Source organism: Micromonospora citrea, from assembly GCF_900090315.1.
Lineage (GTDB): Bacteria > Actinomycetota > Actinomycetes > Mycobacteriales > Micromonosporaceae > Micromonospora > Micromonospora citrea.
Genome location: NZ_FMHZ01000002.1, coordinates 1,718,558 through 1,774,612 on the forward strand (window position 1 = coordinate 1,718,558; position 56,055 = coordinate 1,774,612).

54 protein-coding genes (2 of these 54 only partly in view) are annotated in these 56,055 nt (G+C 75.0%); 23 read left to right on the forward strand and 31 right to left on the reverse strand.

Features of this window, described 5'->3' with window-relative positions; all coding sequences use genetic code 11:
* Positions 1–940, reverse strand: the beginning of a protein-coding gene (locus GA0070606_RS07890; protein WP_091096382.1) for an ABC transporter permease. Its footprint begins 2,255 nt before the window's first position; only the first 940 of its 3,195 coding nucleotides appear in the window; the start codon lies at positions 938–940; its stop codon lies beyond the left edge, outside the window.
* Between the two features lie 193 nt (positions 941–1,133).
* On the opposite strand from GA0070606_RS07890, the gene GA0070606_RS07895 reads away from it, so the two are divergent.
* Positions 1,134–1,427, forward strand: a complete 294-nt coding sequence (locus GA0070606_RS07895) for a hypothetical protein (RefSeq protein ID WP_218105993.1) — start codon at positions 1,134–1,136, stop codon at positions 1,425–1,427.
* Between the two features lie 230 nt (positions 1,428–1,657).
* Here the strand turns inward: GA0070606_RS07895 and ligD are convergent, their stop codons facing one another.
* Complete coding sequence (gene ligD / locus GA0070606_RS07900; protein WP_091096384.1) at positions 1,658–2,683, reverse strand: non-homologous end-joining DNA ligase; 1,026 nt, start codon at positions 2,681–2,683, stop codon at positions 1,658–1,660.
* A 47-nt stretch (positions 2,684–2,730) separates the two neighbouring features.
* Between ligD and msrB the strand changes: the two genes are divergently transcribed.
* Entirely contained in the window at positions 2,731–3,144 is a 414-nt protein-coding gene (msrB, locus tag GA0070606_RS07905; protein WP_091096387.1) for a peptide-methionine (R)-S-oxide reductase MsrB, read from the forward strand.
* Between the two features lie 107 nt (positions 3,145–3,251).
* On the opposite strand, the gene GA0070606_RS07910 is transcribed toward msrB, so the two are convergent.
* The 3 genes from GA0070606_RS07910 to GA0070606_RS07920 all read right to left on the reverse strand — a co-directional run bounded on the left by GA0070606_RS07910 (position 3,252) and on the right by GA0070606_RS07920 (position 5,048).
* Positions 3,252–3,824, reverse strand: a complete 573-nt coding sequence (locus GA0070606_RS07910; RefSeq protein ID WP_091096389.1) for a DUF305 domain-containing protein — start codon at positions 3,822–3,824, stop codon at positions 3,252–3,254.
* A gap of 68 nt (positions 3,825–3,892) precedes the next feature.
* Positions 3,893–4,639, reverse strand: coding sequence for a lytic polysaccharide monooxygenase (locus GA0070606_RS07915; protein WP_091096391.1), 747 nt, complete (start codon positions 4,637–4,639; stop codon positions 3,893–3,895).
* Positions 4,640–4,772: 133 nt separating this feature from the next.
* A complete protein-coding gene (locus GA0070606_RS07920) occupies positions 4,773–5,048 on the reverse strand; it encodes an isoamylase early set domain-containing protein (RefSeq protein ID WP_091096393.1) in 276 nt (91 codons plus the stop codon).
* Between the two features lie 160 nt (positions 5,049–5,208).
* Between GA0070606_RS07920 and GA0070606_RS07925 the strand changes: the two genes are divergently transcribed.
* A complete protein-coding gene (locus GA0070606_RS07925) occupies positions 5,209–5,469 on the forward strand; it encodes a Prokaryotic metallothionein (RefSeq protein ID WP_091096395.1) in 261 nt (86 codons plus the stop codon).
* 169 nt (positions 5,470–5,638) lie between these two features.
* Here the strand turns inward: GA0070606_RS07925 and GA0070606_RS07930 are convergent, their stop codons facing one another.
* Together GA0070606_RS07930 and GA0070606_RS07935 are read right to left on the reverse strand one after the other, a co-directional pair.
* Complete coding sequence (locus GA0070606_RS07930) at positions 5,639–6,274, reverse strand: NAD(P)-dependent oxidoreductase (protein ID WP_091096397.1); 636 nt, start codon at positions 6,272–6,274, stop codon at positions 5,639–5,641.
* Between the two features lie 101 nt (positions 6,275–6,375).
* A complete protein-coding gene (locus GA0070606_RS07935; RefSeq protein ID WP_245724609.1) occupies positions 6,376–7,317 on the reverse strand; it encodes an EamA family transporter in 942 nt (313 codons plus the stop codon).
* Positions 7,318–7,437: 120 nt separating this feature from the next.
* Between GA0070606_RS07935 and GA0070606_RS07940 the strand changes: the two genes are divergently transcribed.
* The 3 genes from GA0070606_RS07940 (at position 7,438) to GA0070606_RS07950 (ending at position 9,616) form a co-directional block, all read left to right on the forward strand.
* Complete coding sequence (locus GA0070606_RS07940) at positions 7,438–7,938, forward strand: MarR family winged helix-turn-helix transcriptional regulator (RefSeq protein WP_091096401.1); 501 nt, start codon at positions 7,438–7,440, stop codon at positions 7,936–7,938.
* A gap of 19 nt (positions 7,939–7,957) precedes the next feature.
* Positions 7,958–8,419, forward strand: a complete 462-nt coding sequence (locus GA0070606_RS07945; RefSeq protein WP_091096403.1) for a GNAT family N-acetyltransferase — start codon at positions 7,958–7,960, stop codon at positions 8,417–8,419.
* 108 nt (positions 8,420–8,527) lie between these two features.
* Positions 8,528–9,616, forward strand: a complete 1,089-nt coding sequence (locus GA0070606_RS07950) for a lytic polysaccharide monooxygenase auxiliary activity family 9 protein (RefSeq protein WP_091096405.1) — start codon at positions 8,528–8,530, stop codon at positions 9,614–9,616.
* Positions 9,617–9,752: 136 nt separating this feature from the next.
* On the opposite strand, the gene hemQ is transcribed toward GA0070606_RS07950, so the two are convergent.
* Genes hemQ through hemE form a run of 3 tightly spaced genes read right to left on the reverse strand, consistent with a single transcriptional unit; the run spans position 9,753 to position 12,963 of the window.
* Positions 9,753–10,454, reverse strand: a complete 702-nt coding sequence (gene hemQ, locus GA0070606_RS07955; RefSeq protein ID WP_091096407.1) for a hydrogen peroxide-dependent heme synthase — start codon at positions 10,452–10,454, stop codon at positions 9,753–9,755.
* Positions 10,451–11,860, reverse strand: coding sequence for a protoporphyrinogen oxidase (hemG, locus tag GA0070606_RS07960; RefSeq protein WP_091096409.1), 1,410 nt, complete (start codon positions 11,858–11,860; stop codon positions 10,451–10,453). Before hemG ends, hemQ begins: the two co-directional genes overlap by 4 nt.
* A 5-nt stretch (positions 11,861–11,865) precedes the next feature.
* A complete protein-coding gene (hemE, locus tag GA0070606_RS07965) occupies positions 11,866–12,963 on the reverse strand; it encodes a uroporphyrinogen decarboxylase (protein ID WP_091096410.1) in 1,098 nt (365 codons plus the stop codon).
* Positions 12,964–13,147: 184 nt separating this feature from the next.
* Between hemE and GA0070606_RS07970 the strand changes: the two genes are divergently transcribed.
* Positions 13,148–13,720: a DUF3000 domain-containing protein gene (locus GA0070606_RS07970; protein WP_091096412.1), complete on the forward strand. Its 573-nt coding sequence runs from the start codon at positions 13,148–13,150 to the stop codon at positions 13,718–13,720.
* A 13-nt stretch (positions 13,721–13,733) separates the two neighbouring features.
* Here the strand turns inward: GA0070606_RS07970 and GA0070606_RS07975 are convergent, their stop codons facing one another.
* Together GA0070606_RS07975 and GA0070606_RS07980 are read right to left on the reverse strand one after the other, a co-directional pair.
* Entirely contained in the window at positions 13,734–14,543 is an 810-nt protein-coding gene (locus tag GA0070606_RS07975; RefSeq protein ID WP_091096414.1) for a hypothetical protein, read from the reverse strand.
* A 79-nt stretch (positions 14,544–14,622) separates the two neighbouring features.
* Positions 14,623–15,843: a S1C family serine protease gene (locus GA0070606_RS07980; RefSeq protein WP_091107443.1), complete on the reverse strand. Its 1,221-nt coding sequence runs from the start codon at positions 15,841–15,843 to the stop codon at positions 14,623–14,625.
* 206 nt (positions 15,844–16,049) lie between these two features.
* Between GA0070606_RS07980 and GA0070606_RS07985 the strand changes: the two genes are divergently transcribed.
* The 5 genes from GA0070606_RS07985 (at position 16,050) to GA0070606_RS08005 (ending at position 23,050) form a co-directional block, all read left to right on the forward strand.
* Entirely contained in the window at positions 16,050–17,378 is a 1,329-nt protein-coding gene (locus GA0070606_RS07985; protein ID WP_091096416.1) for a ribonuclease D, read from the forward strand.
* A 249-nt stretch (positions 17,379–17,627) separates the two neighbouring features.
* Positions 17,628–18,824: a thiolase family protein gene (locus GA0070606_RS07990; RefSeq protein WP_091096418.1), complete on the forward strand. Its 1,197-nt coding sequence runs from the start codon at positions 17,628–17,630 to the stop codon at positions 18,822–18,824.
* On the forward strand, positions 18,821–20,890 hold the full coding sequence (locus tag GA0070606_RS07995) for a 3-hydroxyacyl-CoA dehydrogenase NAD-binding domain-containing protein (protein WP_091096420.1): 2,070 nt from the start codon (positions 18,821–18,823) through the stop codon (positions 20,888–20,890). Before GA0070606_RS07990 ends, GA0070606_RS07995 begins: the two co-directional genes overlap by 4 nt.
* A 164-nt stretch (positions 20,891–21,054) precedes the next feature.
* A complete protein-coding gene (locus GA0070606_RS08000) occupies positions 21,055–22,050 on the forward strand; it encodes a hypothetical protein (RefSeq protein WP_091096423.1) in 996 nt (331 codons plus the stop codon).
* Positions 22,051–22,150: 100 nt separating this feature from the next.
* The gene (locus tag GA0070606_RS08005; RefSeq protein WP_091096426.1) at positions 22,151–23,050 is read left to right on the forward strand and encodes a hypothetical protein; all 900 of its coding nucleotides are present in this window, start codon (positions 22,151–22,153) and stop codon (positions 23,048–23,050) included.
* A gap of 53 nt (positions 23,051–23,103) precedes the next feature.
* On the opposite strand, the gene GA0070606_RS08010 is transcribed toward GA0070606_RS08005, so the two are convergent.
* From GA0070606_RS08010 to GA0070606_RS08025, 4 genes are all read right to left on the reverse strand, one after another.
* Entirely contained in the window at positions 23,104–23,520 is a 417-nt protein-coding gene (locus GA0070606_RS08010; protein WP_091096428.1) for a VOC family protein, read from the reverse strand.
* Entirely contained in the window at positions 23,517–23,924 is a 408-nt protein-coding gene (locus GA0070606_RS08015; RefSeq protein ID WP_091096430.1) for a VOC family protein, read from the reverse strand. Before GA0070606_RS08015 ends, GA0070606_RS08010 begins: the two co-directional genes overlap by 4 nt.
* A gap of 162 nt (positions 23,925–24,086) precedes the next feature.
* Positions 24,087–25,274, reverse strand: a complete 1,188-nt coding sequence (locus GA0070606_RS08020; protein WP_091096431.1) for a sensor histidine kinase — start codon at positions 25,272–25,274, stop codon at positions 24,087–24,089.
* A gap of 168 nt (positions 25,275–25,442) precedes the next feature.
* Positions 25,443–26,111: a response regulator transcription factor gene (locus tag GA0070606_RS08025; protein ID WP_091096433.1), complete on the reverse strand. Its 669-nt coding sequence runs from the start codon at positions 26,109–26,111 to the stop codon at positions 25,443–25,445.
* 149 nt (positions 26,112–26,260) lie between these two features.
* On the opposite strand from GA0070606_RS08025, the gene GA0070606_RS08030 reads away from it, so the two are divergent.
* Positions 26,261–27,553: a peptidase C39 family protein gene (locus GA0070606_RS08030; protein ID WP_091096435.1), complete on the forward strand. Its 1,293-nt coding sequence runs from the start codon at positions 26,261–26,263 to the stop codon at positions 27,551–27,553.
* Between the two features lie 92 nt (positions 27,554–27,645).
* Here the strand turns inward: GA0070606_RS08030 and GA0070606_RS08035 are convergent, their stop codons facing one another.
* The gene (locus GA0070606_RS08035; RefSeq protein WP_091096436.1) at positions 27,646–28,929 is read right to left on the reverse strand and encodes an outer membrane protein assembly factor BamB family protein; all 1,284 of its coding nucleotides are present in this window, start codon (positions 28,927–28,929) and stop codon (positions 27,646–27,648) included.
* An 18-nt stretch (positions 28,930–28,947) separates the two neighbouring features.
* A complete protein-coding gene (locus GA0070606_RS08040; protein WP_176737268.1) occupies positions 28,948–30,237 on the reverse strand; it encodes an outer membrane protein assembly factor BamB family protein in 1,290 nt (429 codons plus the stop codon).
* A gap of 108 nt (positions 30,238–30,345) precedes the next feature.
* On the opposite strand from GA0070606_RS08040, the gene GA0070606_RS08045 reads away from it, so the two are divergent.
* Positions 30,346–32,196, forward strand: a complete 1,851-nt coding sequence (locus tag GA0070606_RS08045) for a DUF6311 domain-containing protein (protein ID WP_425413086.1) — start codon at positions 30,346–30,348, stop codon at positions 32,194–32,196.
* 4 nt (positions 32,197–32,200) lie between these two features.
* On the opposite strand, the gene GA0070606_RS08050 is transcribed toward GA0070606_RS08045, so the two are convergent.
* Positions 32,201–34,072 (reverse strand): DUF6311 domain-containing protein, encoded by a 1,872-nt coding sequence (locus GA0070606_RS08050; RefSeq protein ID WP_245724610.1) that lies wholly within the window; start codon positions 34,070–34,072, stop codon positions 32,201–32,203.
* Entirely contained in the window at positions 34,072–35,946 is a 1,875-nt protein-coding gene (locus GA0070606_RS08055; RefSeq protein ID WP_425413087.1) for a DUF6311 domain-containing protein, read from the reverse strand. The genes GA0070606_RS08050 and GA0070606_RS08055 overlap by 1 nt, the downstream gene beginning before the upstream one ends.
* Before the next feature lie 428 nt (positions 35,947–36,374).
* On the opposite strand from GA0070606_RS08055, the gene GA0070606_RS08060 reads away from it, so the two are divergent.
* The 3 genes from GA0070606_RS08060 (at position 36,375) to GA0070606_RS08070 (ending at position 38,729) form a co-directional block, all read left to right on the forward strand.
* Positions 36,375–37,568: a hypothetical protein gene (locus GA0070606_RS08060; protein WP_091096438.1), complete on the forward strand. Its 1,194-nt coding sequence runs from the start codon at positions 36,375–36,377 to the stop codon at positions 37,566–37,568.
* Between the two features lie 200 nt (positions 37,569–37,768).
* Entirely contained in the window at positions 37,769–38,179 is a 411-nt protein-coding gene (locus tag GA0070606_RS08065) for a VOC family protein (protein WP_091107449.1), read from the forward strand.
* A 142-nt stretch (positions 38,180–38,321) separates the two neighbouring features.
* Positions 38,322–38,729, forward strand: a complete 408-nt coding sequence (locus GA0070606_RS08070) for a helix-turn-helix transcriptional regulator (RefSeq protein WP_091096440.1) — start codon at positions 38,322–38,324, stop codon at positions 38,727–38,729.
* 304 nt (positions 38,730–39,033) lie between these two features.
* Here GA0070606_RS08070 and dxs read toward each other — a convergent pair whose 3' ends face one another.
* The 4 genes from dxs to GA0070606_RS08090 form a co-directional block, all read right to left on the reverse strand.
* A complete protein-coding gene (gene dxs / locus GA0070606_RS08075; RefSeq protein WP_091096442.1) occupies positions 39,034–40,986 on the reverse strand; it encodes a 1-deoxy-D-xylulose-5-phosphate synthase in 1,953 nt (650 codons plus the stop codon).
* A 106-nt stretch (positions 40,987–41,092) separates the two neighbouring features.
* A complete protein-coding gene (locus GA0070606_RS08080) occupies positions 41,093–42,262 on the reverse strand; it encodes an anhydro-N-acetylmuramic acid kinase (protein WP_091096444.1) in 1,170 nt (389 codons plus the stop codon).
* A 21-nt stretch (positions 42,263–42,283) separates the two neighbouring features.
* Positions 42,284–43,525: a class I SAM-dependent RNA methyltransferase gene (locus GA0070606_RS08085; protein WP_091107451.1), complete on the reverse strand. Its 1,242-nt coding sequence runs from the start codon at positions 43,523–43,525 to the stop codon at positions 42,284–42,286.
* Positions 43,526–43,569: 44 nt separating this feature from the next.
* Entirely contained in the window at positions 43,570–45,645 is a 2,076-nt protein-coding gene (locus GA0070606_RS08090; protein ID WP_091096446.1) for an APC family permease, read from the reverse strand.
* 163 nt (positions 45,646–45,808) lie between these two features.
* On the opposite strand from GA0070606_RS08090, the gene GA0070606_RS08095 reads away from it, so the two are divergent.
* Positions 45,809–46,474 carry a potassium channel family protein gene (locus GA0070606_RS08095; protein ID WP_091096447.1) on the forward strand — a complete coding sequence of 222 codons (666 nt, stop codon included), beginning with the start codon at positions 45,809–45,811 and terminating at the stop codon, positions 46,472–46,474.
* Between the two features lie 2 nt (positions 46,475–46,476).
* Positions 46,477–47,166 (forward strand): potassium channel family protein, encoded by a 690-nt coding sequence (locus GA0070606_RS08100; RefSeq protein WP_091096449.1) that lies wholly within the window; start codon positions 46,477–46,479, stop codon positions 47,164–47,166.
* Between the two features lie 97 nt (positions 47,167–47,263).
* Here the strand turns inward: GA0070606_RS08100 and GA0070606_RS08105 are convergent, their stop codons facing one another.
* From GA0070606_RS08105 to dut, 4 genes are all read right to left on the reverse strand, one after another.
* Entirely contained in the window at positions 47,264–47,947 is a 684-nt protein-coding gene (locus GA0070606_RS08105) for a DUF3159 domain-containing protein (protein ID WP_091096451.1), read from the reverse strand.
* A gap of 31 nt (positions 47,948–47,978) precedes the next feature.
* The gene (locus GA0070606_RS08110; protein WP_091096453.1) at positions 47,979–48,359 is read right to left on the reverse strand and encodes an OB-fold nucleic acid binding domain-containing protein; all 381 of its coding nucleotides are present in this window, start codon (positions 48,357–48,359) and stop codon (positions 47,979–47,981) included.
* 127 nt (positions 48,360–48,486) lie between these two features.
* Positions 48,487–49,164 carry a DUF3710 domain-containing protein gene (locus GA0070606_RS08115; protein WP_091096455.1) on the reverse strand — a complete coding sequence of 226 codons (678 nt, stop codon included), beginning with the start codon at positions 49,162–49,164 and terminating at the stop codon, positions 48,487–48,489.
* Between the two features lie 25 nt (positions 49,165–49,189).
* On the reverse strand, positions 49,190–49,744 hold the full coding sequence (gene dut / locus GA0070606_RS08120) for a dUTP diphosphatase (protein WP_245724611.1): 555 nt from the start codon (positions 49,742–49,744) through the stop codon (positions 49,190–49,192).
* Between the two features lie 90 nt (positions 49,745–49,834).
* Here dut and GA0070606_RS08125 point away from each other — a divergent pair, with 90 nt between their 5' ends.
* Positions 49,835–50,335, forward strand: a complete 501-nt coding sequence (locus tag GA0070606_RS08125) for a DUF3093 domain-containing protein (RefSeq protein ID WP_091096457.1) — start codon at positions 49,835–49,837, stop codon at positions 50,333–50,335.
* A 34-nt stretch (positions 50,336–50,369) separates the two neighbouring features.
* Here GA0070606_RS08125 and GA0070606_RS08130 read toward each other — a convergent pair whose 3' ends face one another.
* Positions 50,370–51,362: a hypothetical protein gene (locus GA0070606_RS08130; protein ID WP_245724612.1), complete on the reverse strand. Its 993-nt coding sequence runs from the start codon at positions 51,360–51,362 to the stop codon at positions 50,370–50,372.
* A gap of 136 nt (positions 51,363–51,498) precedes the next feature.
* Positions 51,499–51,795 carry a DUF4193 domain-containing protein gene (locus tag GA0070606_RS08135; RefSeq protein ID WP_007075406.1) on the reverse strand — a complete coding sequence of 99 codons (297 nt, stop codon included), beginning with the start codon at positions 51,793–51,795 and terminating at the stop codon, positions 51,499–51,501.
* Positions 51,796–52,228: 433 nt separating this feature from the next.
* Here GA0070606_RS08135 and GA0070606_RS08140 point away from each other — a divergent pair, with 433 nt between their 5' ends.
* Complete coding sequence (locus GA0070606_RS08140) at positions 52,229–52,741, forward strand: LytR C-terminal domain-containing protein (RefSeq protein WP_176737524.1); 513 nt, start codon at positions 52,229–52,231, stop codon at positions 52,739–52,741.
* A 265-nt stretch (positions 52,742–53,006) separates the two neighbouring features.
* On the opposite strand, the gene GA0070606_RS08145 is transcribed toward GA0070606_RS08140, so the two are convergent.
* Positions 53,007–53,822 carry an inositol monophosphatase family protein gene (locus tag GA0070606_RS08145; RefSeq protein WP_091096461.1) on the reverse strand — a complete coding sequence of 272 codons (816 nt, stop codon included), beginning with the start codon at positions 53,820–53,822 and terminating at the stop codon, positions 53,007–53,009.
* Positions 53,823–54,109: 287 nt separating this feature from the next.
* Here GA0070606_RS08145 and GA0070606_RS08150 point away from each other — a divergent pair, with 287 nt between their 5' ends.
* Both GA0070606_RS08150 and GA0070606_RS08155 read left to right on the forward strand, forming a co-directional pair.
* Positions 54,110–55,720 (forward strand): RNA polymerase sigma factor, encoded by a 1,611-nt coding sequence (locus GA0070606_RS08150; protein WP_091096463.1) that lies wholly within the window; start codon positions 54,110–54,112, stop codon positions 55,718–55,720.
* 245 nt (positions 55,721–55,965) lie between these two features.
* Positions 55,966–56,055 carry the 5' end (the start) of a DUF7455 domain-containing protein gene (locus tag GA0070606_RS08155; protein ID WP_036374862.1) on the forward strand. 144 nt of this gene lie beyond the right edge of the window, so 90 of the gene's 234 nt are visible here — the first part of the coding sequence; it begins with the start codon at positions 55,966–55,968; the stop codon falls past the right edge of the window.

The following is a 56,055-nucleotide window of genomic DNA, read 5'->3' on the forward strand; positions in this document are numbered from 1 at the left end:
CGTACCCGCCGAGGACCACGATCAGCAGCAGCGGCGTGGTCAGCGAGGAGCGGCCGACCAGGTCTGCCCGGGCGCCCCGGTACAGCAGCCCGTCGATCGCGGTGACGGTCTGCGCGGAGGTGCCCAGCCCGGCTGCCTCGGGCACCTCGGCGGCCGCGGTGGCCAACGCCTCCCGCACGTCGAGCAGCCGGCCGGCGCGGGCCGCCGCGGCGAGGTCCGGCTCGACCACCCAGGACGCCGACACCGCGCCCGGGTAGGTCGCCACGAAGTCGGCCCGGTCCAGCACGAACGGCCCGTACGACGTGCCGGAATCCGCCGCGCTGCCGGCGCCCACCCCCGGGGCCAGCCGCCAGTACGGGTCGGTCGGGTCGCGCGGGCGCCACGTCCCGGCGAGCACCACCTCGCTGGCCCGCTCGGACCTGCGGTCCAGCATCGGCACCCGGTCGCCGGCGGTCATCCCGAGCGCGGCCGCGACCTTCTCGGGCAGCGTCACCTGCACCGGGGTGGCCCCGGCGGCGGGCCAGGCGCCGCTGGTCAGCTCGGCGTGCCGGGGCAGGTCGTCGAGGGTCGCGAGGTTGGCGAAGATCGGGTCGTCGCCCTCGCGGACGACCGGCCCCAGGTTGCCGGTCAGCTCGCGGCCGTCGCCGTACCGGCCGGCGTCGACGGTGACCGGCGCACCGCCGAGACCGGCGGCGAAGCCGTCACGGACCGCCCGGTCCCGGGTGGCGAACTCGGCCGCGTCCCGGCCGGCCGTGCCGCTCACCAGCAGGCTGCGCTCCTCCATGGACGCACCCGTGAGCAGCGCACGCTGGCCGGCCTCCGCCGCCCGGCGGTTGTAGTCGGAGAGCCCGGTGACCAACGCCACCGCCACCAGGGCCGCGACCACCGCGGCGAGCAGCAGCCCTCGTGCCTCTCGGGCCCGCCTCCACACCAGCTTCATCCGACGCCCTCCCCTGGCCCCTCGGGCCGACGATCAGGAAAAGCGGCGACGGGCCGGGAAAGGTTCGCGCCCGTTACATGATCGTTATCCGCCTGGCGACGGACGGGACGCGCCGACGGCATGGCCGCCGGTGACGCCGGCGCGGGCGCGGGTCTGCGGGCGGCGGCTGGCGGCGGTGTGCTTCCATCGCCGGATGGAGATCGCCCTCACCGCCCTCTCGGTGGCCGTCGTCACGCTGCTCGCCGCCCAGCTGCCGGGCACCGCCCAGCAGGCCCGGACCGCCTACCGGCTCACCGAGATCGAGCGCCGGCTGCAACTCGTCATGGACCACCTGGGCGTGGTGGACCGGTCGCCGGTGCCGCCGGAGGTCCGGGACCACCTGGCCCGGGGCGACAAGATCAAGGCCATCGCGGCGTACCGGAAGGCGACCGGCGCCGACCTGCGCTCGGCCAAGGAGGCCGTGGAGGGGTTCGCCGGCCAGCGGTGACGGCCGCGCCGGGCCCGCCCCGGCGTCGCCCTCACCTCCGGCACCGCCGCCGACCGTCGACCGTCGACCGTCGACCGGGCGACCGGGCGACCGGGCGACCGGGCGACCGGGCGCGCCACGGCGGCGGGCCGGGCTGACCCCGGACGAGTTCCAGCGGCAGTCGACGGAGCGGTTCCCGCGCTCGCCAACGGGGCAGCCCACGCACGCCGGCGCCGCAACGGCCCGGCCGGTCAGCGTGGGCGGTCGCGGTCCTTCGAGGGCTGCACCCGCTTCGGCTCGCCGGGCATCTTCGGGTGGTCCGGCGGGTACGGCATGTCGCCCTGCCCGGCGGCGGCGTCGCGGTCGGCCCACTCGAGCAGCGGGGTGATGTCCCACCCCGCGTCGTCGATGCCGGCGTGCGGGTCGCCGCGCTCGGCCAGCCGGGCCGGGACGGTGCGCAGGTCGAAGTCGTCGGGGTCGACGTCGGGCAGCTCGTCCCAGGTGACCGGGGTGGACACGGTGGCCCGGGCGTTGGCCCGCAGCGAGTACGCGCAGGCGATCGTGCGGTCGCGCGCCATCTGGTTGTAGTCGACGAAGACGCGGGCGCCCCGCTGCTCCTTCCACCAGGCGGTGGTGACCAGCTCCGGCCGCCGCCGTTCCAGCTCCCGGGCCAGCGCGATGGTCGCCCGGCGCACCTCGGTGAACGTCCAGCGCGGCGCGATCCGCAGGTAGACGTGGACGCCGCGACCGCCGGAGGTCTTCGGCCAGCCGGTGACGCCCAGCTCGTCGAGGAGCCCGCGCAGCTCCCCGGCGGCGGCGACCGCGTCGGCGAAGTCGGTGCCGGGCTGGGGGTCGAGGTCGACACGCAGCTCGTCGGGGCGGTCGACGTCGGCGGCCCGCACCGGCCAGGGGTGGAACACGATCGTGCCCATCTGGGCGGCCCAGGCGACGTGGGCCAGGTCTGCCGGGCAGAGCTCCGCGGCGCTTCGGCCGCTGGGGAAGCTGATGGTGGCGGTGCGCACCCACGGCGGCACGCCCCGGGTCGGCACCCGCTTCTGGAAGAACATCTCCCCCTCGACGCCCTCGGGGAAGCGCTGCAACGTGGTCGGGCGGTCGCGCAGGGCGCGCATGATGCCCTCGCCCACCGCCACGTAGTAGTGGAAGACGTCGGCCTTGGTGAAGCCGCGCCGCGGGAAGATGACCCGCTCCGGACTGGTCAGTCGTACGGTGTGCCCGGCCACCTCGATCTCTGCGGCCGCGGCCTTCGTGCCACCCATTGCGCGACCATATGCCACACCCCCGACGCCCGACGTACCGTTGGCGGGTGAGTCTTGACGAGAGCGAACTGCCCCGCACCGAGGAAGAGTGGCGGGTCCGGCTCAGCCCCGAGGAGTTCCGGGTGCTGCGGGAGGCCGGCACCGAGCGCCCCTGGACGGGCGAGTACGTCGACACGAAGACGCCGGGGATCTACCGCTGCCGGGCCTGCGGCGCGGAGCTCTTCCCGAGCGACACGAAGTTCGACTCGCACTGCGGGTGGCCCAGCTTCGACGACGCCGTCCCCGGGGCGGTCAAGGAGATCGAGGACCGCAGCCTCGGGATGAGCCGCACCGAGATCCGCTGCGCCCGCTGCGACAGCCACCTCGGGCACGTGTTCCGGGGCGAGGGCTTCACCCCGAGGGACACCCGGCACTGCGTCAACTCCGTCTCCATCCGGCTGGAGCCGCGCGCCGACGCCTGAGTCCCGCGCCCGGGTGACGACGGCCGGCCCGCGGGGCCGGCGCGACTCCCGTGCCCGGTGACGACGGCGGGCCCGGGGCGCGGCGCGACACCGCGCCCCGGAGGCGTTCAGGTCCGCCTGCCCGCCGCCAGTTCGGCCATCAGGGTGACCTCGGCCGTGCGGGACCGCTCGACGCGCCCGGCGAGGTCGCGTACCCGCGGGTCGGCGCCGACCGTCTGGTGCGCCCGGGCCAGGTCGGCCGCCGCGTCCTGGTGCGGCCCCAGCAGGTCGAGCAGCACCCGGTCGACCTCCTCGCCGCGGGCGGCCCGCAGACGCGCCATGTCCTCGGCGGCGGTTCCGTGCCCGCCGTGGTCGTGCCGGCGGGCCGCCTCGGCGGCGGCCGGCCCGGCGTCCCGCAGCCAGCCGCGCACCGTGGCCAGCTCGTCGGACTCGGTGGCCTCGATGGCGGCGACCAGGGTGCGCAGCTTCCGGTCGGTGACCCGGTCCCGGCCGAGCCGCACCATCTCCAGCGTCTGCTCCGTGTGCGCCGCCAGCGTGGCCAGGAAGACGACGTCCAGGCCGCTCATCCCGGTCCCGGTGGTCGCGGCCGTCGCCGCCGGGGCGGGGGCGGGCGACGCCGAGGCGCAGCCGGGGACCAGCAGCAGGGCGGCGAGCAGGGCGACCGTGCGCAGCCGTCGCATGGCGTACTCCCATCCACAGTGGGGTGACGGGTGCGGCCGACGCCGGCCGGCGGGCCGCACCCGTACGGTCAGACCTGGGTCCAGAGCGCCGGCACGTGGGGCGGCTCCCAGCCGGGGATCGCGGTGTGCGCCTGCCGGCAGCGGTACGTCGCCCCGCCGTAGGTCACCTGGTCACCGACCTGGTACGCCCGGCCCGCCGTCCACGTGCCGCCCGGCGCGGGCGGGGTGGTCGGGGCGGCGGTGGGGGTCGGGGTGGGCGACGGGGCCGGCGGCGTCGGGCTCGGGGTGGGCGACGGGTTGCCACCCCCGCCGACCTGGAGGTCGACGCAGGAGTAGAACGCGTTGGCGGTGTCGGCGATGTTCCACACGGCGAGGACCTTCTGCCGTCCCGACCAGCCGCCCAGGTTGACGGTGTGCGAGACCGTGGCTCCGGGCTGCTGCCCGCCGCCGTTGAAGACGGCGACGCGGGTGCCGCCGATGAAGTACTCCCAGTTGCTGGTGGCGTGCCGGGCGGTGTTGGTCCAGGTGAAGGTCACCGAGGAGCCCACCGACGTGGCGGGCCAGCCCCGGCTGTCGTCGTTCAGGACGGCGAACTGGGCGATCCCGGCATGGCAGCTGCGCAGCCCTTTCGGGCCCTCCACGCTCTGCGGCTCGTACCTGATCTGCCCGCAGTCGGGGACCCGGCCCTGGGCGCAGAGCGCCTGGCGGCTCGGCGGCCCGGAGACGTAGCCGTGTGCCTGGGCGGGTGCCGCGACGGCCAGGGCGGAGACGACGGCGCCCGTCGCCACGAGCGGGATCGTGATTCTTCGGCGCATGGTGGCAGCTCCTTCGCAGGTGCGGCTGGTGAGGTGCCACCCAACATAAAATAAACTTTGTTAACAGTAAAGACTCCTGTCGATAAATCAGGACGCCCGGCCGGCACCCCCGTCCGACGAGGAGCAGCGGGCGTCAGAGAAGCAGCAGACCGCCCCGCTCGTCCACCCGGTCGGCGGACTCGTCGTCCAGCCACACGCCGCCGCTGGCGAGGTAGCGGAAGCGGTACTCCCCCGGCCCCAGCCGCACCGTGACCGTACGGGTGCCGTCGCGGCGCGGCATCAGCTCGTGCCGCCCCGGCTCCCACCCGTTGAAGCAGCCGACCACGCTGACGGCGCCGGGCGGGGTGTCGCGGGGCAGGCTGAAGGTGACCCGGGTCTGATTGCCGAAGAGCTTGTTCCGCTTGATCATGTCGAGTTCCTCCAGGGGTGTTCCGCGGTCACCGGGTACAACGCCCGACACGCCGGGGGCGACACGCCGCCCGACCGGGCCCGGTTGCCCTGTTCGGCCGACGGACCCGCGCCCGTGCCGCAGGCTGGGGGAAACGTGTCCTGTTTCGGGGGGTTATGTCGTGGCAACCTGCGAGGTCTGCGGTAACGACTACTGGATGGCGTTCGAGGTGCGGACCGTCAGCGGCGACGTCCACACGTTCGACTGCTTCGAGTGCGCGGTGCACAAGATGGCGCCGATCTGCGAGCACTGCCAGATCAAGATCGTCGGGCACGGGGTGGAGGTGTCCGGCCGGTTCTTCTGCTGCGCGCACTGCGCCCGCGCCGAGGAGGGCGCCCAGGGCGCCGAGATCCGCGACGCGGTGGGCGCCCGGCCGGCATGAGCACGCGGTCGGGCACCCGCCCGAGGTGAACACGCGGTCGGGCACCCACCCGAGATGAAGACGGTCGGGCACCCACCCGAGATGAACACGCGGTCGGGCACCTGTTCCGCCTCGCGCCGGCCGGGTGCCGCCACCGTGGCCCGCGCGGCGCGCCGACCGGGCACCGCCGTCAGTACCCGACGGTGAACCTCGTCCGCCGGTGCCTCGGCCGCTCGGCCTCGTCCAGCAGCGCCACCGCGAGGTCCTCGTACGAGACGGTCGAGGCGCCGTCGGAGTCGACCACCAGGGTGTCGGTGCCGAGCCGGTAGCGGCCGGTGCGCTCCCCGGGCACGAGCAGCGCGGGCGGGCTCAGGTAGGCCCAGTCGGCCCCGGTGTCGGCCCGGCACACGTCGAGCTGGTCCCGGCAGGCCAGCGCGATGGCCCGCCACTCGGCGGGAAAGGCCGGATCGTCGATGACGGTGCCGCCGCCAGCGCCCGGGACGGTCAGCGTCGCGGCACCGCCGACCAGCAGCAGCCGTACCCCCGTCCGGGCGACGCCGGCCAGGAGGGCGCGGGTGGTGGCGACCAGGTCGGCCTCCCGGCCGGGCGCCGGGCGGGTGGCGCCGATCACGAGGTCCCGGCCGGCGCTCAGCGCGACCACGTCGTCGACGTCGGCGGCGTCGCCCCGCGCGACGACGGCGCCGGGCAGGTCCGGGGCGCGCGCCGGATCGCGGACGACCGCGGTGACGAGATGACCGCGGGCCGACGCCTCGGCGACGATCCGGCGGCCGGCGTTGCCGGCCGCTCCGAAGACGGTGATGTGCATGGCTCTCCTGTCGGAATCTGTCGGTGCGGCGGAACGGCGCCCCGCCGGCTGGTGGGTCGTCGGACGGCCGCCCACGGGCGGACGACCGACCGGACGGCCGCTCACCGGCCACCCGGTGACGAGACGGCACCCGGGGGCGAGGCGGCGACCCGGGACGAGGCGGCACCCGGGGACGAGGCGGCGGCCGGGGACGAGGCGGCGGCCGGGGGCGAGGCGGCGACGTCCCGGGGCCGGCGGGACTGCGCCACGATGGCGGCGAGGACGACCGCCCCGCCCAGCAGTTGCGCGGCGGTGAGCCGCTGGTCGAGCACGAGCCAGCCCAACGCCGTCGCCACCAGCGGGCTGAGCAGGCCGAGGAAGGTGACCGTGGTCGGTGGGAGGCCGCGGATGCCACGGAACCAGAGGGCGTAGGCGAGGGCGGAGCCGACGAGCGTCAGGTAGCCGTACCCGACGAGGTTCCCGGCGGTCAACGCCGGCGGCGCCCCCTCGACCAGCAGGGCGACCGGGAGGAGCAGCAGGCCGCCGGCAGTGAGCTGCCAGCCCGTGGTGGCCAGCAGGGGCGCGGACGACGACCATCGCTTGCTGAGCACCACCCCGACGGCCATGACCACCGCGCCGCCGAGGGCGGCGAGGACGCCGGCGACGTCGAGGCGGGCGTCCGCCCGCAGCACCAGCAGCGCCACCCCGGCCACCCCGGCGGCGCCCGCGAGCACGGTGCGCGGCGTCAGCCGGTCGCCGAGCAGGCCGGCGGAGAGCGCGGCGACGAGGAGCGGCTGCACGGCGCCGACGGTCGCGGCCACCCCGCCCGGCAGCCGGTACGCGGCGACGAAGAGCAGCGCGAAGAAGAACCCGATGTTCAGGGCGCCGAGCACCGCCGCCCGCCACCACCAGGCGCCCTTCGGCAGCCGGCGGGTGACCGCGACCAGGAGCAGGCCGGCGGGAAGGGCGCGCAGCACGGCGGCCAGCAGCGGGCGCTGCGGGGGCAGCAGCTCGGTGGTGACGAGGTAGGTGGTCCCCCAGATCGCCGGGGTCAGCGCCGTCACGCCGAGGAGGAGTGTCCGATCACTTAGCACTAAGACAAGTTATCTCAGCGCTAAGGCACTCGGGGGGACATCCCCCGTGAGCTACCTCACCGCTAAGGCAACGCTTGTTAGGCTGGTCGGATGGCCGATCACGTCGACCGGGTGCTGGCGCAGTGGGCAGCCCAGCGGCCGGACCTGGACGCCTCCCCGATGGGGGTGTTCGGTCGCCTCGCCAGGCTCCACCGGCTCGCCTGGGCGGAGACGCACCGCACGTTCAGCGCGCACGGGCTCGACTCGGCGTCCTTCGACGTGCTCGCCACGCTGCGCCGCAGCGACCCGCCGCACCGGCTGACCCCGACGCAGCTGATGCGCTCGTCGATGGTCACCTCGGGCGCCGTCACCCAGCGGCTCGACCGGCTCGAGGCGCGCAACCTGGTGACCCGCACCCGCAGCGACACGGACGGCCGGGCCGTGCAGGTCGCCCTGACCGACGAGGGCCTGGCGCTCATCGACCGGGCCCTGCCCGACCACGTCGCCACCGAGGAGCGACTGCTCGCCGGGCTCACCGCGGCGCAGCGCGACGCCCTTGCCGACACCCTGCGGACGCTGCTGGAGTCGCTCGGCGACACGGCGGACCGGTGAGTCGATCTACCATCGCCGCATGTCATCGCAGCACCCCCCGGTCCGGGTGGCCGGCTTCGCCGATCTGGACGCCCGCACCTTCCACGACCTGCTCCGGCTCCGGATCGACGTGTTCGTGGTCGAGCAGGCGTGCCCGTACCCGGAACTCGACGGGCGGGACGTCGAGCCCGGCACCCGGCACCTGTGGCTCGACGACGACGGCGCGCCGGTGGCGTACCTGCGGATCCTCGCCGACACGGGCGGCGTGGCGCGGATCGGGCGGGTGGTGGTCGCGCCGCGGGCGCGCGGCGGCGGACACGCCGGCCGGCTGATGGCCGCGGCGCTGGACGCGGTCGGCGACCGCCCCTGCGTGCTGGAGGCCCAGTCCCACCTGGTCGCCTTCTACACCCGGCACGGCTTCGCCGTCAGCGGCGCGGAGTATGTCGAGGACGGCATCCCGCACACCCCGATGCGCCGGGAAGGCATTGACCAGAGCCTATAAATGTGGCAGCCTCCGGGCAGAGCCGTCGCGGAGCCACGCAGCGCGCACGGGAGGGGCAACTCCCGGCCGTCCGGGCGTCGTCGTCCGACCTCTCCCCCCGGGGGCTCCATGTCCACTCATCTTCGATCATCTCGCCTGGGGTGGCTGCTCGCCGTCGCGGCGACCGCCGCCCTCCTGCTGGCCACGGCCCTGGCCAACCCCGTCTCGGCGCACGGTTCCGTGGTCGACCCGGCCTCCCGCAACTACGGCTGCTGGCAGCGCTGGGGCAGCGACTTCCAGAATCCCCGGATGGCCACCGAGGACCCGATGTGCTGGCAGGCCTGGCAGGCCAACCCGAACGCCATGTGGAACTGGAACGGGCTGTTCCGCGAGGGCGTCGCCGGCAACCACCAGGCCGCCATCCCGAACGGCCAGCTCTGTTCCGCCGGCCGGACGGAGGGCGGCCGCTACAACGCCCTCGACACGGTCGGCGCCTGGAAGGCCGCCCCGGTCTCGAGCAGCTTCCGGGTCCGCCTGCACGACCAGGCCAGTCACGGCGCCGACTACATCCGGGTGTACGTGACGAAGCAGGGCTTCGACGCCCTCACCGAGCCGCTCGGCTGGGACGACCTGGAACTGGTCGGCCAGATCGGCAACACCCCGGCGTCCCAGTGGAAGCCGGAGACCAGCGGCGTGTCCATCGAGATCCCGGCGAACGCGCCGGGGCGGACCGGCCGGCACGTCGTCTACACGATCTGGCAGGCCAGCCACCTGGACCAGTCGTACTACCTGTGCAGCGACGTCGACTTCTCCGGCGGGCCGACCACCCCGCCGCCGACGACGCCGCCGCCCACCACTCCCCCGCCCACCACACCGCCGCCGACGACTCCGCCCCCGACGACTCCGCCGCCGGCCGGGGCCTGCACGGCCACCTACCGGGTCACCGGGCAGTGGGGTGGCGGCTTCCAGGGCGAGGTGACGGTCACCGCCGGCGGCGGGGCCGTCAAGGGCTGGTCCGTGAACTGGACCTACGCCGACGGCCAGCAGGTCACGTCGGCCTGGAACGCGACCGTGACCACCAGCGGCACACGGGTCGTCGCCCGCAACGCGGCCCACAACGGGTCGCTGTCGCCCGGGGCGAGCACCACCTTCGGCTTCCTCGGCTCGTGGTCCGGCGCCAACAGCACACCGGTGCCCACCTGCACGACCGTGGTCTGATCCACGCCGGAACCCCGGCCGGGGCCGCGTCCCACTCCCTCCGGGCGCGGCCCCGGCCGGCCCACGTCCAGCCGCCGGCCGGCCGGCCCGCGCCCGACTCCCGGCCGCCCCGCGTCCAGCGCCGCCGGAGGCCCGGTCAGACCAGGCAGTTCACGATGTCGGCGATCGGGCGGCGGCGGCCGGTGTAGAACGGCGTCTCCTCGCGGACGTGCCGGCGGGCACCGGAGCCCCGCAGGTCGCGCATCAGGTCGACGATCCGGTGCAGCTCGTCGGCCTCGAACGCGAGCATCCACTCGTAGTCGCCGAGCGCGAACGAGGCGACCGTGTTGGCCCGCACGTCCGGATAGCCGCGGGCCATCTTGCCGTGCTCGGTGAGCAGCTCGCGCCGCTCGGCGTCGGGCAGCAGATACCACTCGTACGAGCGGACGAACGGGTAGACGCAGAGGTAGGGCCGTGCCTCCTCGCCGGCGAGGAACGCCGGGATGTGGCTCTTGTTGAACTCCGCCGGCCGGTGCAAAGCCATCTGGGACCAGACCGGGGTGAGCGCCCGCCCCAGCGTGGTGCGCCGGAACCGCAGGTAGGCGTCCTGGAGGGCGTCGCTGGAGGCGGCGTGCCACCAGATCATCAGGTCCGCGTCGGCGCGCAGGCCCGCAACGTCGTACGTGCCCCGGACGACCACGTCCTTGCCGGCCAGCTCCTCGAAGAGGGCCTCGACCTCGCCGGTGACGTTCTCGCGCAGCGACGGGAGCGGGCTGCTGGCCCGGTACACCGACCACATGGTGTAGCGGATGCTGGCGTTGAGCTCGCGCAGCCGGGCCGCGTTGGTCTGCTCGGTCATGTCCCCGATCCTCCCAGTGCAGTGATGATCTCTTCGGCCGCCGTCTCGCCCGAGCGGACGCAGACCGGGATGCCGACCCCGTCGTACGCCGCGCCGGCCAGCACGAGCGTCGGGTGGCTCGCCCGCAGGACCGCCCGCGCGGCGGCCACCCGGTCGGCGTGGCCCGGGGTGTACTGCGGCAGCGACCCGCCCCAGCGCTGCACGTGCCCGGCGACCGGCGCGGGCAGCGGCACGCCGAGCACCGCCGACAGCTCCCGGTGCACCGTGGCGGCCAAGTCCTCGTCGGTGCGCTGCACCTGGCGCTCCTCGCCGTAGCGGCCGACGGAGGCGCGGACCAGCGCCAGCCCGTCGGCACGGCGCAGGTGACCCCACTTGGTGGTGAAGAACGTCGACGCCTTGATCAGCAGGCCCTCGGTGCTGGGCACCAGGAAGCCGGACAGCTCCGGCAGCTCCGGCTCGGGCAGCGCCAGGGTCACCAGCGCGACGCTGGCGTAGTCCAGCCCGCCGACGTTCCCGGCCGCCTCCGGGGCCGGGCCGGCGAGCAGCCGGGCCGCCGGCCGGGCCGGCACGGCCAGCACCACGGCGTCGGCGTCGACCAGCTCCGCGTCCCGCGTGGGGCCGACGGTCAGCCGCCAGCCGGTCCCGGTCGGGGTCAGCTCGCGTACGGCCGCGTCCCGCCGGACGGTCGCCCCGCTGGCCGCCGCCGCGGCCTCGACCAGGGTGCTGAGCCCGCCGGCGAGGGTGCCGAAGACCGGCTCGCCCGGCGCGCGGGGAGCGGCGGCCTGCGCGGCGCGGACCGCGCCGACCAGGGTGTGCTCCACCCGGGCCGCCCGGGCCAGCGCCGGCATCGTGGTGACCAGGGAGAGGTCGTCGGCGCGGCCGGCGTAGACGCCGCCGAGCATCGGGTCGACCAGCCGGTCGACCACCTCGTCGCCGAACCGGGCCCGGACCAGCGCGCCGACGGACACGTCGTCGTCCGCGTCGAGCAGCGGGCGGCCGGCGTCGACGTCGGCGTCCGCCGCCGGGCGCGCGACCGTGGTCACCTTCGCCAGGTCTCCCGGTACGCCGACCAGCGTGCCGCCGGGGACCGGGCGCAGCCCGCCGTCGACGACGAGCGCGGCCTGCCCGACGGCGGGGTGCACGATCCGGTCGCCCAGGCCGAGCCGGCGGACCAGGGCCACGGCGGCGGACTCGCCCCCGGCCGGGTCGCGCATCAGGAACGACTCGGCGCCGAACTCCACCGCCGAGCCGGCCAGCTCGCCGGTGCGCAGCTTGCCGCCGAGCGCGCCCGACTGCTCGTACACGGTGATTTCGGTGTCGGCGGGGGCGCGGTCACGCAACCGGAGCGCGGCGGCCAGCCCGGCGATCCCGCCGCCGACCACCGCCACCCGCCACGGCGTCCGCATGTCGCTCAGCCCCGGCCGGCCGGCTGGGCGGACAGCTCGTGCACCAGTGCCACCACCCGGGTCAGCACGTCCGGGTCGGTCTCCGGCAGCACCCCGTGCCCCAGGTTGAACACGTGCCCCGGCGCGGCCCGGCCCTGCTCCAGGATCCGCCGCACCTCGCCCTCGACGACCGGCCACGGCGCGAGCAGCACGCACGGGTCGAGGTTGCCCTGCACGGCCCGCTCCGCGCCGACGCGGCGGGTCGCCACGTCCAGCGGCGTACGCCAGTCCACGCCGACCACGTCGGCGCCGGCCTCGCCCATCGCGCCGAGCAGCTCGCCGGTGCCGACGCCGAAGTGGATCCGGGGCACGCCCGCGTCGGCCAGCCCGGCGAGCACCGCCGCCGAGTGCGGCAGCACGAACCGGCGGTAGTCGGCCTCGGAGAGCGCGCCGGCCCAGGAGTCGAAGAGCTGCACCGCGGAGACCCCGGCGGCGATCTGGACCCGCAGGAACGCCAGCGTCACCTCGGCCAGCCGGCCGCACAGCGCGTGCCAGAGCTCCGGCTGGCCGTACATGAGGGCCTTGGTCTTCGCGTGGGTGCGCGACGGGCCGCCCTCGACCAGGTAGCTGGCCAGCGTGAACGGGGCGCCGGCGAAGCCGATCAGTGGGGTGTCGCCGAGCTCGGCGACGAGCATCCGGACCGCCTCGTCCACGTAGGAGACGTCGTCGCGGGTGATCGGCCGGATCCGTTCCACGTCGGGCAGGGTGCGCACCGGCTCGGCGACCACCGGCCCGGTGCCGGGCACGATGTCGAGATCGACGCCGGCGGCGGCGACCGGCACCACGATGTCGCTGAACAGGATCGCCGCGTCCACCCCGTGCCGGCGTACCGGCTGGAGGGTGATCTCGGTGACCAGCTCGGGCCGGCGGCAGGATTCCAGCATCGCCACGTTGGCCCGGATCTCGCGGTACTCCGGCAGCGACCGGCCGGCCTGCCGCATGAACCAGACCGGGGTGTGCGGGACGGGCAGGCGCCGGCAGGCCCGGACGAAGGGCGAGTCGGCCGGTCCGCCGTGGCGGGGGTCGTCGTCTCGGGCGTCGTCGCCCGTCGTGGTGGTGGTCATCGCGGCCATCGTGCCACGCGGCACGGGCGCGGCAGCGGGCAGCGCCGCCTTTTGTGACCCCCGTCGGCCCCGGGAACCAGGCGGGTCTCTCGGGGGTGTGGGGTCGCCGCCGGGGCGTTCCCGGACCGCCGGCACCGGCGCGCCGTTTCCGGCGCTGGATGGTCACCGGGCATAGGCTGCCGACATGGCCCCCCCGACCGCGCTCCCCGAGACCTTCGCCCGCGCGGTGGCCGGGCTGCGGTCCGCGGCGCCCCGGCCGGAGATCGTGCTGGAGGAGGTCGGCGCGCCGCAGCGCCTCGCCCCGTACGCCTTCGCGCTCTCCGCCACGGTCGCGCGCGACGGCGACGAGGTGGCCGGCGGGCGGCTGATCCTGCTGCACGACCCGGCGGGGCACGAGGCCTGGCAGGGCACCCTGCGGCTGGTCACCTACGTGACCGCGGAGCTGGAGGTCGACCTGGCCGCCGACCCGCTGCTGCCCGGGGTGGGCTGGACGTGGCTGACCGACGCCCTGGACGCGCACGAGGCGGATCACCGCGCGATCGGCGGCACCATCACCCAGACCCTGTCGACCCGGTTCGGTGAGCTGGCCGGGCCGCCCGCGGCCGGCGACATCGAGATCCGCGCCTCCTGGACGCCTGTCGACGACGACCTCGCCCCGCACCTGCTCGCCTGGTGCGCGCTGCTGGCCTCGACCGCCGGGCTGCCCCCGCCCGGGGTGACCGCGCTGCCGGGGCGTCGCCCCGCCGGCGCGGCCTGACCCCGCGACGCCCTCAGAGATACCGCTCGGCCTCGTTGCAGACCTTGTCCATGCCCTGGACGGCCTTGTCGTAGGCCGCCTTGTTGTTGTTCGCCGCCGCGGCGAGCGCGGTGGTGAGCTTGTCGAGGCAGTTGGCGATGACCTTCTTCTGCCGGGCCTGCTCGTCCCGGTCGTTGCGGGTACCGGTCAGGTCCTGCTCGGTGTCGTCGAGCTTGTCCTTGACCGTCTGGAGGTCGGTCTTGAGCTTCTCGATCTCCTTGCCGTTCGCGGCGATGGTGCCGTCGCGCTGGCTGACCTCGCTGGCCATCTTCTTCTCGGTGCGGTCCAGCTCGCTGCTGGTGGTCAGGTACAGGCCGGTCATCACCCCGCCGAGGACGAAGAGCAGCCCGGCCACCACGGCCAGGATCAGCACCTTGTGGCTCTTGCCGGGGCCGCCCGGCGCGGGGGCGCCGAAGGGCGGGGCGGAGCCGGGCGGGGACGACATCGGCTGCCCGTACGCCGGCCCCGACGCCGGAGGGACGGACATCGGCTGCCCGAAGGCGGACCCACCGGCCGGCGGGACGGAGACCTGGCCGGCGGGCGGGTGACCGGACCCGGCGGGCGGGGCCGACTGCGGGTAACCGGCGGACCCGGCCGGCGGAACGGACTGCGGGTTCTGGGTGCCGTACTGCTGCGGCGCGGCCTGCTCGGGGGTGGGCTGGCGGGGGGCGCCGTAGGTGCTGCCGTACACGGCACCGCCCGACGGCGGCTGACCGGGCGCGGCCGGCGGCTGCGACGGGTACGGCGGCGGGTAGCCGCCCGGCCCGGTCGGTGGCTGGGACATGTCTTTCTTCCTCCACGTGAGCTGGTCGCGGCGGCTGGATCCGCCGGACCGGGTGGGTACGGTGCGCGAGCTGACCGGGTCAGCAGATCTTGAAGCCGTCGCAGGCGACCTTGATCGGCACGGCGAGGCCGATCCCCTCGGCGTTACGGGCCTTGGCGGTGGCGATGCCGACCACCTGCTTGCTGCCGTTGATCACCGGACCGCCGGAGTTGCCGGGGTTGATCGGGGCGTCGAACTGGATGACCGGGCCCGAGCCGCCGCCCGCCTCCCGGAAGGCGCTCACCACGCCGGTGGTGACGCTGTCCTCCAGGCCGAGCGGCGCGCCGACGACCACGATCTGCTGCCCGGACTTCACCGCGGCCGGCGCGGCGACCAGGCCGGTGAACTTGCCGGACGTGCGCAGGTGGGCGACGTCGTTCGCCTCGTCGACCCGGACGATCGTCGCCGGGAAGCGCTGGTCGGTGCGTTCGAGGAAGACCTCCCGCTCACCGGACTCCCAGAGCGACTCCACGACGTGGTAGTTGGTGAACAGGTTGGTGCCCCCGCCGGCGGCCGGCTTGCCGATCGCGAACGCCGTGCCGGTGGAGTTGCCGGCCCGGACCCGGAACACGCTGGGCAGCACGGCGCTGGCGACGGCCTCCGGGTTGAACGCCGCGCCCGCCTGCTTCTCCAGCGCCTGCGTCCGGCTCTCCAGCCCGTCGAGCCGGGTCCCGTCGCCGGCCTGCGCCGCGTCGAGCCGGCGGCCGGTGTCGCCGAGGCGGTCGGAGAGCCGGTGGATCTGGTAGGCCTGCACGCCGGTCACCACGGTCAGCAGGCCGGCGAGCACGAGCGCGGTGACGGTCAGCCAGCGGCCACGGGGGGCCGCTGCGGCCTGGGCGGGGCCGGAAGGGTACGCCGGGGCCTGCCCGGGGACCGGCGGCTGCCCGGGGACCGGCGGCTGCCCGGGGACCGGCGGCCGCCCAGGGGTGCCCGGGGACGCCTGCCCGGCGGCGGGCGGCCAGCCGGCGCCCGGGGTGGCCCCGGCCGGCGGCTGACCGGCCTGCTGCGCGGGTGCGGGGGACGGCGCGGGGCCGCGCCCCCAGCCGGCGGGGGCGGGAGCGGCCGGAGCGGCGCCCCACTGGCCCTGCTGGGGCGGCGGCGACCAGGTGGCCCGCGCCGGCGCGGCGGGAGCCTGCCCGGGGGCGTTCTGCGGGTGTGCCGGCGCGGCCGGCTCGATCCGGGGCGGTAGCGGCCCCGGCCGGTAGCCCCCGTCGCCCGGCCCCGCCGGACCCGCGTCCGCCGACCCGTAGCCAGCAGTCATGATCGCCTTGCCCTCCCCGTAGACGCCCCGCAGTGTCCGGGGCCCGATGATGCCGCACCGGCGCAACGGCTCGATGGACCGTACCTGCGTGAAGGGGCTTTGTCTTCCCCGATGTCCGGGTCCCGGAGGGACCCCGCCGGCCGTCCGGCCGACACACACCGGACCGGCTGCACCCACCGGATCGCGTCGCGCACTAGGGTTGTCAGGTGACCGACGAACCACCCCTGCGCCGTCGGGCCGCCGAAAGCCGTACGGGAAACGAAGCAGACCGCCCGCCGTCGGCCCGGCCGGAGCCGGCGGACGCGGGGACCGAACCGCACGCCGACGGGCCCGTTCCGCTGATCGCGCCGCGCGAGGGCACCCCCCAGCCGGCGGCCACGCCGGACGAGCTCGCCGAGGTCGTGGCCCGCTTCGCCGCCGGCACCGGCCCCGTCGCGCTCGACGCCGAACGCGCCTCGGGCTACCGCTACAGCCAGCGGGCCTACCTCGTGCAACTGCGTCGGGCCGGCTCCGGCACGGCGTTGATCGACCCGCTGCCGCTGCCCGACCTGAGCGCCCTCGACACGGTGATCGGCGAGGCCGAGTGGGTGCTCCACGCGGCCAGCCAGGACCTGCCCTGCCTGGCCGAGCTGGGGCTGCGCCCGCGCCGGCTCTTCGACACCGAACTGGCCGCCCGGCTGGCCGGATTCGAGCGGGTCGGCCTGGCCGCGCTGACCGAGCAGCTACTCGGCTACAGCCTGGAGAAGCACCACTCGGCGGCCGACTGGTCGAGCCGGCCGCTGCCGGAGTCCTGGCTGACCTACGCGGCGCTGGACGTGGAGATGCTGGTCGACCTGCGCGACGCGCTCGACGAGGAGCTGACCCGGCAGGGCAAGTCCGCCTGGGCGGCGGAGGAGTTCGCCGCGCTCGTGCGCACCGGCGCCCGGCCGCCCCGGGTCCGGGCCGAGCCCTGGCGACGCACCTCCGGCATCCACCGCGTGCGCGGGGCGCGCGCCCAGGCGCGCGTGCGCTCCCTCTGGTACGCGCGGGACCAGATCGCGGCCCGCCGGGACGCGGCCCCCGGGCGGGTGCTGCCGGACTCGGCCATCGTGGCGGCCGCCGAGCTGGACCCGAAGGACGAGAAGACCCTGCTCACCCTGCCCGGCTTCGGCGGGCGCTCGGTGCGGCGGCTGGCCCGCACCTGGCTGGCCGCGCTGGACGACGCCCGGCAGCTCCCGGATGACGCGCTGCCGGTCGCCCCGACGGTCGAGGGCCCCCCACCGCCGCACCGCTGGGCCGAGCGGGACCCGGTGGCGGCGGCCCGGCTGGCCCGGTGCCGGGAGGTGGTGGTGCGGATCGCGGGCGCGCACAACCTGCCGCCGGAGAACCTGATCGCGCCCGACTCGATCCGCCGCCTGGCCTGGGTCCCCCCGGAGGAGGTCACGGAGTCGACCGTGGCGGAGACCCTCCGCGGCCTCAACGCCCGAGAGTGGCAGATCACTCTCCTCCTCCCCGCCCTCACCGAAGCCCTCCAGGACCCACCCCCCACCCCCTGACCCCAGCCCTCTCCCCGCGTTGATCATGAGGTTGTTGTCGCCGCACCCGGCGTGTCGGCGCAACAACTTCATGATCAAGCAGTCGGTCGCTGACAGGGTGGTGTGGGGTTGGACACACCGGGGCGGGTGCCGGCAATGGTTACTGACGAGTAGCATCCGGGGGAACACGCCCGTGCCGGCGACCTTCGTTCCGTCCGCAGTGCCGCCCGTCGGCGCGGCGGCCGAATCGTGGTCGAAGAGGAGGCTCAAGTGCCCCGTGAAGTTCGGGATGTCGTCTTCGTCGACGGCGTCCGCACCCCCTTCGGCAAGGCGGGTGGCATGTACGCCAACACCCGCGCCGACGACCTGGTGATCCGCTGCATCCGCGAACTGCTGCGCCGTAACCCGCAGCTGCCGCCGGAGCGGGTCGAGGAGGTCGCCATCGCCGCCACCACCCAGATCGGCGACCAGGGCCTGACGATCGGCCGGACCGCCGCCCTGCTGGCCGGCCTGCCCAAGACCGTCCCCGGTTTCGCGATCGACCGGATGTGCGCCGGCGCGATGACCGCCGTGACCACCGTCGCCAGCGGCATCGCCATGGGCGCGTACGACGTCGCCATCGCCGGGGGCGTCGAGCACATGGGCCGCCACCCGATGGGTGAGGGCGTCGACCCCAACCCGCGGATCGTCGCGGAGAAGCTGGTCGACCCGTCCGCCCTGGTCATGGGCGCGACCGCGGAGAACCTGCACGACCGGGTACCGCACATCACCAAGGAGCGCACCGACGCCTTCGCGCTCGCCTCGCAGCAGAAGACCGCCAAGGCGTACGCCAACGGCAAGCTCCAGGACGATCTGGTGCCGATGGCGATCCGCGACGCCGACGGCGGCTGGGGCCTGGCCACGGTGGACGAGGCGCCCCGGGACACCTCGCTGGAGAAGCTCGCCACCCTGAAGACCCCGTTCCGCCCGCACGGCAAGGTCACCGCCGGCAACGCGGCCGGTCTGAACGACGGCGCCACCGCCAGCCTGCTCGCCTCCGAGGACGTCGCCCGCGAGCTGGGCCTGCCCGTCGCCATGCGGCTCGTCTCGTTCGGCTTCGTCGGCGTCGAGCCCGAGGTGATGGGCGTCGGCCCGATCCCGTCGACCGAGAAGGCGCTGCGCATCGCCGGCCTGAGCATCGACGACATCGGCCTGTTCGAGCTGAACGAGGCGTTCGCCGTGCAGGTGCTCGCCTTCCTCGACCACTTCGGCATCGCCGACGACGACCCGCGGGTCAACCCGTGGGGCGGCGCGATCGCCATCGGTCATCCGCTCGCCTCCTCGGGCGTGCGGCTGATGACCCAGCTCGCCCGGCAGTTCGCCGAGCACCCGGAGGTCCGCTACGGCCTCACCGCCATGTGCATCGGCATCGGCATGGGCGGCACCGTGATCTGGGAGAACCCCCACTGGGAGGGTGGAGACAAGTGAGCGCGCTCGCCGCACCGAACGAGGTCGTCACCAGGGCGCTGCTGCGCCAGGTGAACGTACCGGGGCTGGACCGGCCGGCCGCCCTCATCACCCTGGACAACGGCTTCGACCACACCAAGCCGAACAGCTTCGGCCCGGGCGGCCTGAACAGCCTCGACGAGGCGATCACCGCCGCGCTGGCGGCCGACCCGGCGTTCATCGCGGTCACCGGCAAGCCGTACATCTTCTGTGTCGGCGCGGACATCACCAGCCTGCCGCAGCTCGCCGACCGCGAGCAGGCCCTGGAGATCGGCCGGCTCGGCCACCGGGTCTTCGCCCGGCTCAAGGACAGCGAGATCCCGACCTTCGCCTTCGTCAACGGCGCGGCGATGGGCGGCGGCCTGGAGCTGGCCCTGCACTGCCACTACCGGACGCTCTCCGGCGGCGCGGCGGCCCTCGCCCTGCCCGAGGTCTCCCTCGGCCTGGTGCCCGGCTGGGGCGGCACGCAGCTGCTGCCGAACCTGATCGGCATCCCGGCGGCGACCCAGGTGATCATCCAGAACCCGCTGATGCAGAACAAGATGCTCAAGCCGAAGCAGGCCGCCGAGATGGGCATCGCGGACGTGCTGCTGGAGCCGGCGGACTTCCTGGAGCGGTCCCTGGAGTGGGCCGCCGGAGTGGTCCGCGGCGAGGTCACCGTGACCCGGCCCGAGGTCGACAAGGACATGTGGGCGGGCGTGCTCTACTTCGCCCGGCAGACCCTCGACCAGCGGCTGCACGGGGCGGTCCCGGCCGCGTACAAGGCGCTGGACCTGCTGGAGACGGCGAAGGACGCCGACTTCGCCGCCGGCACCGCCGCCGAGGACGAGGCCCTCGCGGACCTGGTCTTCTCCGAGGAACTGCGCAGCGGCCTGTACGCCTTCGACCTGGTGCAGCGGCGGGCCAAGCGGCCGGCCGGCGCGCCGGACAAGGGCCTGGCCCGTCCGGTCACCAAGGTCGGCATCGTCGGCGCCGGCCTGATGGCCAGCCAGCTCGCCCTGCTCTTCGCCCGCCGCCTCCAGGTGCCGGTCGTCATGACCGACCTGGACCAGGCCCGCGTGGACAAGGGCGTCGGCTACGTGCACGCCCAGATCGAGAAGGCCGTCAGCAAGGGCCGGATGGACAAGGGCACCGCCGCCAAGCTGTACGGCCTGGTCAGCGGCTCCGTCGACAAGGGCGTCTTCGCCGACGCCGACTTCGTCATCGAGGCCGTCTTCGAGGATCTGGCGGTCAAGAAGCAGGTCTGGGCCGAGCTGGAGAAGATCGTCAAGCCGGAGGCGGTGCTGGCCACCAACACCTCCAGCCTCTCGATCACGGCCATGGCCGAGGAGCTGGAGCACCCCGAGCGGGTGGTCGGCTTCCACTTCTTCAACCCGGTCGCCGTGCTGCCGCTGCTGGAGATCGTCCGGGGCGAGCGGACCGACGACGCCACCCTGGCGACCGCGTTCGCGGTCGGCAAGCAGCTGAAGAAGTCGAGCGTGCTGGTGAAGGACGCCCCGGCGTTCGTGGTCAACCGGCTGCTCACCCGCTTCCTCGGCACGGTCTTCGCGGCCGTCGACCAGGGCACCCCGCTGGAGGTGGCGGACCGCGCGCTGGACCCGCTGGGCCTGCCGATGCGCCCGCTCGCCCTGCTCCAGCTCGTCGGGCCGGCCGTCGCGTACCACGTGGGCGGCACCCTGCACGCGGCCTTCCCGGACCGCTTCGGCGTCAGCGAGAACCTCAAGCGCATCGCCGAATCCGGCCAGCCGATCGTGGTCGACGACCAGATCAACGCCGAGGTCGCCAAGCTGCTCGTGGTCGGCGACCAGCCGCTCACCGAGGAGCAGGTGCGCCAGAACGCGCTCGACGCGCTGGCGCAGGAGATCCGGCTCATGCTCGACGAGGGCGTCGTCGCCGAGGCGCAGGACATCGACCTGTGCATGATCCTCGGCGCCGGCTGGCCGTTCCACCTGGGCGGCGTCACGCCGTACCTGGACCGGACCGGCACCTCCGAGCGGGTCACCGGCAAGCGGTTCCTGCCGCACGGGGTCGCCAGCCTGCCCGCCTGATCCCACACCGCTCCCCCGCGTTCGCGGTGGTTGCCCCGTCCGGCTTGGATGGTGGCGACCACCGCGATCGTCGTTGCGGCCCGTTCCGGTCCGGAAGGGGACAGCGGGACGGGCCGGTGGCTGGCTACGATCACCCGTTCGCAACGTCGCCTGGAGCTGACCACATGTCCTCACCGCCGGTCGATCCCTGGTCCGGGCAGCCGGAGCACGACCCCCACTACGACTTCCACCCGCCGCAGCCTGGCCACCCCGTGCCACCGGCCGACGCCTGGTCAGCCCCGGGCGGGCAGCCGCCCTACCACGGCGGCTGGTCCGCCGCGCCGACCTCCGGTCCCCCGCCGGCGCAGCCGTACCCCACCCAGCCCTACCCCCACCAGCCGTACGGCGGTCATCCCGTCACGCCGCAGGACGGCTTTCCGGCCGGCGGGTACGCCGGCTACCCGCAGCCCTATCCGGGCGGCAGCCACCCGGGCGCCGGGCCGGCGCGGCCACGCCAGCTCAACCTGGTGTTGACGCTGGGCCTGGTCGGGCTGCTGGTGCTCTGCCTCGGCGGGGGCGCGGTGGGCTACGTGGCCCTCTCGGAGCAGGATTCCCCCGGCCCGACCCCCGGCCCGACGCCGACGGCGACGGGCGTCTCGAGCCCCACGCCGTCCGGCGCCCCGTCGTCGGAGGCCGCCCCGTCCCCCGAGCCGACGTCCAGCCCTCGGATCCAGGTCGTCACGCCGGAGACCCTCGCGGGCCGTCCGAAGAGCACCGAGCCGACGCTGAAGAAGCTGGCCGACGACATGGTCCGGGACCTGAAGTCCTCGGTGCCCCAGGCGACGGGCGTGGTCGGCGCCTTCTACGGCAGCGCCGACGAGCGCGACATGGTCATGGTGGTCGCCGCCTCCACCTTCGTGCTCAACCCCGAACGGGAACTCGACGACTCGGTGAAGGGGATCTCCAAGGAGCTGGCGGTCAAGCGGCTGACCACTATCGCCCCCGGCCCGAACGGCGGCCTGGCCAAGTGCGGCGACGGTGAGTCCGCCGGGGTGCCGCTGGGCGTCTGCGCCTGGGCCGACCACGGCAGCGTCGGGATCATCGTGATGTTCTTCTCGTCCTCGGCCGCCGCCGCGGCGGAGTTCGTCGCCATCCGCGGCCAGATCGAGCAGAAGTCCTGACCGCACTCCCCGGCCCGCGCCGTCGTCCGTGGTCGCACCACTGCCGTCGGGCGGGGCCGGCCGAGACCATCCGCCCCTCGCGTAGACCTGGAGCTGACCGATGTCCTACCCGCCGGCCAATCCGTTCCCCCCACCACCCGAGCGCGGCGCGCCGTACGGCTCCCAGCCGGGCGGATACGGCCCGCCGCCGCAGCCCGGCGGGTACGAGCCCCCGCAAACCGGCGGCTACCCGCCACCGCAGGCCGGCGGATACGGGCCGCCACAGCAGGCCGGCGGATACGGGCCGCCACAGCAGGCCGGCGGATACGGGCCGCCACAGCAGGCCGGCGGATACGGGCCGCCGCAGCAGGTCGGTGGTCACCTTCCGGCGCAGCCCGGCGGCGCTCCGGTGCCGCCGTACGGCCCGCCGGCGAAGCGGAAGTCCAGCGCCGGCAAGATCGTCCTGTTCGTGCTCGCCGGGGTGCTGGTGCTCTGCCTCGGCGGCGCCGCGATCACCTTCTTCGTCGTCAAGGACGAGGTCAAGGAGACCGTCGACGCCACCAGGATCCGCGTCGTCGAGCCGGACACGCTCGCCGGCCGGCCGAAGGCCACCGACCCCGCCCTCCAGGTCGGCGCCCAGCAGCTCGAGGCGGAGCTGAACAGGTCGCTGCCGGACGCGAGCAGCACGGTCGGCGCCTTCTACGGCACCCCGGCCAAGCAGGACCTGGTCATGATCGCCGCCGCCTCCGGAATGAACCCGAACCCGGCCAAGACCCTGGAGGACACCATCAGGGGCGCGCGCACCAGCGACGTACGGCTCGGCGAGATGTCCTCCGTGGACCCGGGTCCCCTGGGCGGCGAGGCCAAGTGCGGCGACGCCAAGGCGGAGAACGTGCCGCTGGGCGTCTGCGTGTGGAGCGACCGGGGCAGCGTCGGGATGATCGTCATCTACTTCAAGACCGGCACGCAGGCCCACGCCGAACTCGCCGCCATGCGCGGGCAGATCGAGCAGAAGTCCTGACCCGTACGACAGGCGGGGGCCCGGCACCGGCGAGGTGTCGGGCCCCCGTCGCGTCAGCCCGCCGCGTCAGCCATTGCGGCGGTTGCCGCCGTGGCGCCGGCCCGCTCGGCGGCGCTGCGCAGCACGCAGAACTCGTTGCCCTCCGGGTCGGCCAGCACCACCCAGCCGGAGCCGTCGGGGCGGCGGCAGTCGGCGACCTGGGTGGCGCCGATGCCCAGCAGCCGCGCCACCTCCTCGTCCCGGGTCCGGTCGGCGGGCTCCAGGTCGAGGTGCAGCCGGTTCTTCACCGCCTTGCCCTCGGGCACGGCCAGGAAGAGCACCTCCGGGCCACCCGGGGGCAGCAGCATGGCCTCCGGGTCGCCGGGGAGGTCGTCCGGCTGCCGGGGGCAGTCGAAGACCTGCGCCCAGAAGCCGGCCAGGGCGTACGTGTCGCGGCAGTCGATGCCGATGTTGTGGATGATCGCGCTCACTGATGGTCCTCCTCGGTGGAGACACCCGCCCGCTCCGCCGCGCCACGCAGGACGCAGAACTCGTTGCCCTCCGGGTCGGCCAGCACCACCCAGCCAGTGCCGTCGGCGCGTCGCTGGTCGTCGACCAGGACCGCGCCGAGCCCGAGCACCCGCTCGACCTCCTCGTCGCGGGTCCGACCGGTCGGTTCCAGGCAGACGTGCACCCGATTCTTGACCGTCTTGGCCTCGGGCACCCGCTGGAAGAACACGGACGGGGCGACGCCGTCCGGCGGCAGCAGGACCGCCTCGGGGTCACCCGGGGCGTCGTCGGGGTGCCGCGAATAGCCGAGCACCGCCGACCAGAAGCCGGAGAGGGCGTAGGTGTCGTGACAGTCGAAACTGATGTTGTGGATCCGTGGATGCACGGGTTCCTCCGTTACGGATGGAGGCGCCCCGCGTGCGTGCGGGTCAGCCGGCGAGACGGGGCGCGGAGATCATGACGATGAACATCGACGCACCCCCCTCCGCTTCTCGGGCTGACACCATGATCCTTTCACCGGGACCGGCCGGCCCGCAACCCCGTACGGTCACCGCCCGGCGGCCGGCCTGTCGGCGGTCACCGCGGGGGCGGCCTCCGCCGCCGGCAGGGTCACCGTGACCTCCAGCCCGCCACCGGGCTGGGCGACCACCTTCACGGTGCCGCCGTGCGCGTCGCAGACCGCGCGGACGATGGAGAGCCCGAGGCCCGAGCCGCGGGCGCCGGTACGCTCCCGGCCGCCCCGTCGGAACGGCTCGAACAGGCCGGGCACGTCGGCCTGGTCCACCTCGAAGCCGGTGTTGCCCACCACCAGCCACGACCGGCACCCGTCGGAGCCGGTACGTACCCAGAGCCGCCCGTGCAGGTGGTTGTAGCGGACCGCGTTCTCGATCAGGTTGCCGGCCAGCCGGTCGAGCAGCCCGGGATCGCCGACGACCGGCGCGGGCGCCAGCGACGTCTGCACGCGCAGCTTGATCCGCTCCACCTCCCGGCGTACCGCCGACAGGGCGTTGGCGGTGCCGGCGGCGAGGTCGCACTCGGCGCGGCGGCCGAGCCGGCGCCCCGCCTGGGCCTCGCTGCGGGCCAGCACCAGCAGGGCGTCGACCAGCCCGTTGGCCCGTTCGGAGGCGTCCCGGACGACGGTTGCCATCCGGCGGTACTCGGCGGCGTCCGCCTCGTCGTCGCTGAGCGTCACGTCGATCTCGGTACGCATCACCGCCAGCGGCGTACGCAGCTCGTGCGAGGCGTTGGCCACGAAACGCTTCTGCGCCTCGAACGCGGCGGCGATCCGGTCCAGCATCGCGTCGAACGTCTTCGCGAGCTCGGCCACCTCGTCGTCGGCCCCCGAGTAGCCGATCCGCTGGTCCAGCGTGGTCTCGCCGAGCCGGCGGGCGGTGGCGGTGACCTGGTGCAGCGGGCGCAGCGCCCGGCCGGCCACCGCGTAGGCGCCGGCCACCCCGACGACGCTGATCGCCAGCAGCGCCACCAGGCCCTTGACCAGCAGCTCCGTGCTGGCGGCGTCGACCAGTTGCCGCTGCCACTGCGCGGCGTCGAGCGACCGGCCGTCGGCCAGCACGACCGTGGTGCCGGGAAGCAGCTCGTCGGTGGGACGCAGCGCGTCGCGGACCAGCAGCCAGGCCAGCAGCACCAGGATCGCCCCGGCGCCGACCAGCAGCACGCCGTTGAGCAGGGTCAGCCGCAGCCGCAGGGTGGGCCGCAGCCGCAGCCGCACGGCCACGTCCCTCGGCCACGAAAACCGGGCTCGCGGCCCCGACGCACTCCTCGCACTCACGATGCCACCCCGGTTCGCGACTGCGGGGCTCGCAAACCCCGCTCACTCCTCGCACTCACGACGCCACCCCGGTTCGCGACTGCGGGGCTCGCAAACCCCGCTCACTCCTCGCACTCACGACGCCACCCCGGCCGTGCGGTAGCCCGCGCCGACCACCGTCTCGATCAACGGCGGATCGCCCAGCTTCTTGCGCAGCGTCATCACCGTCACCCGGACGATCGTGGTGAACGGATCGGTGTTGGCGTCCCAGACGCGTTCCAGCAACTCCTCGCTGGAGACCACCGCGCCGCGCGCCTTGAGCAGCTCGCAGAGCACGCCGAACTCCTTGTTGGTCAGGTCGACCGGCTGCCCGGCCCGGGTGGCGACCCGGCGCGCCGGGTCGAGCACCAGGTCGGCCAGCTCCAGCACCGGCGGCGCGGCCGGGGTGGCCCGGCGGCCGAGCGCCTGCACCCGGGCGACCAGCTCGTCGAAGGCGAACGGCTTCGGCAGGTAGTCGTCCGCGCCGAGCTGCAACCCCTCGACCCGGTCGGCGACCGTGCCGCTGGCGGTCAGCATCAGCACCCGGGTGAGCGTGCCGGAGGCGGCCAGCTCCGCGCAGATCTGGTCGCCGTGCACGCCGGGCAGGTCCCGGTCCAGCACCACCACGTCGTAGCGGGTGACGAACGCCATCTCGTGGCCGCTGTCGCCGTCGTAGGCGACGTCCACCGCCATGCCCCGCTTGCGCAACCCCCGCGCGATCGCGTCGGCGAGGTTGCGCTCGTCCTCGACCACCAGTACCCGCATCCCGACCTCCTCGCGCCCTGACCACCCGACAACCTAGTGCCGGCCGCCAACCCGGGCCGCACCCGCCGTCCGCGCCGGCCACCGTTGCAGAAAACCTTCGCCGTACGCGATGCTTCCGGCACCAACCTTCGCATCGGACGGGGAGACGCATGACCGACGCGGCGCCGACGGCCGGACGGGACGTCGCCTACCGGGGCTTCCGTCTCCCGGACGACGCGGACCGGGGAGTCCTGGCCGGGCTGCGCGCCGGGCCCCGGGGCCTCGAACTGGCCGACCCGGTCGACCGGATCGACCACACCGACGCCGACGGCCGCACCCGCCGCTACGCCGCGGGCAGCTGGACCGCCCCGCCCGTGCCGACGGGCTTCGCCGTACGCGACATCGTGCCCTCGTGGACCGGCCAGACCCCGGACGGCTGCTGGCTACGGGTGCAGCTGCGCGGCTGGCACGCCGGCGCCCCTGCCACCGGCTGGTACGTCCTCGGCGACTGGGCCGCCGCCGACGACGACTTCCGCCGCACCTCGCTGGCGGGGCAACGCGACGCCGACGCCCGGGTGGACACCGACACCCTCGTGGTGACGGGCGCGACGGTCACCGGCTGGCAGGTCCGGGTGACCCTGCTCCGGCCGGCCGACGCCGACGACGACACGACGCCGGCGCTGCGTACGGTCGGGGCGGTCGCCTCCGGCGCGCGGCCGGCGGCGGCCGCCCGGCCCGCCGCCGAGGGGCCACCGCCCGTGGCGGCCCCACCCGACGCGGAGACCCGGACCGGCGCTGGCGCGGCGGCACCGGCGACCCCGGCGGAAGCCGCCGCCACGACGCCGGCCGCCTGGGGCACGGTGCTGGACGTGCCCCGCTACTCGCAGCGGCTGCACGCCGGCGCGCACCCGCAGTGGGGCGGCGGCGGGGACTCCTGGTGCTCCCCCACCTGCACGTCGATGGTGCTGGCCTTCTGGGGCGCCGCCCCCGCCCCGGACCGGTACGCCTGGGTGAGCCCGGCCGGCCCCCGCCCGGTGGTGGTGCACGCCGCCCGGCACTGCTACGACCACGCCTACGCCGGGGCCGGCAACTGGCCGTTCAACACCGCGTACGCCGGGCTGCACGGCGTGGACGCGTTCGTCACCCGGCTGCGTTCGCTGACCGAGGCGGAGGCGTTCGTGGCCGCCGGCCTCCCGCTGATCGTCTCCGCCGCGTTCACCGCCGGCCAGGTGCCGGGGCTCGACTACGACACCGCCGGGCACCTGATGGTGCTGGTCGGCTTCACCGACACGGGCGCGCCGGTGCTCAACGACCCGTACGCCCCCGACGACGACGCGGTGCGCCGCACCGTCGACCGGGACCGGTTCGAGGCCGCCTGGCAGGGCGGCAGCGGCGGGGTGGCGTACGTGCTCCGGCCGCCCGGCGTGCCGCTGCCCCCGGCGCCGGCACAGCCCAACTGGTGACCCGGCGGCGCGGGGCGACACCGGCCACCTGGTGACCCGGCGTGCGGCACCGGCGCCGGAACGGCGGGCGGGGCCGCCGCCGAGGCGCGGCCTCAGCCCCCGAACCGCCAGACGCCGAGGTCGCCGGTGCGCAGCCGGCACAGCACGGCGTCCGTGCCGCCCCGGCACTCCCCGGAGGCGTCCCGCAGCACGTCGACCACCCGGGCGCGACCGGCCGCGACGTCCAGCTCGCCGACCACCAGCCCGCCGCCGGACGCGGCCGGCCGCACGGCGAGGAGCCGGTCGGCGTCGCGCCACGGCATGAGCTGCCACGCGCCCAGGTCGGCGACCTGCCGACCGGTCGCCGCGTCGAGCACGACGAACCGCTCCCCGGCCGGCCCGGGGCCGAGCGCGAGCAGCCGCCCGGCCCGCCCGGCGAGCACCCCCATCCATCCCTGAGCGGTCCAGCGGACCGCCCCGCTGGCCGGGTCGAGCACGCGGAACCCCTCGGACTCCGTCCCGACGCAGAGCAGCCCGCCGCACTCGGTCACGTGGTCGACGGGGGGCAGGCGTACCTGCCAGCGCGGCCGGAGCCCGTCCAGCCCGTGGGCGCTGAGCACGCCGGCCCGGGGCCGTACGAGCAGCAGCAGGCCGTCGGTGACCACCACCTGGCCGAACGCGGGCTGCCCGTCGGGACGCAGGTCGGCGGCGTGCAGCAGGTCGCCCGAGCGGGGGTCGCGGACCTGCGTCGCCCCGTCGGCGGCGACCAGCACGACCCGCTCGACCCGGCCGTCGCGGACGTCGAGGTGCAGCCCTTCCGGCGACGTCGGCGCCGACCAGAGCGCCCGCCCGGAGGCCGGATCCACCGACCGCACGAAGTCGGCGGTCTGCACCAGCAGCGTCCCGGCCGCGTCCGACCACGGGTGGCCGGGCTGCCGCCAGCGTTCCCGGCCGGTCGCGAGGTCGAGGGCGACCGTCTCGCCGAAACCCTGCTCCCCGGTGGCCGAGAACAGCACCACCCCACCCCGGGAGAGCACCTGCCAGAGCCGCCCCGACGCCGAGACCGTGGCGCGCCACAGCGGCGCCGGCTTCCGGCCGTCGGTGGGCGCCCACTCGGGCAGCGCGTACGCGCGCACCTCGGCGGCGCCCACGGGATCCCCCTCCGCCGGCTCGACCACGTAGACGTGGCCGGCGTCGAGGAACGCCTGGGACCCGACGCGGGCCGGCACGACGACCGACACCCGCTCCCGCGCCGGCGCGGCACCCGCCATGGTGGCCACGAGCGACGCGAGCACCAGCGCCACCCGCAGCGGCCGCCCGGCGGCGCGGGGCGGGCGGGACGGCGGCGCCGCGCCGTCCGGCCCGCCGCGCAGCTCGCCGAGGTCGATCAGGGTCATGCCGCCCCCCTCCGCCGGTCATCCGGACAGCTCCCAGAGCCCGAACGCGCCGCCCTCCAATCGGCAGGCGACGAGCGACCCGTACGAGCCGCACTCGCCGACCACCCCGCGCAGGACCGCCACCACCCGGACGCCATCCCCCCGGTCGTCGAGCCGGGCGATCAGCACCCGCCCGTCCCGCTGCCGGCGGTGCAGGACCACCCCGTCCTGCACCGGCGTCAGCTGACCCGCCCGCCAGCGCCCCAGGCCCCGCACCGGGCGGCCGGTCGCCGCGTCGAGCAGCACGTGCTCCGCCACACCGCCGCCGGGGTAGCCCGCCGCCAGCATCCGCCGCCGGCCCACCGGAGTCAGCAGATGCCAGTCTTCGGCACGCCACCGGACGCTTCCGCTCGCGGGGTCGAGCAGCCGGAGGCCGGCCCCGCCGTCCTCGACGCAGACCACGACTCCGCACCCGAACGCGTACGCACGGGCGGACGGGCCCCACGGCACGCTCCACCGCCGGCGCGGGGCGGCGGTGTCGTAGGCGGCGAGCACCCCCGTGCCTTCGGAGACCAGGACCAGGTCGTGGGTGACCCCGAGCAGCTCGGGCGGCTCGACCCCGGCGGGCAGGGCCGCCGCGTGCAGGAGGTCGCCCGAGTCCGGGTCGCGCAGTTCCAGCCGCCGACCGGCGAGGACCGTCAGCAGCGTCACCCGGTCGTCCCTGGTCGACCTGCGCACGTCTGTCGGGGAGAGCCGCCGCGTCCAGCGGACCGCGCCGTCGGCCGCGTCGACCGACCGCAGCACCGGCTGCCCCGGCCCGGCTCCGGCGTGCCCCCACAGCAGCAGGTTCCCGGCGGGCGTCGCGCCGTCCAGGTGCCCGGCGGCCCGCCAGCGCAGCGCGCCGTCGGCGACCGAGAGGCCGACGACCTGCGGCCCCGCCGGCTCCTCCGGCATGCCGAGCACCAGCAGGTCGCCGACGCGCACGACGGGGAAGGTGCTCACCGACCCGGGCAGCGGGATCCGCCACAGGGGACGGCCCGACGGCAGCTGGTGGGCCGCCAGGCGGCGTACCGGATCCGGGTCGGGCGCCGCGCCGGGCCCGGCGCGGTCGGCCACCAGCAGCAGGTCACCCGCGACGGCGAGGTCGGCGTCCGGGCGGGCCGGGACGACGACGCCGGGCGGCGTCGCGGCCCGGGGCGCGGCCGCGGCCGGCACGAGCAGGCAGAGCAGGGCGACCAGGGCGGGCGCCCAGCGGCGCACCCCGCGTCCCGGTCGGGGGTCGACCGGCGGGGGCACGTCCCGCCGCTCGCCGAGGTCGATGACCGTCACGCGCCGTCCTCCCCGTCCCGCCCACGCCCGGACCGGCAAACCGGCCGGGAACGCACCGGCTGCGGCAAAAGCGACGCGTCCGCGCCTGTACGATGGCGCGTCGTGGCCGTGCCGGTGGTGAATCCCTCGCTGAACTCCGTCTCCGAGCCCGTGGCGGCAGAGCCGTCGCGGCGCCCCCGGTGGAGGCCGGCCCGCGCCGACGTACTGGCCATCGGAGCCTATGTCCTGCTCGGCGTTCTCGTGTGCCTGAACTACTGGGTGGACGTGCAGAACCGGGTGTCGTCGCACCTGCCCACCGACCACAGCTGGTTCGAGTGGCTCTTCTCGCACGGCGCGTACTCCGTGCGGCACCTGGAGAACCCGCTGTTCACCGCCCGGCAGAACGCCCCGGACGGGGTGAACATGATGGCGAACACCTCGCTGCTCGGGGTGACGCTGCCGCTGGCGCCGCTGACCATGCTCCTCGGCCCGCAGGTCGTGTACGCGCTCTACCTGGGCGCCGCGCTGGCCGCCACCGCCGGCACGTCGTACTGGGTGCTGTCGCGGCACGTGGTGCGCTCCCGCGCGGCGGCCTTCGTCGGCGGCGCGTTCCTCGGCTTCGCGCCCGGCATCGTGCACCACGCCAACGGCCAGCCCAACTTCGTCTCGAACTTCCTGCTGCCGCTGATCGTGCTGCGCGTGTTCCGGCTCGGCGAGGCGGGTCGGTGGCGGCGCAACGGCGTCGCGCTCGGGCTGCTGGTGGCGTACCAGATCTTCATCAACGAGGAGATGCTGCTGCTGACCGCGCTGGCCTGCCTGGTCGCCGTGGTCGCGTACGCCGTCATGCGCCCGGCGCGGACGCGCGCGGTGGCGGGCACCTTCGCCGCCGCCCTCGGCGTGGGCGGCGGGCTGGCCCTGCTGCTGACCGCCTACCCGATCTGGTTCCAGTTCAACGGCCCGCAGGCCTACCGGGGCCTGCAGGGCGGCGTCTTCCACAGCTGGGGCGAGGACCTGGCGGCCTTCGTCACCTTCGCCCGCGACACCGTCGTCGGGGACGAGGCCGTGGAGAAGACCATCGGCCTCACCGAGCAGAACACCTGGTTCGGCTGGCCGCTGGTGCTGCTGTCGGTGGTGGCGCTGGCGCTGCTGGTCCGCCGCTCGCTCACCGCCCGGATCCTCGCCGTGCTGGTGGTGGTCTTCACGGTGGGCTCGATCGGCCCGAAGGTGCGCCTCAACGGCGTGGAGACCGAGACCGACGGCCCGTGGGCGTACATCCCCGACGACGTGCCGCTGCTCGAGATGATGATGCCCACCCGGCTGGCCCTCGTGGTGACCGCGGCCGTCGGCGTGCTGCTCGCCCTGGCCTGGGACGCGGTGGCCCGCTTCGGCCGCGCGACCGCGCCGGTCCCCCGCGCCGGCGACGACGACGCCGTGGGCGCCGCCGGGCCGCGACGCCGCTGGCTGCGTCCGGTCGGGTACGCGGCCGTCGCGCTCGCCGTCCTGCCGCTCGTCCCCCGCCCGCTGCCGGCGCAGCCGGTGGAGCCCCCGCCGCGCTTCATCACCGCCGGCGGCTGGCGCCCGTACGTGCCGCAGGGCCGGACCCTGGTGCCGGTGCCGATCCCGAGCAACGTGCACGGCCTGCCCACGCTGCGCTGGAGCGCCCTGACGCAGCACGCGTTCCCCATTCCGGGCGGCTACTTCATCGGCCCGAACGAGCTGGGCGAGGGCGTCTTCGGCGCGCCGAACCGGCCGACCAGCAGCCTGGTCTACCGCACCATGGACGCGGGCGAGGTGCCCCCGCTCACGGAGGAGAACCGTCGTCAGGCGGTGGAGGACCTGCGCTTCTGGAAGGCGTCCGTGGTGGTCCTCGGCGCGCACCCGCGCGAGGCGGTCCTCCGCGAGCTGGTGACCGGGCTGATCGGCCCGCCGCAGCGCGTCGACGACGTCTGGCTCTGGGACGTCCGTCCCCTGGTCGGCTGACCCGTCACCCGACCAGCGGGCGCACGTCCCAGACGTGGGCGCCGGCCACCTCGCGGCCGGGGCCGAGGAGCGCGTCGACCGTACGCCGCACCGGATCCCCGTGGTGCAGTCCACCCTGGACCACCACGGCGGCCCGCCAGTGGCGCAGGTCCTCCACCGCCTGGCGGCGGTCGGTGTCGGTGACCACCGGCACCTCGCCGGTCTCGGCCACCCGGCGCAGCAGCGCGGCGGTGGGCCGGTCCGGGGCGCCCCAGCGGGCGGTCGGGTCGTCGGCGGCCCGGGGCCCGATGAAGTAGCCGCCCGGCGTGGGGAAGGCCAGCCCGGTGCGCGCCGACCAGAGCATCGCCGGGCTGACTCCGGCGCCGGTCACCGGCGGCACCGGCACCAGGGTCCGCCCCGGCGGGACGTACTCCCGCCAGCCGCCCTCGGCCACGAACGCCGGCACCGGCCAGGCCGGCACGGTCCGGATCGGGGTGGGGAACAGCGGCAGCAGCGCGGCGGCCACCGCCCCGCCCCAGAGCAACCGCACCGGGGCCCCGCCGGCCGCCGTTCCCGCCCGCACGGCCGCTCCCGCCTGCGGGGTGCCGGCCGCCGGTTCCGCGTCCCCGACGGCGGTCGTCGCCTCCGTTCCCGGCGCGCCCCCGGCGGCACGGAGCCGGTCCAGGGAGAGGGCGAGCAGGACGCCCAGCACCGGCACGCAGACCAGCGGGAAGCGCGCCGGCACCGCGAGGTCGAGCAGCGGCAGCTCGGCGACCAGCCGGTACGGCCCGGGAATGCCGGTGGGCGTACCGTCCAGGCGCACCTGCCCGCCCAGCGAGAGCAGCGCGAACAGCACCCCGCAGACGGCGAGCGCGCGGACCAGCGGCCGACGCCACAGCCAGATCACGATCACCACGGCGAGCACCAGCAGCCCCGGCCCGAAGAACGAGTTCTCCTCGGTCGGGTTCGGTGCCAGCAGGCCGGGCAGGTGGTCGTCGCCGAGCACGGTCTGCCGGGCCGACGCGGTGAACGACGCGGCGTCGAGCTGGTAGCCGTACGCGTGGAACGGCATCCCGCGGTAGTGGCCCGGGCCGAAGAACTGGAACCACAGCGGGTACGCCAGCAGCGGCAGCGACACCGCCACCCCGATCCCGAGCCGGGCGAGCAGCGCCGGCGCCAGCCGACGGGCCGCCGCCCGGTCGGCCGCCGCGTACGCGAGCGCGAACGTCCCGGCGGCCAGCACCAGGAAGACCAGCACCTCCTCGCCGAGGAACACCTGGTACGCCACCAGCAGCCCGAGCAGCGTCCCGTGCCGCCACACCCGGCGCGGATCCGGGTGGAACACCAGCGCCAGGATCGCCGGCACCAGGAACTGCGCCGCCATGTGCAGGTGCGCGCCGGCCTGCGCGACCATGCCGGGGGCGAAGCCGCAGAACAGCCCACCGACGGCCGCCGCCAACCGGGAGTCGACCAGCCGGCGGCGCAGCAGCACGTACCAGACGGTCGCGGTGCCGGCGAGGCAGCCGACCACGGCCACCAGGAACGCGGCCTGCGAGCCGAACAGCAGGGTGACCGGGGTCAGCGGCACGCCCAGGCCGAGCACCGAGGTGTTGGCCATCAGGTTGACCCCGTCCGGGGCGTTCAGCGCCGAGCTGTGCAGCGGGTTCTCCAGGGCCGTCACCGCCCGGGCGGCGCGGGCCAGCATCCACTCGAAGAGGATCTGGTCGCCCGCCTGGTGGAACAGCCGCCCCGGCCGCCCCCACTGGCCGACGGTCAGCAGCACCGCCAGGGCGAGGTAGCCGGCGACGACCAGCGCGTCGGCGGCGGGCACCGGCAGCCGGCGCGGGCGCCGGTCGGGTGCCGCGTCGACGGTGCCGGGCGCCGTCGGGGCCGCCATCAGGCTCGCTGGTCGGTGAGCGCCCGGACGTCCCACACCCAGACGTCCAGCTCGCGGCGGCCGGGGCCGGCCAACTGCTCGACGGTGCGCCGCAACGGCTCGGCGTGGTGCTGGTCGACCGGGAGCACGAGGATCGCCGCGCGCCAGTGCCGCAGGTCGTCGAGGGACCGGCGGCGCTGGCGGTCGTCCAGTTTGGGGGTACGGCCGGTCGAGGCGACCTCCTCCAGCAACTGCCCCACCCCGCTGGGCCGGCCACCGAAGCGACCGGGATCGCCGGTGTTGCCGTTGCGCGGGGCCAGGAAGTAGCCGCCGGGGATCTTGAAGTCGAGGTTGGTGGAGGCGGCCCAGCGCATCCCGTGCGTGTGGCCCATGTTCGGCACCGGGATCGGCACGAGGGTCTGGTCGGGCCCGACGTAGTCGCGCCACCGGTCGGCGGTGATGAAGTCCGGCACCGGCGGGCGGGAGGTCACCTTCAGCGGCATCGGCGCGATCGGCAGCAGCGCGAGGACGAGCCCGGCGGTGGTGAGCGTACGCAGCGTCCGGGGTTCGACCGGCAGCGTCCGCGAACGCTCGACGGCCAGGGCCAGCAGGATCCCGATCACCACGCTGGTGATGAGGCCGAACCGGGTCGGCACCACCGCGTCGAGCAGCGGCAGCCGGACCAGCCACTCCCACGGACCGGTGATCAGCTCCCGGTCCCACCAGGACACCCGCTCGCCGAGGGAGAGCACGGCGAAGAACACCCCGGTCACGGCGAGCGCCCGGACCAGCAGTTCCCGCCGCAGCCACGCCACGATGCCGACGGCGATCAGGGAGAGGCTCCAGCCGAAGAAGGCGTTCTCCTCGGAGTAGTTCGGCGCGAGGTTGATGTTGGCGCGCTGGTTGCCGCCGAGCGTCGGCGAGCCGGGGGCGAAGAAGGCCGCGATGTCGTTGCCGTAGTCGCGCACCGCGTCGCTCAGCCCGTGGTACGCCATCGGCCCGGCGAACTGGACGTAGAGCGGGTACGCCAGCAGCGTGCCGGCGACGAGGGTGCAGGTCGCCAGGGCCTTCGCCAGCGGCCGCCAGGCCGCCGACCAGAGCGCCGGACGCTGGGCGAGCACGGCGAGCAGGAACACCCCGCAGGCCAGCGCGGTGAAGAGCAGGATCTCCTCGTTGATGAACGCCTGGACGGTGACCAGCAGGGCGAGCAGCAGCCCGTCGCGCCAGGGCCGCCGGGACCGGGTGATGACCAGCACCCGCCAGACGATGAACGGCAGCAGGAACTGCGAGATGATGTTGGGGTGCCAGTTGGCGTGCGACAGCATCGCCGGCGAGAACCCGCAGAACCAGCCGCCGACGGCCGCCGCCAGCGGGCTGCGCACGACGTGCCGGGAGAGCACGAAGTACCAGGCCGAGGCGGTGCCGGCGAGGGCGAGGGTGACCAGCACCACGAAGGTCACGGCCGGGCCGAAGAGCAGGGTCACCGGCACCATCGGGATGCCCAGCGCCAGGATGGCCGTGTTGGCCATCAGGTTGACCCCGTCGGGATAGTTGAACTGCTCGGTGAAGAACGGGAACTCGCCGTGCAGCACGACCCGCACCGAGTGGGCGAGGAAGAACTGCACCTGGGCCGGGTCGCTGCTGTAGAGCGAGGCCACCCGGCCCGCCGGGTCCACCCAGATCTGGCTGGTCACCCAGACGGCGGCCAGCAGAAACAGCCCGAAGACCACCAGGTCGGTCCGCCGCCGGGCCCAGCGCCGCGGCCGGGCGGGCTCGGCCCCGCCCCCGCCCTCCGGCGACGTCCTGCCGTCGGCCGGGGACGCGGCGGCGCCGGCCTCCGCGGCAGTGCCCGTCGGCACGGCGGTTCCCACCTCCGCCGGGGTGCCCGTCGGCACGGCGGCGCCGGCCTCCGCGGCAGTGCCCGTCGGCACGGCGGTTCCGGCCTCCGCCGGGGTGCCCGTCGGCGCGGCGGCGTCGGTCGGCGCGGGGGCGCGGGTGGCCTGCGCGGGGGCGCCGCCGTTCGGCGTGCGGCCGGCGGCGCCGCCGGCCGCGGAGCGGGCGGCGGGGCTGGACGCGGAGGCCGCGCTGGCGTCGGATTCCGGCGAGGATTCGGCGCGGGTCTCGGCAGGCGTCACAGTCGGCGGAGTCTACCCGAGCGGGACATTCGCCCTGAAACCACGGCGCTGTCCTCTGTGGCGCGTGTCGCCCGGGCCGCCGGACCCGCGTGGGACGCGCCGAAGAGGTGCCGCGTCCGGGTGATCGGACATCTCGTACTATGGCGCTTTCCGTAGACCACGGCTGAGGCGATCGAGGGGGCGTACAGGTGGCTCCAGTCCGCCGGCGCGGCAGCACGGCCACCGCACTGCTGACCCTGCTGCTCGCCGTGGCGGCGTGCGGCCCGGTCGCCGACCGCCAGCCCGGCGACCTGCGGGTCGGGTACGACAGCCGGGACGGCGACCTGACGGTCTGGCCGGCGCGCGGCACGCTCGCGGGCGACGCCGCCGTGACCGCGGCGGTGACCGGCGTGGTGCGCGACTGGCGGTCGCCGGCCGACGACCGGGTGCACCTGCCCACGTCCGGGATCCTCTGGTCGGGCGAGGTGGACGGCGCGCCGCTGGTCCTGGTGGCGGCGGACGTGCCCGGCGAGAGCGCCTCCTGGCTGCTCCAGATCACCGCCGAGGGCGGCCGGTACGCGGTCACCCGCGCCGCCGAGTACACCGACCCCGGCTACCTGGTCTACTCCGACGTGCTGCCCGTGCACACCGCCACCGGCCGCCGCTACCTGACGTCGAGCCGGGTGGAGCGGCTGCTCGGGCCGGACGGCCGCGCGCTGCGCAACGTCGACGGCCTCACCGAGCCGGTGGACGTGCCGGCCTGCCGGGCCGTCGGGGTGACCGCCACGCTGAAGGCGACCGAGTCGCTGCCCCGGGGCCGGGCCGCCGACCGCCTGCTCGACCTGGGCACCGGCACCACCGACCCGCGCTATCCCCTCGTCCGGGACGAGAGCGGCTCCGGCAAGCGGGCCCTCAAGGGGCTCGACACCTGCGCGCTCGCCGGCGAGGAGGGCCCGTTCGGCAGCATCCCCCGCCGCATCGGCGACCGGGACGCGCCGCGTTCGGTGCCGTCGTCCTGGCCGATGACGAAGCTGGCCGTCCGCACGCTGGGTGAGGTCGCCCTCGGCGGCGGCGAGCCGGCGGAGTTGGAGCAGCTCAGCTGGGAGACCGCCGACGGGACGATGACCGCCGTGGTCTACCGCCCGTCCGACGGCGGCGCGCCGCTGGTCTCCGCCGCCGACCGGTCCAACCCGCTGCAGGCGTACGCCCTGCCGGTGCCGGGCCAGCAGTTGGCGGTGCTGAGCTGGCGGGCCACCCGGGACAGTTCGCTGTCGACGCCACCGGACACCCCGCGCCTGGTGGACCGCCCGGGCCTGGTCGTGGTGCCGATGCCGACCCGCTCGGAGACGTTCAGCCTGGCCGCCCCAGACAAGACCCACTACCGCTCCCTCTCCCCCCGCTGACCCCACCCTCCCTCTCCCCCTCCGCCTCGGCGATCTTGCAGTTTCTGCCCCGGCGTAACGGGCATCGGGGGCATGACGGGGGCCGAAAGTGCAAGATCGACGCGCGGGGCGGCGGGCGCGGGAGACGAGGGCGGGGCGGGGCGGCAGGCGGTCAGGAATCGAGAAGCCGGGGGCGGCCGGGCGTGGCTAGCGTGGCCGGCATGGACATCACCATCCACACGTGCCTCCTCCCGCACGTCGATCCGGACGCGTCCGTGGCCTTCTACCGCGACGTCCTCGGCTTCGAGGTCCGCAACGACATCGGGCAGGGCAGGATGCGCTGGATCACTGTCGGCCCCGTCGACCAGCCCGGCACGTCCATCCTCCTGGCGCCGCCAGCCGCCGACCCCGGGATCACCGAGGACGAGCGCCGCACCATCGCCGAGATGATGGCCAAGGGCACCTACGGCTGGATCCTGCTGGCCACCCGGGACCTAGACGCCACCTTCGAGAGGCTGCAGGCCGGCGACGCCGAGGTCGTCCAGGAGCCGACCGAGCAGCCGTACGGCATCCGCGACTGCGCCTTCCGCGACCCCGCGGGCAACCTGGTCCGCATCCAGCAGCTTCGCTGAGCCGTCCGGGCCCCGACGCGGCCGCGACGCCCGCGCCGGACACCCCTCCCGCCACGCGCGCCGCCACGCGACCGCCAGGTGAATCCCGGGTGCCCGCGCCGGCCAGTCACGCCCCCGCCGCACCCGACGGAAGGAGTGCCCCATGTGCCACCCATCGTGGGGGCGCGCACGCCTCGCGGCGCAGCGCCTGCGCGACCTCGCCCGGCTGCGCCGCGTCCGTGACCGCATCGACCGGGAGTACACGCAGCCGCTCGACGTCGAGGCCCTCGCCCGCGACGCGGACATGCCGGCCGGTCACCTCAGCCGCCAGTTCCGGCTCGCCTACGGCACATCGCCGTACGGGTACCTGATGGCGCGCCGTGTGGAACGCGCCACGGGGCTGCTGCGTCGCGGCGACCTCAGCGTCGCCGAGGTCTGCCTCGCGGTCGGCTACTCGTCGCCGGGCGCCTTCCGCGCCCGCTTCACCGAGCTGGTCGGCATTCCACCCGGCCGCTACCGGCGCCGGGCGGCCCGGGCGACGGGGGTCGCTACGCTGGCGCCCACGCCCTGACGTGTGACGAGCGGCGACTCGTCGCGGCACGCCTGGGCGCCACTACCGCCGGCACGCCTGGGCGCCACTGCCACCGGCCCGCCCCGCCACCGCCGCCGGCACGCCTGGGCGCCACTACCACCGGCCCGCCCCGCCACTGCCACCGGCCCGCCCCGCCACCGCCGCCGGCACGCCTGGGCGCCACTACCACCGGCACGCCCCGCCGCCGACGACGGGGCGGCCCCGACCACCACTGTGAGGCGGGAGGGCGGAGACGCCGACGGCGGGCGACCCCACCGGGGCCGCCCACCGTCGTCAGGGTGCGTCAGTTCTGCGCGGTCGCGTCGTCGGCGGTGATCACCGGCTCGACCGGCTCGACGTCCAGCCGGGAGATCCAACCGGTGACGTCGCGGGCCACGTCCTGCGCGGTCAGGCCGAGGTCGGCGAGGATCTGGGCGCGGGTGCCGTGCGGGTGCCAGTCGGCCGGTACGCCCAGGTCCTTCAGCGGCACCCGGACGTCGGCGTCGCGCATCGCCTGGGCGAGGGCGTCGCCGACGCCGCCGACGCGGACGCCGTCCTCGACGGTGACCACGAGGCGGTGCCCGGCGGCCAGCTCGACCAGCTCTGCCGGCACCGGGCGGACCCAGCGCGGGTCGACCACGGTGACGCCGTAGCCCTGCTCGGCGACCCGGGCGGCCACCTCCATGCCCAGCTGCCCGAAGGAGCCGACCGCGACCAGCAGCACGTCCGTACGCGCCGCCTCGGCCAGCACGTCGACCGTGCCGACCCGGCGCACGGCCGGCAGGTCGGCGGCGACGGCGCCGGTGGGGAACCGGACGATGGTCGGTCCGTCGTCGACCGCGACCGCCTCGCGCAGTTCCTCGCGCAGGGTGGCGGCGTCGCGCGGCGCGGCGATCCGCAGGCCCGGCACGACCCCGAAGACGGACATGTCCCACATGCCGTAGTGGCTCGGCCCGTCGGGGCCGGTGATGCCGGCCCGGTCCAGCACGAAGGTCACGGGCAGCCGGTGCATCGCCACGTCCAGCAGGACCTGGTCGAAGGCGCGGTTGAGGAAGGTCGCGTAGACCGCCACCACGGGGTGCAGCCCGCCGAGCGCCAGGCCGGCGGCCGAGGTGGCCGCGTGCTGCTCGGCGATGCCCACGTCGTAGACCCGGTTCGGGTGCTTGCGGGCCAGCTTGGCGATGCCGGTCGGTTCGGCCATCGCGGCGGTGATGCCCACCACGTCGGGCCGCTCGTCGGCGATCGCGACCAGCTCGTCGGCGAAGACGTGCGTCCACTTCACGGACGGGGCGGCGACCAGCTTGCCGGTCTCGATGTCGAAGGCGCTGCCCGGACCGTGCAGGCAGTCGGCCTCGTCCTCCTCGGCCGGTCGGTAGCCGTAGCCCTTGCGGGTGACGGCGTGCACGATCACCGGGCCGCCGAAGTGCTTCGCCGCGCGCAGCGCCGACTCGACCGCGGTCACGTCGTGCCCGTCGACCGGGCCGACGTACTTGATGCCGAGGTCCTCGAACATGGCCTGCGGGGCGACGGCGTCCTTGATGCCCTTCTTGACCGCGTGCAGCACCTCGTACATCGGCTTGCCGACCAGCGGGGTGGAGCCGAGGGCGTCCTTGACGGTGTCGAGCACCTTCTCGTAGCCGGGGTTGAGCCGCAGCGAGGAGAGGTGGTCGGCGAGACCGCCGATGGTCGGCGCGTACGACCGGCCGTTGTCGTTGACCACGATCACCAGCGGGTTGCCGGCGGTGGCGATGTTGTTCAGCGCCTCCCAGCACATGCCGCCGGTGAGCGCGCCGTCGCCGACCACCGCCACGACGCTGCGCTGCTCGCCCCGCAGCGCGTACGCCTTGGCCAGGCCGTCGGCGTAGGACAGGGCGGTGGAGGCGTGCGAGTTCTCGATCAGGTCGTGCTCGCTCTCGGCCTGGCTCGGGTAGCCGGAGAGCCCGCCGCGCTGGCGCAGCCGGTCGAAGCCGGCCTGCCGGCCGGTGAGGATCTTGTGCACGTACGCCTGGTGGCCGGTGTCGAACAGGAGCCGGTCGCGCGGCGAGTCGAAGACGCGGTGCATGGCCAGCGTCAGCTCGACCACGCCCAGGTTGGGGCCGACGTGGCCGCCGGTGCGGGAGACCTTGGCGATCAGGAAGTCACGGATCTCGGCGGCGAGGATGTCCAGTTCCTCGGCGGACATCCGCTTGACGTCCTGCGGACCCCGGACGGTGGCCAGCAGCCCGGCGTGGTGGACCGTGTCCTCTTCAACACTCATGACGGAAGAGTCTATCGGCCGTCGCACAGTCCGCAGCCTGGCCGGGACGATCCCCGCCCCGGCCGGGGCGCTGAGCGCCCGGTCAGACCCCTGGTGTTCGCTCCCGTCAGGCGCGGATCCGCAGCCGGCGGGGCGCTGCGGCGGCCGGGGTGCCCCGGAACGCCGGCCCGGACGGGGTCCAGGAGCCCAGCACGGCGGCCCGGGCGGCGCCCGTCACCGAGGGCAGCGCGCCGGGCAGCCCGTGCCAGGAGAGCCAGCCCAGCAGCGCGAACGCGTACGCCTCCTTGGCCTGCGCCGGCACGCCCAGCTCGTCGGTGGTGCGCAGCCGCCACCGGCCGGCCCCGAGCGCGGCCAGCCGGGCGGTCAGCGTCGGGTTGCGCACCCCGCCGCCGGCCGCGACCACCTCCGCCACGCCGTGCCGGTCGCACTCGGCGGCCACCACCCGGGCGGTCAGCTCGGTCAGGGTGGCGAGCACGTCGTCGGCCGGCACCGCCTCGCCGAGGGCGGCCAGCCGGGCGTCCAGGTAAGCGGCGTGGAACAGCTCCTTGCCGGTCGACTTCGGCGGCGGCGCCGCGTAGTACGGCTCGGCGAGCAGCGCCTCCAGCAGGCCGGGGTGCACCCGGCCGGCGGCGGCCCGGGCGCCGTCGAGGTCGCAGGGCCGCCCCAGCAGGCGGCGGGCCGCCGCGTCGAGCAGCGCGTTGGCGGGCCCGACGTCGTACCCGAGCACCGGCGCGCCCGGCGCGACCACCGTGAGGTTGGCGATGCCGCCCAGGTTGAGCGCGGCGCGCGGGGCCTCGCCGGCGGCCGGGTCGAGCAGCAGCGCGTCGAACGCCGGCACCAGGGGCGCGCCCTGCCCGCCGGCGGCGACGTCCGCCGAGCGCAGGTCGCTCAGCACGGGTACGCCGACCCGGGCGGCCACCCGCGCGACCGCGCCCAGTTGCAGGGTGCCGTGCGCCCGCCCGTCGGCGACCCAGTGGAAGACGGTCTGCCCGGGCGAGACCACCACGTCGGCCGCGCCGCCGGCCAACTCGACGCCGACCGCCGCCGCCTCGGCGAAGACCTCGCCGAGCCGGTTGTCCAGCCGGCAGACCGCCTCGACCGTGGTGCTCCCGGGCGGCAGCAGCGCGCCGATCTCGGCCCGCAGCCCGTCGTCGTAGTCGAGGCCCCGGTGCCCGAGCGGGCGCAGCCACAGCGTGTCGCCCTCGACGGTGAACTCGGCGGCGGCCACGTCCACCCCGTCGTACGAGGTCCCCGACATCAACCCGACGATCTTCATCGCGTCAGGCTAGCGGGCGGCTCAGCCGGGCGGCAGGAGCAGACCCACCAGCTCGACGTGCTGGGTCATCGGGAACAGGTCGAAGCCGCGCAGCGCGGCCAGCCGCCAGCCCGACCCGGCGAAGGTGCGCACGTCGCGGGCGAAGGCGGCCGGATCGCAGGCCACGTACGCGACCGCGCGCGGGCCGGCGGCCACCACGTCCCGCACCACCCGGGCGCCCGCGCCGGAGCGCGGCGGGTCCAGCACCACCACGTCGACCGGGCCGGTGATCCGGCGGCGGGCGAGCGCGGCCTCCACCCGGGCCGGCACGATCTCGACCCGGGGCAGGTCGCGCAGGTTCTCCCGCGCCGCGGCGACGCCCTGCTCGGCCGACTCCACGAGGGTGACCCGGCCGGCGTCGCCGACCCGGCCGGCCAGCGCGGCGGCGAAGAGCCCCGCCCCGCCGTAGAGGTCCCAGGCGCGCTCCCCCGGGCGCGGGTCGGTCAGCTCCAGCACGGCGTCGACGAGGGTGTCGGCGGCGGCCGGGTGGACCTGCCAGAACGACGACGCGGGCAGGACCCACTCCCGGCCGGCGGCGACCTCGCGGACCCGCTCCGGGCCGCTCACCGGGCGCGACACCCCGTCGGCGACGGCGGTCACCGCCACGTCCCCGCCGGTGGAGGCGACCGCCTCCACCGCGTCCGCGTCCGGCCAGCGCGCGCCGCTCGGGGTAAGCACGGGCAGTTCCTGGATCGCCGGGTGGGCGATCAGGCAGCGTTCGATCGGCACCACCTCGTGCGAGCGGTGCTTGAGCAGTCCGGCCCGGCCGGCCCCGTCGACGGCGTACCGGACGCGGGAGCGCCAGCCGAGCTGCCCGCCGGGCAGCGCCTCGACCCGGACGCCCAGGGCGTCCACCTCCGCGTCGGTCAGCCCGCCCAGGCGGACGAGCTGCTCGCGGACCACCGCGGCCTTCCAGTCGAGCTGGGCGGCGGGTGCGACGTGCTGCAGGTCGCAGCCGCCGCAGCGACCCGGTTTCGCGTACGGGCAGGGCTGCTCGACGCGGTCCGGGGCGGCCTCGAGCACGGTCACCGCGTCGGCCCGGACGAAGCCCTTGTGCACCTCCGTGACCTCGGCGACCACCCGTTCGCCGGGCAACGCGTGCCGGACGAAGACCACCTGGCCGTCCACCCGGGCGACGCAGTGCCCGCCCGGGGCGACCGCCCCGACGGTCAACTCGACCCGCTCCGCCTCCTCCAGCCCCCGGCCGTCCCGCGCCCCGGTCACCGCCCGCTCCGCCTCCTCCAGCCCCCGGCCGTCCCGCGCCCCGGTCACCGCTCACCTCTATCACTCGGGTCGCCCTCGCCGGGCGGCGCGGACACGACGGGCGGGACGCTCGGCGGCAGCGTGCCGCGCGGGGCGACCCGGGGGCCGCGGGCCGGTCCCCGGCTCAGCGTCGCGTCCAGCCGGTCCAGGTCCTTCGTGGCCGTCGAGGCGAGCTGCCACGGCACGCTGGTCACCATCACGCCCGGCTCGAACAGCAGCCGGCCCTTGAGCCGCAGCGCGCTCTGGTTGTGCAGCAGGTTCTCCCACCAGCGCCCGACCACGTACTCGGGGATGAAGACCGTGACCACGTCGCGGGGCGACTCCCGGCGGACGCCGGCCACGAAGTCGAGGATCGGGCGGGTGATCTCCCGGTACGGGGAGTCGACCACGGTCAGCGGGACCGGCAGGTCCCGCCGTTCCCATTCGGCCTGCAACTCCCGGGTGTCCTTGTCGTCAACGTTGACGGTCACCGCGGTCAGCGTGTCCGGACGGGTCGCCCGGGCGTACGCGATGGCCCGCAGCGTCGGCTTGTGCAGCTTGCTGACCAGCACCACGGCGTGGTTGCGGGCGGGCAGCACGGCGCGGCCCTCGTCCGGCGGGGTCAGCTCCTCCGCGACCCGGTCGTAGTGCCGGCGGATGGCCAGCATCAGCACGTAGATCATGGCCATCGCGGCGATGGCGATCCACGCCCCGAGCAGGAACTTGGTGACCAGCACGATCACCAGCACCGTGCCGGTCATCGCCATGCCGAAGGTGTTGATCGCCCGGGAGCGGAGCATCCGCCGGCGCGCCTGCGGGTCCCGCGCGGTCTTCAGGTGCCGGTTCCAGTGCCGGATCATGCCCGCCTGGGAGAGCGTGAACGAGACGAAGACGCCGACGATGTAGAGCTGGATGAGCCGGGTCACCTCGGCCTGGAAGCCGACGATCAGCACGATCGCGGCGACGGCCAGGAAGAGGATGCCGTTGGAGAAGGCCAGCCGGTCGCCCCGGGTGTGCAGTTGCCGGGGCAGGTAGCGGTCCTGGGCGAGGATCGAGCCGAGCACCGGGAAGCCGTTGAACGCGGTGTTCGCGGCCAGGAAGAGGATCAGCGCGGTGACCCCGGCGACCACGTAGAGCAGCACGGAGCCGGAGCCGAAGACCGTCTCGCCGAGCTGGGTGGTGACGGTCTTCTGCACGTACCCCTCGGGGCCGGAGATGATCTGCAGCTCCGGGTCCTCGACGAACTGGAGGCCGGTGAGCCGGGACAGCCAGATGATGCCGACCAGCATGGCCACCGAGATGGTGCCGAGCAGCAGCAGCGTGGTGGCGGCGTTGCGGCTCTTCGGCGCCTTGAACGCCGGCACCCCGTTGGAGATCGCCTCCACGCCGGTCAGCGCCGCGCAGCCCGAGGAGAACGTCCGCAGCAGCAGGAAGACCAGGGCGAAGCCGGTCACGCTGTGCTCGGCCTGGATCTCCAGGTCGGCGCTGGGCGCGCGCAGGTCGTCGCCGAGCACGAAGACCCGGACCAGGCCGGTGAGCAGCATCCCGACGATCACGATGATGAAGCCGTAGGTGGGGATCGCGAAGGCGGTGCCGGACTCCCGCAGGCCGCGCAGGTTCACCGCGGTGAGCAGCACCACGGCACAGACCGCGATCAGCACCTTGTGGGTGGCCACGAACGGCACCACCGAGCCCAGGTTGGCCACGCCGGAGGAGACCGAGACCGCGACCGTCAGCACGTAGTCGACGAGCAGGGCGCTGGCCACCCCCACGCCCGCGCGGGGGCCCAGGTTGACCGTGGCGACCTCGTAGTCGCCGCCGCCGGAGGGGTAGGCGTGCACGTTCTGGCGGTAGCTCGCCACGACGGTGAGCATCACCACCACGACCGCCAGCGCGATCCACGGCGAGAAGAGGTACGCCGAGGCGCCCGCGATGGACAGGGTCAGCAGGATCTCGTCCGGCGCGTACGCGACGCTGGAGAGCGCGTCGGAGGCGAAGACGGGCAACGCGATGCGCTTGGGCAACAGTGTGTGCTTGAGCCGGTCGGACCGGAACGGTCGACCGAGGAGCAGCCGCTTCAGCAGCGAGGTGGGTCTGGCCACAACCGCCAAGAGTACGACCACCCGGGCGGGCGTCGCGGGGTGGCCGAGCGCGGGGCGGCGCGTCGGCGGAGTACCGTCGGACCCCGCCCTCGCCGGCGACGTGGCAGGCTCGCAGACGGCACGCTCACCGGTCGGGCGGTTGCGCACCTTGAGGAGGGACGCGGTGCATGTCGTGATCATGGGTTGTGGCCGGGTCGGCTCGACCCTCGCCCACAGCCTGGAGTCCCGGGGTCACTCGGTCGCGGTCATCGACCACGACTCCGACGCCTTCCGCCGGCTCGGCCCCGAGTTCGCCGGCATCACCGTCACGGGCGCCGGTTTCGACGGCGAGGTGCTCCGGCAGGCCGGCATCGAGCGGGCGGACGCCTTCGCCGCGGTCTCCAGCGGCGACAACTCCAACATCATCTCGGCCCGGCTGGCCCGCGAGACGTTCGGCGTGTCCCGCGTCGCGGCCCGCATCTACGACCAGCGCCGGGCCCAGGTCTACGAGCGGCTCGGCATCCCGACCGTGGCGACCGTCCGGTGGACCGCCGACCGGATGCTGCGGCACCTGGTGCCGGAGGGCAACGTGGAGATCTTCCGCGACCCGACGAGCACGGTGTCGATCATCGAGGTGCCCGTGCACAAGGACTGGGTCGGCCGGTCGGTGCGCGCCCTGGAGGAGGCGACGGGTGCCCGGGTGGCGTACCTGATCCGCTTCGGCATCGGGACGCTGCCGACGCTGTCCAGCGTCGTGCAGGAGGGTGACCAGATCTTCATGCTGGTCACCGACGACATCGCGGGGACGGTCACGTCGGTGGCGGCGGCGCCGCCGGAAGGAGGGCTCTGAGCATGCGCATCGCCATCGCCGGCGCCGGCAACGTGGGCCGCTCGATCGCCCAGGAGCTGATCGACAACGGCCACCAGGTGATGCTGATCGAGCGTCAGCCCAAGATGCTCCGACCCGACCGGGTACCGGCCGCGGAGTGGGTGCTGGCCGACGCGTGCGAGCTGACCAGCCTGGAGGAGGCCAACGTCGCCGGCTGCGACGTGGTGGTCGCGGCCACCGGCGACGACAAGGTCAACCTGGTGGTCTCGCTGCTGGCCAAGACCGAGTTCGCGGTGCCCCGGGTGGTGGCCCGCGTCAACCGGGCCGAGAACGAGTGGCTCTTCACCGAGCAGTGGGGCGTCGACGTCGCGGTGAGCAAGCCGCGGGTGATGGCCGCCCTGGTCGAGGAGGCGGTCACCGTGGGCGACCTGGTCCGGCTGATGACCTTCCGGCAGGGCGAGGCGAACCTCGTCGAGATCACCCTTCCGCCGACCGCCCCGTACGTCGGGCAGCCGCTGCACGCGGTGCCGCTGCCGCGCGACTCCGCGCTGGTGGCGATCCTGCGCGGCAAGCGGGTGCTGGTGCCCAGCCCGGACGACCCGCTGGAGGCCGGCGACGAGCTGATCTTCGTCTGCACGGCCGAGGTCGAGGACGCCGTCCGCGCGGTGGTGCTCGGGCCGGACAGCGTGGAGCGCACCCGCGGGCAGCGCTGAGGACGACGGTCGGCGGCGCCCCCCGGCGGCGCTGACGGCGATGGTCCGGCCGCGCCCCGGGCAGCCCGAGGCGGCGGCTGCGCGGTGAGCGCGGCGGTCAGCCGTTGGGCAGCGCCTCGGGCTGCGTTTCCCGCGTCACCCGCCGCACCGTCCAGACCGTGATCAGCAGCAGCAGCACGTACGGGGGGTAGCCCAGCACCAGCCTCGCCACGCCGAGCGCCGTGTCCTGGTGGGCGAGGTAGAGCGCCGCCTGGACGCCCACCTTGGCCAGCCAGACCACGCCCCAGAGCACGGTCAGCCCGGTGAAGGTGCGCACCAGGCGCGGATCGTCGCGCCACTCGGAGCGCCCCTTGGCCACCAGCACCGACCAGATCCACCCCACCAGGGGCTGCCGGATCGCCGCCGAGACCAGCAGGGCCACGCCGTAGCCGATGCCGTAGAGGATGCCGGGGAGGTAGAAGTCGCGCTCGTCGCCGGTGCGCCAGGCGATCGCGGCGCCGACGGCGATGCCGACGAGCCCGTTGACCGCGTGCCGCACCGGCCGCCGCTGGGCCAGCCGGAGCCCGGCGATCACCAGCGCCACCGCAACCGCGGCGATCACGGCGGGCCGCAGGTCGCCGACGATGTTGGCCACCACGAAGACAACGACCGGGATGCTGGACTCGACGAGGCCGCGCCAGCCGCCGAGCTGGTCGGCCATCTGCTCGGCGAGGGTGGGCAGCTGCTCCTCGTCCTCCGGACCGCTCTCCGGCTGGGCCGCCCGGTGCTGTCCCGTCGTCATCGCACGCCTTCCGTCCGCCACGCCCACCTGGTCACTTCGGCGGTTCCAACTCGTAGTACGGGTTGTAGATGACCTTGCGGTCGTCGCGCACGGCCACCCGCCCGCGGGCGGTCAGGTGCCGGCCCGGCTCGATGCCGGCGATGTGCCGCCGGCCCAGCCAGACCAGGGTGACCACGTCGCTGCCGTCGTAGAGGTCCGCCTCCAGCGTGGGCAGGTTGGTGCGCGGGGTGTAGACCACCGTGCGCAGCCGCCCGGAGACCGAGACCACCTGGCCGCGCATGCACTGCCCGGCCGGCACGCCGCCGTGCTCGGCGCTCTCCCGGAGCAGCTCCTGCGCCTCGATCTCCGCCTCGCTCGCGGTGAGCCGGCGCAGCATCCGGCGCAACGAGCCCCGGTCCTCGTCGGTCGACATGACCTCCGCGTCACCCTCTCCACGCTGGCCGGCTGGTGCCGGCTCGGGCCAGGCGCCCGGCGACGCCGGGACCGTCCCGCCAGCGTACGCCGACGGGGCCGGTCCCGGCTCCCACGGTGACCCCCGGTCAGGCCTCGCGGGGCTCGGGAGCGGGGTTGCCGCCCTCGGCCGACGCGCCGGCGACGGCCTGGTCGGCGACGTCGCGGGGCAGGCGCAGCGGCAGCGGCTCGCGCACCGGCTTCGCCTCCTGCCCCCGGTCGACCACCAGGCCGTCGAGGCACTCGGCGAGCGGCCCGGCGGCGGCCGGGTTCGTGGCCGCCGCGCCCTGGTAGACGCCGCGGACCATCCAACGCGGCCCGTCGATGCCGACGAAGCGCAGGTCGGTGATGCCGTCCGGGGTGCGCACCCGGGCGTGCAGCTCCGTGCCGTACTCGCCCTCGACCTCCTGGGCCGCCGCGCCGTCGTTGAACAGCGACTGGCGAATCTCCTCGCGCACCTCGTCCCAGATGCCCTCGGAGCGCGGCGCGGCGAAGACGCCGAGCTGGAGCGCGTTCTCGCCATGCACGAGCACGACCTGCTGGATCACGCCCCCCTGGTCGGCCTGCACCCGCACCTCGACCTCGCGCACCGCCGGGATCTGCAGGCTGCCCAGGTCGAGCCGCGGCACATCGGAGGGTGCCTCCGAGACGTCGTACGGGCCGCGCGACGGGGCCGCCGCGGCCGACTCGGGAGAGTCGAGGACCTCGGTCGTCCGCTCGTCACGAGCGTGCCGTCGGGCATCGTCCCGCTTACGGGAGAAGATCACTGCGCCAACCCTCCGCTGTTCGCACTCACCCTGCCACCTCTTCTTCCGTCCGTCCGCCCACCCGGTGCGGCTCGTCCCGCCGACCGGCGGGCACGCCCGGCGTCGGCACGTCCGCCGGGGACGCCACCAGGCCGGCGTGTCCGCCGGTGGAGCCGTGCCCGCCGGTCCCGCGCCGGGACGCGGGCAGCTCGGCCACCGGCTGGAACTCCGCCCGCGCCACCCGCTGGACAACGAGCTGGGCGATCCGATCGCCACGGGAGATCTTCGCCGGCGCCTCCCGATCATGATTGATCAGGTTGACCAGGATCTCACCCCGGTAGCCGGCGTCGACCGTACCGGGCGCGTTGAGCACCGTCACGCCGAGTCGGGCCGCAAGCCCCGAACGGGGATGGACCAGACCCACGTAGCCCTCGGGCAACGCGATCGCGACGCCGGTCGGGACCAGGGCCCGGCCACCGGGTGGCAGCTCGACGTCCGCGGCGGCCACCAGGTCGGCCCCGGCGTCGCCGGGATGGGCGTACGCCGGCAGCGGCAGCTCCGGGTCGAGCTGCCGTACGGGCACTGGTACGACGTCGGTCACGGTTCCCCTCTTCCGTCCGGTTCGTGGGGTGACCCTGACATCCTGCCGGTTCCGCCGGCCGCCGTGCGCCGTACCCTGGCAGGAGTGAGCATGTCGCCGTCCTCGCCGTCCCCGGCCCCGCCCGCCGCGGCGCCCCCGGAGTACACCGAGCGGCTCAGCCTGCCCTGGTGGCTGTGGCTGGGCGGGCTCGCCGCGGCCGCGCTGCTGGCCGTGGAGCTGTGGATGGGCGCGCCCGGCGTGCGGGCCTGGCTGCCGTTCGCGGTGCTGCTGCCGGCGGCCCTCGCCGGCCTGGCCTGGCTGGGCCGGATCCGGATCGCGGTACGCGACGGCGAGCTGCGGGTCGACGACGCCCGCCTGCCGGTCCGTTTCGTCGCCGACGTCGTCCCGCTGGACGCCGCCGGCCGGCGTGAGGTGCTCGGCGTCGGGGCCGACCCGCTGGCGTTCGTGGTGCAGCGGCCGTGGGTCCCGGGCGCCGTCCAGGTGGTTCTCGACGACCCGGCCGACGCCACCCCGTTCTGGGTGGTCAGCACCCGCCACCCCGTCGAGCTGGCCGAGGCGGTCCTGGCCGCCCGCGACGCCGCCCGCCCCTGAGTCACCCGCACCCGTTCCACCGCTCCGGTCGGGCTCAGACGGTGCTGCTGGGCAGGGCCGGTGGGCCGCCGGGCAGGGCGGCCGCCTGGCGGCGCAGGTCGCCGCGGAGCTGGTCGGCCATGGTCCGGGTGGCCCGGCGGTTGAGGTAGCTCGCCACCGCCGCCCCGGTGAGGAAGGGGCCGAGCGTGGTGAGGTTGCGGCCGAAGCGCTTGAGCAGCATGTCCCGCAGTTCCTTGCGGGCGGCGGTGCCGAGCACGGCGCCCACCCCGACGCCCGGCATCATCGGGTTGATCCCGCGCTGGCCGGCCCAGGACTGCACCAGCGCGACCGCCCGCTGGGTGCCGCCGGTCGGCACCGGCACCCCGTAGACCTCGTGCAGCTCGCCGATGAGCTTGAGCTCGACGGCGACCACGGCGATCGTCTCGGCGGCCAGCAGGACCGGCGCGGAGAGCAGGGTCGGGGCGACGGTCCACTCGACCGCGGCGACGCCCCCGCCCGCGGCCCCGATCCCCGCCGTCGTCCGCGCGGCGTTGCGGACCAGCCGCTCGGCCAGCGCCTCGCCCTCCAGCCCGTCGAAGTGGCGGCGCAGGGTGGCCAGGTCGCGTACGGGCACGTGCGGGGCGATCTCGGCGACCGTGTCGACCATCCAGCGGACGGCCCTCCCCGGCTTGAACAGGTCGCCCAGCCCGCGCGCCCGCGCCTGGCCGGCGAGCCGGCCGAGCAGTTGCCGCCGGCGCGACGTGCCGATGTCGTCGGCGGTCAGCGCGGCGACCGTGGCGCCCAGTTCCTCGCCCGCGCCCAGTTCCTCGCCCGCGCCCGGCACGGCGCCGCCAGCGGTGTCCGGCTGAGACGCGGTGCCGCCAGCGCTGCCCGGCCGGGACACGGGGTTCTGGCCCGTACCCGATCCGGGCACAGGCTCCTCGCCCGTGCCCGGTCCGGGCACGGGGTTGTCGGCCGGGCGCGGGACGCGGTCGGGCACGTCCTCGGCGCGGGTGTCCGCGCCCCGCGGCTCGCTCCGCTCACTCATGGGTCCGACCTCCCGGATGGACTGACGCCGACGTGGCGGTCATCCGTCCCGAGTCAAGCAGGTCCCCCGCAGTGCCGCACGGCGACTCGGGCAGCGGCGGCCCCGCCGGGGAGCCGCCGCTGACGCGGGCGTGGCGTCAGACGCACTCGCGGCAGATGAGTTCGCCGTTGCGCTCGACCGCCAGCTGGCTGCGGTGGTGCACCAGGAAGCACCGGGCGCACCGGAACTCGTCCTGCTGCATCGGCAGCACCTTGACGGTGAGCTCCTCGTCGGCCAGGTCGGCACCGGGCAGCTCGAAGCTCTCGGCCACCTCGGCCTCGTCGACGTCCACGGCGCCGGACTGTGAGTCGACGCGCCGAGCCTTGAGCTCTTCCAGGCTGTCCTCGCCGAGGTCGACCTCGTCGCGACGCGGGGCGTCGTAGTCGGTGGCCATCGGTTTCACTCTCCCATATCGATGTTGTCGCTTCCGGTTGTAACGCCGGACGACGCTGTTTCGGTTCCGCTGGCCGGCCACCACTTGTGTCGGTCACCCGACCCGAAGACAGCACGGACGGAGACCCCCGGAGGAACCCCCAGCGAGCGCGGAACCATACCCCCCCTTTGGGCGAGGCATGTATACCGCCCTCGTGGCTGAGATGTACGCCCCCGCACGCGAAGTTGTTCCCAATGTGACTCAGGCGACACGAAGATAGGGGTAGTAGTACCCGGTTCCTGGATGGCGCGCCGGCATGTCGGACTGTTTCCACGCGACGGTCGGACAACCGTTAACCTCAGCGGCGTACTCGGCGGCTGGCGGGGCGGCCCGACCGCCGGCGGCCGCCGCCACCCACCACTGTCCGGGGAGCGCCCTGATGAGCTTTGCGCGAGTGCGAGCACTCGTTGTCGTCGGCCTGCTGGCGGTGCTGGCCCTGGTCTTCGTGGTGGTCGCGCTGGTACGCGACACCCAGAGCGAGGCCGGTCTCGCCGGGGGCTGCCCCGAGGGCTGGCCGATCGCCGACGTGACCCTGCGCGAATCCAAGGACGTCAAGATCAACGTGCTGAACGGCACGGAGCAGGCCGGTCTCGCGAAGACCGTCGCGGACGACTTCCGCAACCGGAAGTTCCAGGTGAAGAAGACCGCCGACGAGAAGAAGAAGATCGACGACATCGCCGTGCTGCGCTACGGCCCGAAGGGCGTCGGCTCGGCCCACCTGCTGCGGGCCTACTTCCTCGACGAGGCCGGGTACGAGTACGACGCCAAGCGCACCGACGACGTGGTCGACGTGGTGCTCGGCAGCGGCTTCCAGCAGCTGGCCACCACCACCGAGGTCAACCAGTCCCTGGCCGACCTCGGCCCGCCGCAGGCGCACCCCGGCTCCTGCCCCAAGCGCGAGGACTGACCGGAGGCGGCGCGGCCTCCGGCCGCACGACACCCCCGCGCACCCGTCCGGCCGCACGCCGCCCACCCACGGGCCGGCCTTCCGGGGGCGGTTTCCCCGGGCCGTACGCGCGTCGGCCTGCCAGGGACCGGTTCCCGACCGTCCGCGCGCTGGCCTGCCAGGGACCGGTTCCCGACCGTCCGCGCGTTGGCCTGCCGGGGACCGGTTCCCGACCGTCCGCGCGCCGGCCTGCCGGGCCGTCCGCGACGCGGACCGGAACGCCCGGTCAGGGGCCGCCCGACGCGTCCAGGTCGGCGAGCCGGTCGTGCAGGGGCTTGAACAGCGCCGGTGGGGCGGCGATCACCAGGTCCGGGCCGGCCGGCAGCCCGCCCAGCCCGGCCACCAGCAGGCCGGCCTCGGTGGCCACCAGGGCCCCGGCGGCCTGGTCCCAGGCGGCCAGCCCCTTCTCGTAGTAGACGTCCACCCGCCCTTCCGCCGCCAGGCAGAGGTCCAGCGCGGCGGCTCCCAGCCGGCGGATGTCGCGGACGTGCGGGATCAGCTCGGCCACCACCCGGGCCTGGTGCGCCCGGCGCGCCGGTTCGTAGCCGAACCCCGTGGCGACCAGCGCCTGGCCGAGGTCGGTCTCGGTGGAGCAGCGCAGTCGCTGGCCGTCGCGCCACGCGCCGCCGCCCGCGGTGGCGGTCCACTCCTCGCCGGTGTTGACGTTGCATACGACCCCCGCGACCACCTCGCCGTCCACCTCGGCGGCGAGCGACACCGCGCAGTGCGGGATCCCGTACAGGTAGTTGACCGTGCCGTCGATCGGGTCGACGATCCAGCGCACCCCGCTCGGGCCGACCGGGCCGGCCTCCCCCACGCCGTACTCCTCACCGAGCACGGCGTCGCCCGGGCGCAGCCGGCGCAGGGCGTCGACCACCTGCCGCTCGACCGCCCGGTCGGCGGCGGTCACCACGTCGGTGACGGTGCTCTTGGTCGCGGCCACCGACACGCCCTCGACCCGCATCCGGTACGCCGTCGCCGCCGCGTCCCGGGCCACCTCGATCGCGATCTCCAGCAGCTCCGCAGGCCCCGAGCGGTCCATCGTTCGTCCCCTTCCCGCACGGCCGGGGTGTTCCGGGTCACGCGCGGGTACCATCCTTACAAAGTCCACATCTACGTCGAATCGGCGGTCCCCGCCGCCGTCGGCCGTGCGGCGACGGTCGATCGCCGCAGACGGCGTTACAATTCACCCCTGCCCACGCTGCGACGGACCGCCAACGACCGGCCGGCCCGGGACACGGGGGTCCCTCAACCATCGCCCGGCACGGTGCCCCGCTCTGCGCCGGACACACCCGGCCGTGCTCGCTCTTCGCCTCCGGAAGGTCATTCGTGACAGAACCCCGCCAGACCGGCGCCGACGTTCGCTCGCTCACCGACACCCTGATCGCCCACGCGCAGAGCGCCGGCGGACAGCTCACGTCGGCCCAGCTCGCGCGCACCGTCGAGTCCGCCGAGGTGACTCCGGCCCAGGCCAAGAAGATCCTGCGGGCGCTCTCCGAGGCGGGAGTGACCGTGGTGGTGGACGGCTCGGCGAGCACTCGCCGGCGCGTCGCCGCCGCCCGCTCGGCCACTCCGGCGTCCCGGGCCACCACCGCCAAGACGACCAAGAAGGCCGCCGCGCCCGCCCCGAAGCAGGCGCCCGCCGCCGACGAGGCCCCCGCGCCCGCCCCGCGCAAGGTCGCCGCCCGCAAGGCCGGCACCACCGCCGAGGTGGCCGCCAAGGCCGCGGCCCCCGCCAAGGCGACCAAGTCGACCCGGGCCACCAAGGCCACGGTCGCCGCAGCCGCCGGCGCCAAGCCGGCCAAGGCCGCCGGCAAGGCCAAGGGCGAGGGCGCCGAGGGCGACATCGACCCGGAGGAGCTGGCCGCCGAGATCGAGGACGTGGTCGTCGAGGAGCCGGCGGAGCTGACCCAGGCCGCCGAGACCGACGCCGCCAACTCGGCCAGCGACAACGACTTCGAGTGGGACGACGAGGAGTCCGAGGCGCTCAAGCAGGCGCGCCGCGACGCCGAGCTGACCGCCTCGGCCGACTCGGTCCGGGCCTACCTCAAGCAGATCGGCAAGGTCCCGCTGCTCAACGCCGAGCAGGAGGTGGAGCTCGCCAAGCGGATCGAGGCCGGGCTCTACGCCGCCGAGCGGCTGCGCGCCGCGGACGAGGGCGAGGAGAAGCTGACCCGCGACATGCAGCGGGACCTGCTCTGGATCTCCCGCGACGGCGAGCGTGCCAAGAACCACCTGCTGGAGGCCAACCTCCGGCTGGTCGTCTCGCTGGCCAAGCGCTACACCGGCCGCGGCATGGCCTTCCTCGACCTGATCCAGGAGGGCAACCTCGGCCTGATCCGCGCGGTCGAGAAGTTCGACTACACCAAGGGCTACAAGTTCTCCACCTACGCCACCTGGTGGATCCGGCAGGCGATCACCCGGGCGATGGCCGACCAGGCCCGCACCATCCGCATCCCGGTGCACATGGTCGAGGTGATCAACAAGCTCGGCCGCATCCAACGCGAGCTGCTCCAGGATCTGGGCCGCGAGCCCACCCCGGAGGAGCTGGCCAAGGAGATGGACATCACACCGGAGAAGGTGCTGGAGATCCAGCAGTACGCCCGGGAGCCCATCTCGCTCGACCAGACGATCGGCGACGAGGGCGACAGCCAGCTCGGCGACTTCATCGAGGACTCGGAGGCCGTGGTCGCGGTCGACGCGGTGTCGTTCTCGCTGCTGCAGGATCAGCTTCAGCAGGTGCTGCAGACGTTGTCCGAGCGTGAGGCGGGTGTGGTGCGCCTGCGCTTCGGCCTGACCGACGGCCAGCCGCGCACGCTGGACGAGATCGGCCAGGTCTACGGGGTGACCCGGGAGCGCATCCGGCAGATCGAGTCCAAGACGATGTCCAAGCTGCGTCATCCGTCGCGTTCGCAGGTGCTCCGGGATTACCTGGACTGACCGCGAACCGTCAACCGAACGTGTCGTTTTGACCACCTGGCGTGCAACGTCGGATGGTGATCGTTCGGTTGCACGATTGTGATCGTTGACGTGGCACCCTTGATGCACTGCACACTGTCCCTGCCATGTGTGACCTCGGTCCCCCGCGGGCACACAGGGAAGGCAGCGCCGGGACAGGGTGTTGCACGATAGGTGAGCAACGACCGAAGAGATTGTTCATCGGTGACGACCAGAGGAGGAAGGCGATGACCCCGACCCTCACGCCGCCGCCCGAGACGGTGGCTCCCCCAGCCGCCGATGAACGGTGCGACCGCTGCAATGCTGCCGGCAAGCTC

Excerpts from the sequence above, each read along its gene's own strand:
- GA0070606_RS07895 (WP_218105993.1), top strand. The coding sequence starts at position 1,134 with ATGGAGATCGCCCTCACCGCCCTCTCGGTGGCCGTCGTCACGCTGCTC.
- ligD (WP_091096384.1), bottom strand. The coding sequence starts at position 2,683 with ATGGGTGGCACGAAGGCCGCGGCCGCAGAGATCGAGGTGGCCGGGCAC.
- GA0070606_RS07910 (WP_091096389.1), bottom strand. The coding sequence starts at position 3,824 with ATGCGACGGCTGCGCACGGTCGCCCTGCTCGCCGCCCTGCTGCTGGTC.
- GA0070606_RS07915 (WP_091096391.1), bottom strand. The coding sequence starts at position 4,639 with ATGCGCCGAAGAATCACGATCCCGCTCGTGGCGACGGGCGCCGTCGTC.
- GA0070606_RS07920 (WP_091096393.1), bottom strand. The coding sequence starts at position 5,048 with ATGATCAAGCGGAACAAGCTCTTCGGCAATCAGACCCGGGTCACCTTC.
- GA0070606_RS07930 (WP_091096397.1), bottom strand. The coding sequence starts at position 6,274 with ATGCACATCACCGTCTTCGGAGCGGCCGGCAACGCCGGCCGCCGGATC.
- GA0070606_RS07940 (WP_091096401.1), top strand. The coding sequence starts at position 7,438 with ATGGCCGATCACGTCGACCGGGTGCTGGCGCAGTGGGCAGCCCAGCGG.
- GA0070606_RS07945 (WP_091096403.1), top strand. The coding sequence starts at position 7,958 with ATGTCATCGCAGCACCCCCCGGTCCGGGTGGCCGGCTTCGCCGATCTG.
- GA0070606_RS07950 (WP_091096405.1), top strand. The coding sequence starts at position 8,528 with ATGTCCACTCATCTTCGATCATCTCGCCTGGGGTGGCTGCTCGCCGTC.
- hemQ (WP_091096407.1), bottom strand. The coding sequence starts at position 10,454 with ATGACCGAGCAGACCAACGCGGCCCGGCTGCGCGAGCTCAACGCCAGC.
- hemG (WP_091096409.1), bottom strand. The coding sequence starts at position 11,860 with ATGCGGACGCCGTGGCGGGTGGCGGTGGTCGGCGGCGGGATCGCCGGG.
- hemE (WP_091096410.1), bottom strand. The coding sequence starts at position 12,963 with ATGACCACCACCACGACGGGCGACGACGCCCGAGACGACGACCCCCGC.
- GA0070606_RS07970 (WP_091096412.1), top strand. The coding sequence starts at position 13,148 with ATGGCCCCCCCGACCGCGCTCCCCGAGACCTTCGCCCGCGCGGTGGCC.
- GA0070606_RS07975 (WP_091096414.1), bottom strand. The coding sequence starts at position 14,543 with ATGTCCCAGCCACCGACCGGGCCGGGCGGCTACCCGCCGCCGTACCCG.
- GA0070606_RS07980 (WP_091107443.1), bottom strand. The coding sequence starts at position 15,843 with ATGACTGCTGGCTACGGGTCGGCGGACGCGGGTCCGGCGGGGCCGGGC.
- GA0070606_RS08000 (WP_091096423.1), top strand. The coding sequence starts at position 21,055 with ATGTCCTCACCGCCGGTCGATCCCTGGTCCGGGCAGCCGGAGCACGAC.
- GA0070606_RS08005 (WP_091096426.1), top strand. The coding sequence starts at position 22,151 with ATGTCCTACCCGCCGGCCAATCCGTTCCCCCCACCACCCGAGCGCGGC.
- GA0070606_RS08025 (WP_091096433.1), bottom strand. The coding sequence starts at position 26,111 with ATGCGGGTACTGGTGGTCGAGGACGAGCGCAACCTCGCCGACGCGATC.
- GA0070606_RS08030 (WP_091096435.1), top strand. The coding sequence starts at position 26,261 with ATGACCGACGCGGCGCCGACGGCCGGACGGGACGTCGCCTACCGGGGC.
- GA0070606_RS08035 (WP_091096436.1), bottom strand. The coding sequence starts at position 28,929 with ATGACCCTGATCGACCTCGGCGAGCTGCGCGGCGGGCCGGACGGCGCG.
- GA0070606_RS08050 (WP_245724610.1), bottom strand. The coding sequence starts at position 34,072 with ATGGCGGCCCCGACGGCGCCCGGCACCGTCGACGCGGCACCCGACCGG.
- GA0070606_RS08065 (WP_091107449.1), top strand. The coding sequence starts at position 37,769 with ATGGACATCACCATCCACACGTGCCTCCTCCCGCACGTCGATCCGGAC.
- GA0070606_RS08070 (WP_091096440.1), top strand. The coding sequence starts at position 38,322 with ATGTGCCACCCATCGTGGGGGCGCGCACGCCTCGCGGCGCAGCGCCTG.
- dxs (WP_091096442.1), bottom strand. The coding sequence starts at position 40,986 with ATGAGTGTTGAAGAGGACACGGTCCACCACGCCGGGCTGCTGGCCACC.
- GA0070606_RS08080 (WP_091096444.1), bottom strand. The coding sequence starts at position 42,262 with ATGAAGATCGTCGGGTTGATGTCGGGGACCTCGTACGACGGGGTGGAC.
- GA0070606_RS08100 (WP_091096449.1), top strand. The coding sequence starts at position 46,477 with ATGCGCATCGCCATCGCCGGCGCCGGCAACGTGGGCCGCTCGATCGCC.
- GA0070606_RS08105 (WP_091096451.1), bottom strand. The coding sequence starts at position 47,947 with ATGACGACGGGACAGCACCGGGCGGCCCAGCCGGAGAGCGGTCCGGAG.
- GA0070606_RS08110 (WP_091096453.1), bottom strand. The coding sequence starts at position 48,359 with ATGTCGACCGACGAGGACCGGGGCTCGTTGCGCCGGATGCTGCGCCGG.
- GA0070606_RS08125 (WP_091096457.1), top strand. The coding sequence starts at position 49,835 with ATGTCGCCGTCCTCGCCGTCCCCGGCCCCGCCCGCCGCGGCGCCCCCG.
- GA0070606_RS08130 (WP_245724612.1), bottom strand. The coding sequence starts at position 51,362 with ATGAGTGAGCGGAGCGAGCCGCGGGGCGCGGACACCCGCGCCGAGGAC.
- GA0070606_RS08135 (WP_007075406.1), bottom strand. The coding sequence starts at position 51,795 with ATGGCCACCGACTACGACGCCCCGCGTCGCGACGAGGTCGACCTCGGC.
- GA0070606_RS08145 (WP_091096461.1), bottom strand. The coding sequence starts at position 53,822 with ATGGACCGCTCGGGGCCTGCGGAGCTGCTGGAGATCGCGATCGAGGTG.